Genomic DNA, 53072 nt, shown 5'->3' on the forward strand with positions numbered 1-53072 from the left:
AGCCACGACGCGAGGGTGTTCGTGACCAGGCCCCAGCCGATGCCGGTGGCAACAATCATCGTGACCACGGGCAACCATCGCACGTCGCCGTACCGGCCGCTCGGCACGTACAGATCACCCTCGGTGTAGTCGCGCCGACGCGTTGCGATGTCGGCGAGCATGATCCCGCACCACGCCGCGATCGGTACGCCGAGCGTGATCAGGAAGCCCTGGAACTGCCCGAGGAATTCGCCGCCGTAGAAGACCACGTAGACCGTCCCGGCGATCATCACGACCCCGTCGACGAACGCAGCGACGTACCGCTTCACCGGCACGCCGAGCGAGAGCAACGCGAGCCCGGACGAGTAGATGTCCAGTACAGCGCCACCGACCAGGCCGAGCACGGCCACGATCACGAACGGCACCAGGAACCAGGTCGGCAACGCCTCCGCCAACGCGCCGATCGGGTCAGCGGCAATCGCCTTGCTCAGGTCCGCCGACGAGCCGGCCAGCAACAGCCCGAACACGAGCAGTACGACGGGAGCCACCGAACCGGCGAACGTCGTCCAGCCGATCACCCCACGACTCGACGCCCCCCGAGGGAGATAGCGCGAGTAGTCCGCGGCCGCGTTCACCCAGCCGAGCCCGAACCCGGTCATCAGGAACACCAGCGCACCGATCACCTGCTGGGCCGATCCGCTCGGCAGCGCGGACACCGCACTCCAGTGGATCTGATCCGCGACCAGGATCATGTAGACGACCGTGAGCACGCCGGTCACCACGGTGATCACCGTCTGCGCGCGCATGATCAGGTCGAACCCGAGCACCCCACAAGCGACGATCAGTACGCCGACGACGAGCAGTGCGACCAGCTTCGTCACCGTGCCGCCGCCCCAGCCGAGGCGCTCGAACACGGTCGCGGTCGCCAGCGTGGCGAGGATCGTCAGCACGGTCTCCCAGCCGACGGTCAGCAGCCACGACACCAGCGACGGCAGTTTGTTGCCCCTGACACCGAACGCGGCGCGGCTGAGCACCATCGTCGGCGCCGAGCCGCGCTTGCCGGCCAGCGCGATCAACCCGCAGAGCAGGAACGAGAAGACGACTCCGATCAACCCGGCGATCGCCGCCTGCCAGAACGAGATCCCGAATCCGATCGCGAACGCGCCGTAGCTCAGGCCGAGCACCGAGACGTTCGCGCCGAACCACGGCCAGAACAACTGACTCGGACGGCCCTTCCGGTCCGCGTCGGCGATCACGTTCAGCCCGTTGCTCTCCACCGTGAGCGCGCGAGTCTGCTGCACCTCGACCTGATCGGTCCTTTGATTGGGCACGGGCTTGTCTCCCACTGGGAATGGACCTGTTCAGTCCTGTTCAATCACGGTATGCCCGGGGTCGGACGTGGTCAACAATGAATTCATGCTGAGCAACGCGGTGGACGGGTTCTCGCTGGCGTACGACCGGATCGGGGCGGGCCCCGCGGTCGTGCTGTTGCACGGATGGCCGGGTGATCGCACCGACTACCGGGTGCTGGCGCCGATGCTGGTCGAGCGCGGGTTCGAGGTGGTGGTGCCCGACCTGCGCGGGTTCGGCGGCTCGACGGGCGAGTCGCCGGACCTGTCGGCGTACGGCGTCGACGGGCAAGGGCGGAGCGTGCTCGGGCTGATCGAGGAGCTCGGTCTGGAGCGTCCGGTACTCGCGGGATACGACATCGGCAGCCGGATCGCGCAGGGGATCGCGCGCGGTCACTCCGAGCTGATCGACGGGATCGTGGTCGCGCCGCCGCTACCGGGCATCGGGAAGCGGGTGTTCTCCGAGCATGCGCAGGCGGAGTTCTGGTACCAGGCGTTCCATCGGCTGCCGGTGATCGAGGAGCTGATCGACGGTAAGCCTGACGCCGTTCGCTCGTACCTGCGGCACTTCTGGACGCATTGGTCCGGACCCGGGTTCGAGCCGGAACTGGATCATCTGGTCGAGGTCTACTCGGTGCCGGGCGCGTTCACCGCGTCGCTGGGTTGGTACCGGGCGGGTGCGGGGTCGGTGGCGATGTCCGCGGCCGAGTCCGCGCCGGCGTTGTACGACCGGATCGGCGTACCGACTGTGGTGCTGTGGCCCGAGTTCGATCCGCTCTTCCCGCGGGCGTGGTCGGATCGGCTCGACGACTTCTTCAGCGACGTACGCCTCCGGCCCGTCGACGGGGTCGGGCATTATGCGCCACTCGAGTACCCGGAGATCCTCGCCGAGGAGATTGTCGGACTAGGCTGACGCCTATGACCGAGCTGGGGATTCCGACTGTGCGGCCGGCTGTGGGTGCGCTGGCCCGGCTCGCGCCGGAGCCCGTCCGCTACCTGCTGAACTGGGGTCGCAAGTACTCGCTCTGGGTCTTCAACTTCGGCCTGGCCTGCTGCGCGATCGAGTTCATCGCGGCGTCGATGGGCCGGCACGACTTCATCCGGCTGGGCGTGATCCCGTTCGCACCTGGTCCTCGGCAGGCCGACCTGATGGTCGTCTCGGGCACGGTGACGGACAAGATGGCGCCGGCGATCAAGCGGCTCTACGACCAGATGCCGGAGCCGAAGTACGTGATCTCGTTCGGCTCCTGCTCGAACTCCGGCGGCCCGTACTGGGATTCGTACTGCGTGACCAAGGGCGTCGACCAGATCATCCCGGTCGACGTCTACGTCCCCGGCTGCCCGCCACGCCCGGAGGCGCTCCTGCAGGGCATCCTCAAACTCCAGGAAAAGATCGCGGGCGAGAACGTCACCAGCCGGTACGACGACCCGTCGCCGGCCGCACTCACCCGCGGCCTGGTGAAGCCTTGAGCGAAGATGCGGTCAACGCGCTGACCAGCGCCGGGATCGCGGCCACGGCCGTGGACAGCTTCGGTCCGACGACCGTCGACGTACCGCCGGAGTCGTGGGTGGCTGCGCATGAGGTGCTGCGGGATGCGGTCGGGTTCACGTTCTTCGACTTCCTGAGCGCATCGGACGAGCTCACCGACGGCTTCCGGGTGGTGTCACACCTCGCGGACTTCTGGGGCGGATCACACGTCGACCATGTGCTCGTGCGTACGTTGATCCCGCGCGACAATCCGACCCTCGCGACGCTCTCCGAGGTGTACGCCGGGGCGAACTGGCACGAGCGTGAGACGTTCGAGATGTTCGGGATCACGTTCGCCGACCACCCGAATCTGATCCCGCTGCTGCTGCCCGACGGCTTCGAAGGCAACCCGCTTCGCAAGGAGTTCATCCTCGCGTCCCGCGTCGCCAAACCATGGCCCGGCGCGAAAGAGCCCGGTGAGTCCGATCACGCGCCGGCCGGCGCCCCCAGCCGCCGCCGGACCCTTCCGCCCGGTGTCCCCGACCCCGAAACCTGGGGCCCCCGCCCACCCGCCTCACCCGCCCTCGATCCCCTGGCCCCCGCCCAAGCAGCAGCCACCCCAGCCCGCCCCCGCCGAGCCCCAGCCGACCGCCGAACCCGAAAATCAGCTGAGGTCACCTCCGACGCACCTACGGCTACCCCCGAGCCACCAACCGCCACCACCTAGCGGGCTGGCCTCGGCGTCCGTGATGTCAGGCTTGAGTGAGCCGCTCTGTTGGCTGCCCGGTGAGGTTGGCGATGAGCTCGAAGTCCTTGTCCAGATGAAGAAGGACGAGGCCGGTCTGCTCTGCCGTGGCTGCGATCAGCAGGTCCGCCACCGAAGGCCCGCGATGTTGACCGGCCGACGCGAGTTGGGACTGTATGACGACGGCGCGACGCTCGATGGCGGGGGTAGCGTTCTCCAGCGGCATGGCGGCAATGGATGGCTGATGCAGGAGCGTTCGGTGCTCGTCCGCGGATCGCGCCGAGAAACCGAGTTCAAGCAAGGTGACGGTGGTGATGTGCACGAGCCCCCGGTCGATGCGGTTCGCCCACTCCTCCCGGTCGGGAGTCGTATTGAGCCGCATCACTGCTGACTTGTCGATCAGCCACCGCCGGGAGTCGACGGATGGCGTCATGACCAGGCCTGCTCCATGACATCAGGGTCCGCGAGATCCCGGGTCAGTTCCGCCAAGCGGGCCAGATCGGCGACAGTCACGCGGACGTGCGAGCGCGCAGCCTCCTGACTGAGTTGCCGGCGCAGATACTCACTCCTGGACAGTCCTAGGCCCGCCGCCCGGGTGTCAATCACAGCGAGCACCTCGTCCGGTACGTCGCGAATGAGTACGTCGGTCATGGCATCACCTCCTGGTCGGTATCACATGATATCAGCGGCGGAAGTCGTTGGCGTGTTCTTGGGTCCATTGGGTGAAGGTCAGGGCGGGGCGGCCGGTGAGGGTGGGGACTGTGGGGGTGACCGGTTCGGGGTTGTCGACCAGCGAGGACCAGTAGGTGACTGCGCTGTCGGCGAGGGCGGGGTCGGCGCCCTGGTCGAGCATTGCCTGGCGGGCCTCGGCGTCGGAGAGGGGCTCGATTCGCATCTGCTTGCCGACGGCTCGCGCGATCGTCTGGACTTGCTCGGCCTGGGTCAGCACCTCTGGCCCGGTCAGCTCGTACGACTGACCGACGTGCCGATCGTCCAGCAACGTGAGTACGGCGACTGCCGCGATATCCCGCTCGTGGATCAACGACCGCCCAGCCTCCGGATACGGCAGTCGTACGACGTCACCCTCGCGGAACTCGCGGATCCACCCCTGCGCGTTCACCGCGAACCCACCCGGCCGAACGAACGTCCACGCCTTCCCCGCATCCCGCAGCAACGCCTCGACCTCACCCCACACCCCGCCGGACGGCGCGCTCAGCGACGAGAGATAGACGACCCGCTCCGGCAACGAAGGCACAATCGCGGCCACCCCCGAAGCGTCGAACGACGGCCACAGCAGGAACGCCGCGTCCACCCCATCCGCAGCCCGTCGTACGGCGTCCGGATCGTAGAGATCACCCTGGACCAGTTCGACGTCCGGCGGGAGGCCCGCGAGGTCCGGCGTACGGACGAGGGCGCGAACGGTCACCCCCGCGGCGCGGAGGCCGGCGACGACATGCCGGCCGACCCGACCGGTGGCACCTGTCACAAGAATTGTCATGAGACCCACCTTTCGGCCTCAACATCGGTTGAGGTCAAGCCGGACTCGATAGGGTGACGGGCATGCTGGAGTTCGTGGTGCGGGTGGTGGGCGTCCTGGTCGCCTTCCTGGTGGCGCCCTTGGTGGTCGGTCAGGCCGAGCACAAGGTGATGGCGCACATGCAGTCACGACTCGGCCCGATGTACGCCGGTGCGTTCCACGGCTGGGCGCAGCTGGTCGCGGACGGCGTGAAGTTCGTCCAGAAGGAGAGCGTGGTCCCGGCGGCCGCCGACAAGCGCGTCTTCGAGTGGGCCCCGGTCGTCGCGATCCTGCCGTACGTCGCGGCCCTCGCCGCCATCCCGATCGCGCCCGGGATAGTCGGCGCCGATCTCGACTCCGGCCTGTTCTTCGTGCTCGCGGTGATGAGCATCGGCGTGCTCGGTTCGCTGATGGCCGGGTGGGGAAGCGGCAACAAGTACAGCCTGCTCGGCGGGCTCCGGGTCGCCGCGCAGCTGATGAGCTACGAGCTCCCGTTCGTACTCTCCGCGGCGAGCGTCGCGGTCGCCGCCGGCACCCTCAGCCTGACCGGCATCGCCGACGCCTGGAATCCGTGGTGGCTGCTGTGGCAGTTGCCTGGCATGGTGGTGTTCTTCATCGCGGGCCTGGCCGAGTTGCAGCGGCCGCCGTTCGACATGCCGGTCGCGGACTCCGAGGTCATCTTCGGGCCGTACACCGAGTACACCGGGCTGCGATTCGCCCTGTTCCTCCTCGCCGAGTACGCCGGGATCGTCATCCTCGCAGGGCTGACCACCGTGTTGTTCCTCGGCGGCTGGAGCGGTCCGGGTCCGGAGTCGATCGGCTGGATCTGGACTCTGGTGAAGGTCGCGTTCGTCTCGGTCCTGGTGATCTGGGTGCGGGTCTCCTTTCCCCGGATGCGCGCCGACCAGTTGCAGAAGCTCGCCTGGCAGGGCCTGGTGCCGGTGGCGCTCCTCCAACTAGCCCTCACCGGCATCGGCGTCGTCATCTTCTAGGGATTGGCCAGCGCCTCCGTGGGGGAGAGTCGAGACGCTCTGACGGCCGGGTAAAGACCGGCCAGCCCACCGATCACGAACGTCGCCGCGACCCCGCCGATCAGCGCCCAGGGCGGGATGACGGTCAGCCAGTTCTGGTACGACGCGTACGCCGCGGTGACCCCGGATCCGAGCAAGGCCCCGCCGATCCCGCCGAGTGCGGACAGCAACAGCGACTCGGTCAGGAACTGAGTCCGGATCTGCCCACGCGTCGCCCCGAGTGATCGCCGCAACCCGATCTCGCCCCGCCGTTCGAGCACCGAGATCACCATGATGTTGGCCACCCCCACGCCGCCGACCAGGAGCGCGACCGCGCCGAGCCCGAGCAGCAACCCCGTGAACGCCTGACCCGCGGCCTGTTTCGCCGCGAGTGCGTCCGACGGCCTCGATACGTCCACCTCGTTCGGCGCCTCGGGGTTGGCCGTTGCTCCGAGCACCGATCGGACCGACTCCACCTGAGCGTCGTCCGATCGCGTGTAGATCGTGGTCGGATGCCCGTCGAAGTTCAACGTGGTGTCCGCGGCCGGCCACCCCATCAGTGCTGCGCTGTCCAGCTCGGGCGCCAGGGCGGCCGGTTCGAGAATGCCGAGGACCGTGAACCATTGATTGCCGATCAGGACCTGCGTATCCGGGCCGGCCTTCGTGATCCCCAGCCGATCGGCGGCGCTCGCTCCGAGCACGGTCGCCGGATAGGTTCCCGTTGCCGCGTCGAGCCATTTGCCACTGCGGACGGTGGCGCCGATGGTGTCGAGCAGGTTGGTACGCGCGGCATACGCGATGATCCCGTTCGTCTCGACCACGGGGATCTTGTTGCTGCGGTAGACCGACGCGTCGTCGACCTTGCCGACTGCCGACTCCGCGCGGACCGGTCCGATCCGGCCCACCATCGCCTCGGCCGTCAACGGGAGTTCGGCCTGTTCACCGCTCAATCGAGTGCCGGGGGCAACGGTCAGCAAGTTGGTGCCCAGGGCATCGAGTTGGCCGTCCAGCTCGGCGCGTGAGGAGGACGAGATGCCGACGACCGCGACCATCGCGGCGATGCCGATCGCGATACCCAACGCGGACAGGAAGGCCCTGGTCGGCCGGGTCCGCAGTCCTACCGCGCCGACCCGGACGACATCCCGGAAGTGCAGGGTTGCCGGTCTCAACTCCCTGCTCATGCCAGCACCTCCTCGATGATCCGGCCGTCGCGCATCCGGACCTGCCGCGGCAAGGACGCCGCGATGTCACGGTCGTGGGTGATGACGACGACCGTCGTACCCGCTGCATGCAGATCGCGCAGCAGTTGCATCACCCCGGCTCCGGACGCCGAGTCCAGCGCACCGGTCGGCTCGTCGGCCAGCAGTACGGCGGGTTCGCCGGCGACCGCTCGGGCCACGGCGACCCGTTGCCGCTCGCCACCGGACAGCTCGTGCGGTTCGTGGTCCAGCCGGTGGCCGAGACCGACGCGCTCCAGTGCGGTCGCGGCCCGCTTCCGCCGGACGGCCAGTCGAAGTCCGGAGTAGAGAAGGCCGTCCGCGACGTTGTCCAGCGCCCGTACGCCGGACGCCAGGTGGAACTGCTGGAACACGAACCCGATCCGGGTCGCCCGTAGCGCGGACAGACCCGAGTCCGACAGCCGGGCCACGTCGTACCGGTCGATCCGGACGGTGCCGGAGGTCGGCCGGTCGAGTGTGCCGAGCACATTCAGCATCGTGGACTTGCCCGAGCCGGACGGTCCGACGATCGCGACCAGCTCACCGCGTTCGATCTGCAGGCTGACGCCGCCGAGGGCTGTCACGCCGCCGGGGTACACCTTGGTCACCTCGGTCAGCTCGATCATTTCGGGATCCCGACCGTGGTGCCGGCCTTGATGCCGGTGCCACTGATCTCGACCTGGCCGCCGGCGAACAGGCCGGTCTTCACCGGGACGTAGTGCGTCGACGTGCCGTCGGTGACCTCCACGCCGAATCCACCTTCCCGCAGGGCGACCAGCGCGGCGATCGGGACGGTCAGGACGTTCTTGCGTTCGGAGGCGGTGAAGGTGACGTCGACGGACGCGAGCGCCCACGCTGCCACGGCTTTTTGGTTGTCGACGGCAACGATCACCTCGACCTTGGTCTCCGGATCCTTGTCCGGGCTCTCCGCCGGGATGATCACCGTGGAGACCTTCTCGATCCGGCCTGGCACGGTCTTGCCGTCCGGAAGCGTGACAGTGACGCTTGCGGTCGGTTTGGCGAGTCGCTGGTCGGCTGCGTCGAGTTGGACCGTGACGGCCTTTGTGGTGCCGGTGTAGCTGAGGACGTTCTGGTTCGGGCCGATCGGTGCGCCCTCCTGAGCCTCCACGCTGTCGACTCGGATATGACCGGGTGCGAACAGGACGCTGCCGAGTTCGACCACGCCTGTCTCGTCCAGACCGAGATCCTCCTGCCACTCCTCGACCGCCTCCGCGGTGGCGTCGGTGTACTCGTCGTCGACAGTGAAACCGTCGTACCCCATCGCACTGAGGTTCTGCTCGAGTTGCCGTACGTCGGTGCCCTCACTCCCGTTCGCAAGTCGCCTGTACGCCGGTAGAGCGCCGTACAGGACTGTGGTCGGCTTGTTGTCGAGGCTGTAGACGGTGTTGCCCTGCTTGAGCTCCTGTCCGCTGTTGGGGAGGCCGGTGATTGTCCCCGCGACCCGGTTGACCACTGTGGACGTCGTACCGAAGCCGAGGTCGCCGTCCTGGGACTCCGTGTCCTTGAGGGTCTGCTGGGTGACTTTGGTGGTGTTGACCGGTAGCGATTGCGCGGTCTGGTTCGCTGCCTGGCTCGTGTCGCCGCGGTTCACCAGGAAGACGCTGATGGCTCCTCCGGCGGCCAGTACGACCACGGCGGTCAGTGCTTTGCGCATCAACGCGCCGCCAGGATGCTTTCGCAGGCGCCCTGCGCCTTCTGGAAGTCGGGGTCGTCGGCGACGCCCGGGCCGATCATGATGCCCTGCTGGTCGGGCTTCGGGTCCGGGAACTGCTCGACGCCGTTTTTGCGCATGCACTCGGCGTACTTGCGACCGTTCTCTTCCTGCTGAGGGTTCGGTTGGCCCTGTCCCTGCGGGTTGTACTCCTGGCAGGCCTCCATCGCCTTCTGGACCTGCTCCTGGGTGACACCAGAGCTCTTGTCGAACTTGAGCATCGGACCCTTGCCCGGTTCGGGGTCCGGCACGTTCAGACCGTTCTCCCGCAGGCACTGGGTGAATTTGACCGCCTTCTCGTCCTGGCTGAGGCTGGGCTTCGCAGTGGTCGGTGTTGTCGCCTGGGACTGGTTGTCGCTGCCGGACGCCACCTGCGTGCCGGGGTCGTTCGCGCCGCAGCCAGTCAGCAGGGCGGCGGCCGCCAGAATCGCCAGAGTGGTCTTGCGCATCACATCTCCTAGTCGTCGAGTTGTGCGGCAAGCCTTGGCTCCGGGGCGTTTCCGTGCCGTTTCCAGCGCTGATAACACGGAGGAAACACGGGCGTCAGGGATCATGGGTCTGTGCGTGTGCTCGTGGTCGAGGACGAACCGTTGCTGGCGGCAGCCATCGCGGAGTGGTTGCGCGACGACTCGCACGCCGTCGATGTGGTCGGTGACGGCGGTGCGGCGCTCGAACGGCTGACGGTGAACTCGTACGACGTACTGGTGCTGGATCGGGACATTCCCGTCGTCCACGGCGATGAGGTGTGCCGGCAGTTGGTGTCCTCGGGGTCCAGCACTCGGGTGTTGATGTTGACGGCCGCTGCGGCGGTCACGGACCGGGTGGAAGGGCTTGGGCTGGGTGCGGACGACTATCTGACCAAGCCGTTCGCGTTTGCCGAGTTGGCCGCGCGAGTACTGGCGCTCGGGCGGCGGAGTCGGCCGGCTGATCCGCCAGTCCTGCGCCGTGCCGGTCTCACGTTGGATCCGGCCCGGCACGAGGTGTTCCGCGACGGCCGGTACGTACCGCTTTCGAAGAAGGAGTTCGCCGTACTCGCGGAGCTCCTCCGATCCGACGGCGCCACGGTGTCGGCCGAACAACTGCTGGAGAAGGCATGGGACGAGCACGTGGATCCGTTCACCGGAGCGGTCCGGCTGACCATCCTCAAGCTGCGCCGGAAGCTGGGGGAGCCGGGACTGGTGGAGACCGTCACCGGCGTTGGGTACCGCATCCCGTGAGACGGCTGACGCTGCGCGGACGGCTCACGCTGATCTATGGCGGTCTGTTCATGCTGGCCGGAGTACTGCTGCTCGGCGTCACCTACGCGCTGTTCAGCGCCAACCTGCACCAGCAGTACCAGGTGATCGTCAAGGGCACCTACCTCAACCCACCCGCCGGAGCGACTGCCAAACCCACACCGCCGCCGGATCCCAACGAGGTCTTCGTCTTGAACAAGGACGGCGACCTGCTCACCGGCTCCGATGCGGAGCAGGTGATGCAGCAACAGCGTGAGCAGGTCCGAAAGGCCGCAACCAAGTCACTACTGGTGCAGGGCAGCATCGCATTGGTCGCGGTGGGCGCTCTCGCGGCCGGGTTCGGCTGGCTGATCGCTGGACGGGTGCTGGCGCCGCTGCACCGAGTCACGGACACGGCGCGGCGGATCGCCCAGACACCTGCCGCTCTGCACGAGCGAATCGATCTCCGCGGCCCGGACGACGAGGTCAAGAACCTCGCCGACGCCTTCGACACCATGGTCGAACGCCTGGACCAGTCCTTCGACGGCCAACGCCGCTTCGTCGCCAACGCGTCCCACGAGTTGCGTACGCCGCTCACCCTCGGACGTGCCCTGGTCGAGGTCGCAATGCATCGTCGTACGGCGTCCTCCGACGTCAAGGAACTGGGTGAGAGCCTGCTGACGATCAATGCGCGCCACGAGCAACTGATCGACGGGCTGCTGATCCTTGCCGACTCCGAGAAGCAGCTCTCGACCGTCTACCCGGTCAACCTCGCGGACGTCGTCAATCACGTCGCAGGTCAGGTCAGCGCCGAAGCCACCAAGGCAGGCGTAGAGGTGATCCGCGGCCCTGGCGACGCGCAGGTCCGTGGCGACGCCTTGCTGCTGGAACGCCTGGTCCACAACCTCGTCGAGAACGGCATCCGCCACAACGCGTCCGCCGGCGACCGCTGGGTCCAAGTCATCAGCCGCACCGTCGGCGACCAGGTAGAGGTAGTGGTGACGAACACCGGCCCCGAGATCCCGCCGTACGAGGTCGAGTCCCTCTTCAAACCCTTCTACCGCCTGGGCGCCGAACGCCTCGTAGGCGGCAAAGGCGCCGGCCTAGGCCTCTCCATAGTCCGCTCAGTAGCCACAGCCCACAACGGCACCGTCACCGCCACCCCCCGCCCCACCGGAGGCCTACAAATCACCCTCACTTTGCCCGCCGACCGGTGTCGATCTGCGGGGTAGGTGTTCGTGTAGAGGATGAGTGGACTCACGAGGAGGTTGTGATGACGCAGTACGTGCTCGGTATTTATCAGCCGGATGGGCCTCCGCCTGCGCCTGAGGTGTTGGAGGGGATTATGGGTGAGCTGCGGGCTCTGACCGAGGAGATGAAGGCGGCTGGGGTTTGGGTGTTTGCGGTGGGGTTGCATCCGGCGGAGGCTGCGACCGTGGTGCAGGCTCGGGATGATGAGGTGTTGGTGACGGACGGGCCGTTTACCGAGGGGAAGGAACACCTTGGTGGGTTCACGGTGATCGAGGTCGAGGATCTGGATGCGGCGCTCGGGTGGGCGCGGCGGTTGGCTCTTGTGCTCAAGCCGTTGTCGGTCGAGGTGCGGCCGTCTCAGTCGTGACCCCTGACATTGCCGGGGTGTTCCGGGCCGAGCACGGTCGAGCGGTGGCGGTGTTGACCCGGGTGTTCGGTGATCTCGAGATCGCCGAGGACGCGGTGCAGGATGCGTTCGCCACGGCGATCGAGAAGTGGCCGGCGACCGGCGTACCTCCGAGTCCGGCGGGCTGGATCATCACCACCGCCCGCAACCGCGCGATCGACCGCCTCCGGCGCGAGGAGAAGCGCGCGGACAAGCAGGCCCAGGCTGCGCTGCTGCGCGCCGAGGACGAACCAGTCGAGGAGGGCCCGGTGCACGACGACCGCCTCCGGCTGATCTTCACCTGCTGTCACCCGGCCCTCGCGCTGAACGTCCGCGTCGCGCTCACCCTGCGGATGCTCGGCGGGCTGACCACGCCCGAGATCGCCCGCGCGTTCCTCGTCCCGGAGGCGACGATGGCCCAGCGCCTGGTCCGGGCCAAGGCGAAGATCCGCGCGGCCGGCATCCCGTACCGGGTCCCGACCGAAGCCGATCCGCCCGAGCGGGTCCGCGGCGTACTGGCCGTCGTCTACCTGATCTTCAACGAGGGGTACGCCGCGTCGTCCGGCGACAGTCTCGTCCGCGACGAGCTCTCCCTGGAGGCGATCCGCCTCGGCCGCCTGCTGGTCGAGCTGATGCCCGACGAGCCCGAAGCCGTCGGTCTGCTCGCCCTCATGCTCCTCCAACACTCCCGCCGCCCGACCCGCGTCGGTGCCGACGGCTCGCTGGTTCGCCTGGCCGACCAGGACCGCACCCGCTGGGACCGTGCCCTGATCAGCGAGGGGCAAGACCTGGTACGCCGTTGCCTCCGCCGGAACCAGCCTGGTCCGTACCAGCTCCAGGCCGCCATCAACGCCGTACACACCGACGCCCCCACTGCCGCAGACACCGACTGGCACCAGATCGTCCAGCTCTACGACCACCTGCTGACCCTGGAGCCGACACCCGTTGTCGCGCTCAACCGAGCCGTCGCCGTAGCCGAGGTGGACGGCCCAGCCGCAGCCCTGGCCCTGGTGGACACCCTGAACCTCAACACCTACTACCTGTTCCACGCCATCCGCGCAGACCTCTTGACCACCCTCAACCGCCCCACCGAGGCCCAGGCCGCCTACCAAGCCGCCCTGGCACTGGCCCCGACCAAGCCCGAACAAACCCACCTCCGGACCAAACTCGAGGCGCTCGAGCGCGAACTCTGACCTGCCGGGTCGCACCGGATCGGGCCCGAACCGACTAGTCTCCTGCAAGCAAGGGTTGTCCTGACGGGAGGTGGGAGCGTGGCGTTACCTGGCAAGGGGCTGGTCGAGGGGCTGAAGGTTACGGCCAAAACGCTCGCCCGCCGGTCCGTCACCGAGCAGTACCCGGATGTCCAGCCCGAGCTGCCGCCGCGCAGCCGGGGCGTGATCGCGCTGCTGGAGGAGAACTGCACCTCCTGCATGCTGTGCGCCCGGGAGTGCCCGAGCTGGTGCATCTACATCGACTCCCACACCGAGACCGCGCCGTCGGTCGGTGAGCAGGCGCGCGAGCGCAGCCGGAACGTGCTGGACCGGTTCGCGATCGACTTCAGCCTGTGCATGTACTGCGGGATCTGCATCGAGGCCTGCCCGTTCGACGCCCTCTTCTGGTCGCCGGAGTTCGAGTACGCCGAGACCGACCTCCGCAACCTGACCCACGAGAAGGACCGCCTGCGCGACTGGATGTGGACGGTTCCCGCGCCGCAGCCGATCGACCCGGGCCCGGCGGTGACCGAACCGGGGAGTGAGGAGTGACCACAGCGCTCTTCTCGATCGCCGGTGCGGTGGCGATCGTGGCGGCGGTGTTTGTCGTCACGTCCCGGCGGATCGTGCACGCCGCGCTCTGGCTGGTCGTTGCCCTCGGCGCCGTCGCGGGTTGCTTCGGCGCACTGCACGCGGAGTTCGTCGCCCTGGTGCAGATTCTCGTGTACGTCGGCGCGATCGTCGTCCTCGTCCTCTTCGCGCTGATGCTGACCAAGGCGCCGACGAATCCGTTGCCCGGCCTGACCAGCGGCCGCAGCCCGTTCGCGGCGGTGGTCGCGGCGGTCCTGGCGCTGATCCTCGGTACCGGCATAGTGCTTGCCTTTGGCAACGAGAAGCTCAAGCCCGTCCCGGACGGCTCCGCGAACGCCGTCGGTACGGCGGTCTTCAAGACCTGGGTGCTGCCCTTCGAGGTCCTCTCCGTCCTCCTGCTCGCCGCGCTGATCGCCGCGATCGCCTTGTCCCAAAGGGCCCACGCGTCGGCCGAGCAGAAACTGTCGGAAGGCTCTGGCACGGTGTCCTCCTCGGGGAAGGAGGAGTGAGATGCCGCTGATCCTGCCGCTGTTGTTGGCGGTCGCACTCTTCTGCATCGGTGTGTACGGCGTGCTCGCGCGACGCAACGCGATCATGCTGCTGATGTCGTTCGAGCTGATGCTGAACGCGGTCAACCTCAACCTCGTCGCCTTCGACGCCTGGCACGTCGACGGCCTCGCCACCGGCCAAACCCTGTCGGTCTTCGTGATCACGCTGGCGGCCGCGGAGATCGGGCTCGGCCTCGCGATCGTGCTGCTGCTCTTCCGCAGCCACGGCACGGTCGACGCCGACGCGGCCCGCGACCTGCGCGAGCAAGAGCCGGAGCAGGCCGCATGATCGCCACCGCCTGGCGGGTGATCGGCGTCGGCTTCTCCCTGCTCGTCGTCCTGGCCGCCGCCCTGCTGTACGGCGTCGATCCGCAGACGACGTCGGCCGGCGGAGCCATGATCGGCGAGGACTTCTGGTTCGCCTACGAGTTCCGCACCGATGGCCTGACCGTCCTGATGCTCGCGGTCGTCGGTGTCGTCTCGACCTGCGTCCAGGTCTACTCACTCGGCTACGTGCGCGAGCGCGTCGCGTCGTACACGGCTTTGGTTACGCTCTTCACCGCGGCGATGGTGACGGTCGTCATCTCGGACAATCTCTTCCTGCTGCTGATCGGCTGGGAGGTGATGGGCGCCTGCTCGTACCTGCTGATCGGTCACTACTGGGAGCGTCGCGAGGCCCGTGCCGGCGCGATGAAGGCGTTCCTGATCACCAGACTGGCCGATGTCGGCTTCCTGTTCGGGATCTTCGTGCTCAGCGTCGGGTATCACACGGGACGAATCTCGGAGCTCGGCAGCGGACCGATCGAGCCGCATACCTTGACGCTCGGGACGATCCTGTTGCTGGTCGGCGTCGTCGGCAAGTCCGCGCAGGTCCCGTTGCAGGTCTGGCTTCCGGACGCGATGCCCGGCCCGAGCCCGGTGAGCGCCTTGATCCACGCCGCGACGATGGTTGCCGCGGGCGTCTTCCTGATCGCCCGCCTGTTCGACCTGTTCGTCGAGGCCGAGGCCACCCTCACTGTGCTGGCCGTGGTGGCTTGCGTGACGATGCTGTTCGCCGCCTCGTGTGCGATGGCCGCGGTGGAAGTGAAACGCGTCCTCGCCTGGTCGACCGTGAGTCAGTTGGCGATCATGTTCGCGGGGCTTTCGCTCGGGACCCACGACGGTCGCCACGCGGCGCTGTTTCATCTGATGACGCACGCGGCCTTCAAGGGCCTGCTCTTCCTCGCCGCCGGTGTCTTGCTCCATCAGGTCGGCAGCGCCGCGTTCGTCGTGCTCCGCCGCTATACCCGGCGCGGCGCGCTGCGGAAACGGATGCCGGTCACCTTCGTGACGATGACGATCGGTCTCGCCGCGCTGGCCGGGGTGCCTGGCTTCGCCGGATTCTTCTCCAAGGACTCCGTGGTCGAAGCCGCCTGGGATCACGCGCGGGACGGCTCCGCCGTCGGCTGGGTCGTGCTCGTCTCGGTCTGCCTGACCGCGGCCATGACCGCCTTCTACTGCGTGCGCCTGTGGCTGTGGGTCTTCTTCCGGACGCCGGCACTGGCAGGTGCGCTCGGGGCGTTCGAGGACGACGACCAGATGGCGGATCTGGATGGGCCGGACACCTCCAGGCTGCGTGAAGGTTCCTGGCTGATGCTCGCGCCGATGGTCCTGCTCGCTGTGGGTGCCATCGCGCTCGGCTACACCGACGGTGTCCACGTCAACTGGCCGATCGCTTTGGTGACGACTGTGCTGGCTTTGTTCGGCGGGCTCCCGGCGTACTCGCTGTGGCACCGGGGTGCGGATCCACGGCCCGTTGTGCTGGAACGTGAGTACGGCGTGGACTCGGCGTACCAGCGGTTGTTCGTCGTGCCCGTGGAGTGGCTCGCCAAGCTGGTCGTGGGCGGCGATCGCGACGTGATCGGCGGCTACGTACGGGCGACTGGGCGAGCCGGGGTGCTGGCGTCCGCTGGGTTGCGGAAGCTGCAGACGGGGAACGTGCAGACGTATCTGACCGCTGCGGTGGTCGGTGTGGTCGCGCTCGCGATCTTGGCGGGGGTGATCGGGTCATGAGCCAGTGGCTGTTGATCGCCTTGATAGCGGTGCCGGCTCTGGCTGCTGCCGCTTTATGGGCCTTGCCCGCTGGGCTTGGTGACAAGGTTGCGGCGATCGCCGGGAGCGTGGTGTCCGGGCTGATCCTGGTCGGCTCGATCGTGCTCTGGTGGGATCTACGTCGCCCGCATTGCCCGTGCACGTACACGTCCGAGTTCGTCGATACGTTTGGTCTGCATTCGCGGACACTGCCGGGCAGGTTGCTGCCGTACGCCGATACCGACGTGTCCTGGATCCCGACGCTGGATGTCCGATTCCACGTCGCGATCGACGGCATCTCGATGCCACTGATTGCCCTGACAGCGCTGCTGGTCTTCCTCTGCTGCATCTACTCGCTACGGATCACGCCTCGGATCGGGAGGACCCGGTCGCTGATCGCGCTCCTGCTGCTGATCGAGACCGGTGTGATCGGGACGTTCTCCGCCGCCGACCTCGTGCTGTTCTTCGTGTTCTTCGAGGTCGTGCTGATCCCGATGTGGCTCGTGATCGACATCTGGGGCGACGATCACGACCGCGCAGGGCGTAAACGCGCGGCGACCACGTTTGTGCTGATGACGGTGTTCGGTTCGGCGTTGATGCTGCTGGGGTTCCTGCTGATCCATCGGCAGGCGGGGACGTTCGACCTGGTGTTCCTCGGGGAGCATCCGATCAAGGGTGGTCACGGGATACCACTGGCGGCCGCGGTCCTGATCGCGGTCGGGCTTGCTGTGAAGATGCCGCTCTGGCCACTGCACATCTGGTTGCCCGACGCCCACGCCAAGGCGCCGACGATCGGGTCGGTGCTGCTGGCCGGGGTCCTGCTGAAGCTCGGCAGCTACGGCATGATCCGCGTCCTGCTCCCGGTCCTGCCCGACGCGACCGCCACGATCGCGCCGTACCTGGCGGGTTTCTCGACGGTCGCGATCATCGCGGGATCACTGGCCTGTTTGGCCCAGACGGACGTGAAGCGCCTGATCGCGTACTCGAGCGTCGGGCACATGGGGTTCATCGGGCTCGGCATCGCGACGATGTCGCCGGAAGGCCTGAACGGCGCGCTGTACGCGAACCTCGCGCACGGAATCATCACCGGCCTGCTGTTCTTCCTCGCCGGGGCGATCAAGGACCGGCACGACACCAGCGACCTGCGGGCGATCGGCCGCGCGTTGTATGCCCGCCTGCCGAGGATCAGCGGACTGCTCACCTTCGCCGCGCTGGCGTCACTCGGTCTGCCGGGGCTGGCCGGGTTCTGGGGCGAGATGCTGGTTCTGCTCGGCGCCTACCATCCGGCCGATTGGTTGCCTCGGACAACCTTTGTGATCTTGATGGTGATCGCCGGGCTCGGTGCCGTGCTGACCGCCGCGTACTTCCTCCGGCTGATTCGCCAGCTCTGCCAGGGTGACCCCGCCGAGTGGCCGGCCGCCGCGTTCGCTGTCGACCTGAGTCGGATCGAGCTGATCACCTGGGCGCCGTTGATCGTGCTCACGGTGCTCCTCGGCCTCTGGCCGTTCACCCTGCTCAACCAATGGGCGTTCCTATGACGATCACCTGGACCGACTGGCAGGCCATCGCCGTACCGCTCGTGCTGGCCATCGGCGCCGTCGCCGTGTTGCTGATCGACAGTTTCTGGCGGAGTGCACCGCGGCAGCTTCGCCATACGGTGATCACGGTGGTTACCGGAGTGGTGATCCTCTTCGGACTGGTGTTCGTGTGGGCGCAGCGGGACGACTTCAAACCGGCGTTCTGTCAGCCGGCGGTTGAGGGGCCGGCTCAATGCAGTCTGGTGTTCGAGCCGTTGACCGCCGGGTTGTGGGCGGTGTTGCTGATCGGCGGACTCGGAGTCGTCGGGCTGTCGGCGTACAAGCTGCTCGCGTCGGACATTCCGATCGGTGAGTACCACTTCCTCCTGCTGAGTGCGCTGGTCGGTGCGACCGTGCTCGCCGGAGCGCGGGATCTGGCCACGATGGTGATCGGGCTGGAGGTCGTCTCGCTGCCGAGCTTCGCGATGGTGGCGCTGCGACGGGACCGGCGCGGATCTGAGGGCGCGCTGAAGGCGTTCCTGGTCTCGGTGCTGTCGACCGCGGTGATGCTGTTCGGGGTTTCCTACCTGTACGGCGTGACCGGGTCGCTCTACCTGTCCACGATCGCGAACCGGCTGACCGGGCTGGACCCGGACCTGAGCCGGGTCGCGTTCGCGGCCGGGCTGTTCGTGATCGTCGGTTTCGCGTTCAAGATCGCGGCCGTTCCGTTCCACGCTTGGCTTCCGGACACGTACGTCGGTGCTCCGGTCGAGGTCACGGCGTTCCTCGCGGTCGTGTCGAAGTCGGCCGGCGTCGCGGGTCTGCTCGTCCTCGTGACGAGCGGGATCGCGCCGGACGGCTCACAGCTGCGGACGGTCATCGCCATTCTCGCGGCCGTCACGATGACGATCGGCAACCTGGCCGCACTGCGCCAGGTCGAGGCCGTGCGGCTGCTGGCGTGGTCGTCGATCGGCCAGGTCGGGTTCCTGCTCGCGCCACTCGCGGTCGGCGATGCTCAGGCAGTCGTCGGGTATTTGGCGGCGTACGTCGTGGTCACGCTGGGAGCCTTCGGAGCGGTCGCTGTCGTGCAGCGGCATCGGTCAGGTGGGTTGCTGTCGGACTACCGCGGCATGGTGCGTTCCGAGCCCGGGCTGGCCGCCGCGCTGATCTTCTTCCTCGTCGTGCTCGCCGGTCTGCCACCTGGGCTGGCCGGCTTGTTCACGAAGTTCGCCGCGTTCCAGGCGGTCATCGACGCGCACCTGGGTTGGCTGGCGATTGTGATGGCAATCAACGTGATGATCGGTCTGGCGGTCTATTTGCGCTGGGTAGCCGAGCTTTTCCGGCTCCCTGCCGACGATCCCTTCTCCGTCGACATCGAGTCACCGGCGGTGGCGATGATCGCGCTGTGCGCCGCCGTTGCCGGCGTGGTCTCGGTCCTGCCGAGCATCTTGTTCGGCCTGGCTACCTGACCAGTGGTCCGATTGGTCGCTACCGTGCGAGGTGTGATCGCCCGACGACTCATCGCAGTGACACTGTTGTCGACGCTGGCTGCCTGTGGCAGCTCCACGGACGCGTCCAAGTCGCCCACCGGCACTTCGACCACGCCGTCAGCTTCTGACACGAGTCTGCCGGCGACACCGCCCTTGACCCCGTCGGTTGGGACGCTGCCGCCTGCGACGCCGCCGGCTGGGACCGTGAGCCCCCCGTCCAGTTCCCCGTTCCCGACGGCGAAGGACGGGCAGAACTACAAGTCCTGCAACGACGGCAAGTGCGAGGTCCTGATTCGCAAGGCGGCCAACTTCACCCTCCAGGGCAAGAAGATCCGCGCCACCGTCGTGAAGGGCACGTTGAAGCTGACGTTCGCCACCGGCTACGTGAGCATGAGCGGCACCGGGTTCAGTAGCTGGAGCGATGGCGGTCCGACCCACAGCGCAACCCTCAAGGCGGCGGATGGCGACACCGCCATTCTCATTCTGACGACTGGCTAGCGGTCCGAGCCAGGAAGTCCTCGTACTGCGACCACACGCGACGCCACAGCTGGTCGTGCTGCGCCGCGTCCAGGTGGGTCAGCGGGAGCAAAAAGACATCCGCGAGTACGGCGAAGTAGTCCGCCTGTGTCTCGATGATCGAGTTGTCGATCCGGTCGGCGTACGTCTCCGTCAGGCCCACCGAACGCAGTACGGCCATCGACGTCGGTCGGCGGCGGAACGCGGATGCCACCCGACGGAACGGGGAAGCCGGGCTGGTCGAGAGATTCGCGTGCTGCTCGGCGAAGGCATCCAGTCCGACCCGCGCGGCTTCGAAGTCCATGCCGATCAGGCTGCTGCGGGGATCGTGATCCAGCCGCCAGCCATCGACCTTCTCGGACGGGCGCAACCTCAGGTCGAACGGCTCCTGGTACGCGGTGCCCTCCTCCAGCGGTAGCGGGCGCACCAGAGACTCGCCCAACCCGGCGTCGACCATCCACAGACGACCAGGGTCCTCAACCAGCCCGCTGACCGTAAGAACCATGTGGCTGGCGTCGACGTCGCCGGCACGGTTGGGCGTCTGCGCGCCGCCGCGATGCATGTTCACCCGATAGCCGAGCTGGGTGAGCAGGAGCGAGAACGCCCCGTTCAGCTGGAAGCAGTAGCCGCCGGCCTCGCGCGCGATGATCCGCTGCGCCGACTCCTCCGGTTCGAGCGGACCACCAGGAGTCAGCTGGTACTGCACGGTCTCGTAGGGCACCTGGTCGACGAACGCCTCGTGCAGCTGGGACAACCCCTCCAGGCTAGGCGGACCGTCGTACGAACTGATCCCGATCCGTCGCAGAAACGCCTCAGTCTCCATCGGCCTAGGCTAAGCGACGTGATCCAGGTACTCGACGGAGCTGCAGCGCTCGAGGTTGCGCCCGAGCTGGGCGGCGTGTTCTTCGCGGCCTTCTCCGCTCCCGGCTACAACGACGAGAACGCCGACGCCGAGCGGTTCGCCACCGAGCAGCTGCCGACGCACGCCCCGCGCGACGACTTCAGGCTCGTTTCAGCCACTGTGGACGGGAGGATCGTCGGGTTCGCCTACGGGTTCACCGGGTGGCCTGGACAGTGGTGGTCGGACCGGGTTGCGGCCACGATCAGCCCGGAGTTGGCAGCGGAGTGGATCGGCGGGCACTTCGAGGTCGTCGAGCTCGCCGTGGTGCCAGACGCACAAGGGCGTGGGCTCGGGACCGCATTGATGGAGGCGCTGATGTCGGGCTTGCCGCATCGTCGGGCGCTGCTGACGACGTACGTCGATGACCGTACGGCACCAAGGCTGTACCGCCGGTTGGGGTGGCAGGTTCTCGTGGCTGATCTCGGGTGGGGTTCGGCGCTCTACGGACTGGACAGGGGAGTGCCCACCGGTCAATGACCTGGCAGGGTAGGGCCTATGACTTCTGAGCGGATCTATGTCGGGGGCTACACCACCCAGCCGGGCGGCGGGGACGGGATCGGGTTCGGTCCGGTGGATGGCGTCGAGTTGGCGGCGACGCTCGCGGACCCGTCGTTCCTGGTCCGGTCCGCGGACGGGCGGTTCCTGTACGCCACCGAGGAGGGGGACGAGGGCCAGGTTGCGGCGTTCGCGATCCACTCGGACGGCGGGTTGCAGTTCCTCAACAGCCAGCCAACTGGTGGCGCCGCTCCCTGTCACCTGGACATCGACCCGTCCGGGAGGTACTTGCTCTCGGCCAACTACACCTCGGGTTCCGTGGCGATCCACCCGATCGGTGCGGACGGCTCGCTCGGTACGGCGACCCAGTTCCTGCAGCGTGCGGGCACCGGGCCGAACGCGGATCGCCAGGAGGGACCGCACGCTCACCAGATCGCGTTCGATCCGGCCGGTGCGTACGTGTTCGACATCGATCTGGGCTCCGACACGGTCTACTCGTCGACGCTGACCGAGGACGGCCAGTTGGAGGAGGTCGACCGGCTGCACATCCATCCGGGTGCTGGGCCACGACACATGGTGTTCCACCCCGAGGTGGGCGCGGCGTACGTGATCAACGAGCTGGACTCGACACTGAGCGTGTGCGGCTACGCGGACGGGAAGCTGCAGATCGCACAGACCGTGTCGACCCGGCCGGCCGACGCGCCGGGTGAGAACTACCCGGCCGAGCTGCTGATCTCGGCCGACGGCCGGTACCTGTACGGGTCGAACCGCGGCGACAACTCGATCGCGGTCTTCTCGACCTCGTCCGACGGACTGTCGGTCGAGCTGGTGCAGACCATCGGCTCCGGTGGCGACTGGCCGCGACACCTTGCCTTCAGCAACGACGGCACCCAGCTGTACGCCGCGAACGAACGCTCCGACGGGATCGCGACCTTCACCATCACCGACGGCCGCCTCACCCAGGAAGGCGATCCGGCCACCTGGCCGAAGCCGACCTGCGTCGTACCGGCCTGACGACAGCCGGACCTGCACCACTCACCAACCGCGAGGAACTCGCAGACGGCACGCTCAGCGTGTGCCGACCGCGAGCAGGTCGCGGAGGTTGGTAAGTGGCGCAGGTCCGCCTCAGACGAGCTTTTCGAAGAAGAACTCGTGCTTGAGGAACGAGACGTCGTACTCGTGCCCCGGCTGCGGCGGCAGCAGTTGCGCAGCCTGGAACAGACGCCACCCGTCCTTCAGCGCGTCAAGACCGGTCGCGTACGGCGGCTCGTCGCTGTCACCCGTGGTCGGGTGGGACTCACCGGTTCCGTCGTACGTCGACCATCCGACCACGCGTGCGTCGAGTGCGGACGAGGCCAGGTACAGGACGAGGACCTGCTGGCGGACCGTCGTCTGCGGGGCTTCAACGGAGGCGGTCATGCGATCTCCTTCTTCGCGTGCGGGTTGAGGCTGCGCTGGGCGATGACGCGCTGCGGGCGGTTCGAGACCCGCGTGACCCAGTACTCCGGGTCGTAGGTGTCGTCGCCGGTCAGTGCCTGCCACAGCTTGATCCGGTTGTACTTCTCCAGCCGGCCGGTCGCGTTCTCGTACCAGGGGAACGACTGGTCCAGCTCGCGCGCGACCTCGTCGTCGTACAGGTCCTCGAGGTCCCACAGCCGGACCTGACGCACCGTCGGGTTGAAGCGGATCTTGAACATGTAGCGGTCGATGGTGCTGTCGTTCTTGCGGCCGCCGTGCCAGATGCCGTGGTGCAGGAACTGGACGGTGCCGGCCGGGCAGACGAGCCGGGTCTGGCCGAGCAGGTTCTGGTAGCGGCCGGTGTCGGACTCGTTGGTCTTGCGCAGGTGGCTGCCGGGGACGCTCAGCGTGCCGCCCATCTCGAGCGTGACGTCCTGCGGGTAGTACATGAGCTGGACGTCGAACGCGTCCGGCCGTACGTCGATGATCGCGTCGCCGTGCAGGTTCTGCGCCTCACCCTCGTTGGCCTTGCGGATGTGCACGGCGTGGTGGTCGACGGTCGGCTCGGGGCCGACCAGGCTGTGGATCGCGCCGGCGACCTCGGGCAGCTGCACCAGCCGCTCGACGAATTCGCTCTCCACGAAGGCCTCCGACAACGGCGTCCCGTACGGAACCGCCGGGATGCCGGCCTTCAGGACCTCGATCGCCTGCTGGTTCATCTCGTCCGGAACGACGGCGTCCATCCGGAGAGCTCCGGTGGCCACGAAATGCGCCATCTGAACCGAGGTGAGCAGGTTCTTGCGATGCGGATGGGGCATGAGTCTCCCTCTCGGGGTAGTGGTTACTACTCCTCCAGGCTAGGTGGGTTCCACGTTGGAATGCGTGGGTTGTGATCACCACTAGTGGTAATTTCTCCCCATGCTCTCGTTGCATCTGGCGCAGCCGCCGGAGGTGGTGAACGTCGGCGCCGGGATCCACGGCGTCCGGCGGCCGCGGGATGTGTTCCGGCTGCCGGACCTGTGGCAGCTGCACCTGTACAACTACTCGGCCGAGCTGACGCTTCTCGGTACGACGTACCCGGTCGCGCCGGGGTATGTGTCGCTGACACCGGCCGGGGAGCAGGTGCAGTTTGACTACCGGGGCCGATCTGAACACCTGTACGTGCACTTCCGGCCTCGCGTCACGGGCGAGCCGTCTTCCGTCCCCGTCGTACAGGACGCCGGCGCGGCTGCGCCCGTACTGTCCGGTCTGCTGCGGTCGGCGCTCGAGGCGTCGCCGTCAGGATCGGCTCGGACGACCGCCGAGGTGTGGGCCGCGCTCTGGCGGATCGTCGAGCTGACCGCAGCCACCCCGGAGACCGGTCACCCGGCGGTCGCGACCGCGATCGCCTACATCGAGGCCAACCTCGCCCAGCCGCTGGCCGTTCCGGCGCTGGCACGGGTCGGTGGGGTCTCGCACAATCACCTCACTCGGCTGTTCCACCTCGAGACCGGCGGGACGGTGATCGCCTACATCCGCAGTCGCCGGATGGCCCGGGCCCGCCACCTGCTCGTCGCGTCCACGCTCTCGATCCCGGCGGTGGCTGCCTCGGTCGGCATCCCCGACCTGCAGGCCTTCAACAAAACCTGCCACCGGGAACTGGGCGCCTCACCCCGGGCGATCCGTAACGCGGTGGCCGGTCCGGCGACGCCGGGCTGACGACTCCGAGCATCGGCCGATCGCGGTGTGTGCCTCGAACCCTACGTCTGGATGCGGCACGCCTAGGCGGAGTGGGTGCGGGGGAACACGGTCGCGACGGCCGCGGTACGGCTGGTGACGCCGAGCCGTTCGTAGATGTTCTCCAGGTGCTTCCGAACGGTGCCTTCGGCAACGAACAGCCGATGGGCGATCTGGGTGTTGCTGTGCCCGTCCGCCACCAGGCGGAGCAGCTGCAACTGCCGGCTGGTGAGGTCGGGAATCCCGGCCCGACGGCGCTCGTGGGCGCGATGGACCTCGATGATGTGGGGGCGGAGCATCGCCAGCAGCAAACGCTCCCGTTCGGTGAAGTCGTGCCCGGACTGGCGGAACAGCAGCAGCCGGCGATCCTCCGCGCCCCGGGGTGGCAGCGGAAGGACGAGCTCATCGCGTATTCCGTTCAGCCGCAGCCACGCGTCGACGACGGCGGGCTTCCGCCCCGGGTAGTAGTCCGACAGCTTCCAGGCCGTGGTGTAGTCGCCGGTGAGCTGTGGTCGGCAGCAGGCTTCACCGTCCCAGTAGCACTGCCAGAACAGGTCCTCCCAACCGTCATCGAGCCCGGGCTCCGGCTCGGCGCGGCCCTCCTCGAGATCGACGAACTCACGGTCCAGCGGACGGCATCGCTGGAAGGAGATGTCCTCGGCCGGCACGAGATCGGCGAGCGCCCGCAGGAGGGCACGCGGGAACAGCTCCTGAGGATCGGCGTCCCGGCCCCGGTCGACGACATCGAGCAGTTGGCGCAGGTCCCGTTCGGTGACGGTCAATTGCCTCGTCATGACGTACCCCTCCCACTTCAGGCTAGGCCCGCTTCGGGGGTTTGCGAATACGTCGAACGTCGTATGGCCGGGGCCGATCGACCGCTGTGAGGGTGGACTGCGTCTCTCGAAGGGGGAAGGGTCTCATGAAACTGCTGTCTCGTTCTGCTGCTGTGCTTGCCGCTGGAGCTTTGGCGCTGGCGGGTCTCACCTCGCCGTCGGTCGCTTCCGGAACTGATGCCCGGCCGGTGCTCGACTGGAGTGCCTATGCGACGCAGGCGATTGTCGCTGGGCGTCCACCGGCCAGTTCCGAGGTGTTGCTGGGGATCGTGCACATCGCGATCGCGGATACGGTGGCTGGTTTGGGATACGGCCGACCGTTCAAGTTCGCCGTACGTCCCGATCGGCAAGCGTCTGCCGCAGCTGCGATCGCCACCGCGACGTACGACGTACTGCGGGCTCGCGTACCGGCGTCTGGGCTGGAGAGTACGTACGCGGACTATCTGGCCGGTGTGCCGGATGGTCGCGCGAAGACGCATGGGATCGCGTTGGGGCGGTCGGTGGCGGCCGCCGTACTCGCATGGCGCGCGGGAGACGGGCTGGGCAACGTCGTCGGTTATGTGCAGAGTCCTGCTGGGCCAGGGGTGTGGGAGCCGACGCTGCCGACGCCACCCGTGGACATCGTGCTCACGCAGGTCACGCCGCTGGCACTGCGCTACCGAGCACAGTTCCGCCCGGACGGTCCGGACCCGCTGACGAGCAAGCGCTATGCCCGGGACGTCGCAGAGGTCGCCGCAGTCGGCCGGCTGGACAGTACGACGCGGACCGCTCAGCAGACCGAGACGGCTCGATTCTGGGCTGAGCAAACCGCGCAGCAGTGGAGTCGGGTGTTCCTCCGGCTGGCGGCTGACCGGCACCTTTCGCTGTCCGCGGCGGCGCAGATGCTTGTACTCGCCCACGTGTCGGCCGGAGATGCAGTCATCGCGTGCTGGGATGCCAAGTTCCACTACCGGTCCTGGCGGCCGGTCCACGCGATCCAGCGTGCCGACACCGACGGCAACCCGAGTACGCAGGCAGACACCACTTGGCAGTCGCTACTGAACGTCAACCACCCGGAGTACCCGTCCGGTCATGCGTGCTTCACCGCTGCGGCGACCGGGGCGCTGAAGGCGTTCTTCCATACTGCTGAGGTGCCGCTGACCATCAGTAGTCAGGTCACGGGGACGACCCGCGAGTACGCGAACCTGGCCGCCGTACGCGGTGACGTTCGGGAGGCTCGAATCCTGGCCGGGCTGCACTTCCGCCATTCCATGCTGGACGGTGAGGCCCTGGGCACTCAGGTGGCTGGGTGGATCGCAGCCCGCCACTAGGTGGTTGCTAGCCGGCTCCGACCGCTAGCGGCGCCAGTCCGTGTTCGAGGATGCCTTTGACCACGGACAGGGCGTAGGCGTTGTGGGGGCCGGTGATGACCTGGTCGGACCAGCCGACGACGTCTTCGCGGGCCCGGACGTGGCGGTAGTACTGAACGGCTTCGTGGTCGAGAGTGTGCGGGCCGTAGCCGGTCAGGAACGCCTCCGTCTCGGCCGGCGTGCTGGGGCCGACGTCACCCATGCCGCCCAGCATGAACATGAGGTCTTGCTCACGGGGAGCGAGGAGTACGTCGTCCCAGTCGATCAGGTGCAGCTGGTCAGCTACGAGGACGTTGCCGAGGTGCGGGTCGCCATGGCACACCACTCTCGGACCGACCGGCTCAGGCGGGGTCATAGTGAGCAAAGTGGTGATGGTGTCGTCGTACTGCGCCCAGACTGCGGCCAGGTTCTCTTCAAGCTCGGTCTCGGGAGCGGTCAGACGCTGTTGCAGCTGGTCGACAGTCTTCGAGACCCGTGCGTCGATCGGGATGTGCTTCGGGAGGGCGTCCCGCAGCCGGTGCGGTAGCTCCGCCTCATGCACTCGCCGGAGGAGTGCGCCGTACGACGTCCACTGCTCGACCGTGAGTCCGGTGTCGGCCGCGCGTACGCCGTCAATCCACGGAGTGACCGTCAGTCGCTTCTTCTTCGCGTGGAACGTCCACAGTCCGCCCTCTGTGGTCCGGATCAGCTCCGGGACTTCTTTGAGCCCGCAGTCCGCCAGAAACGCCGCGACCTGATGCCCTGTGTTGGTGCCGGCGCCACTCCATTTCACGGCGTACGTGTTGGTCGCTGTACCGGCCTTCCAGACCTGCGCAGAGATGTCTGCGCCGTGGGCGACCGGTGAGAGCTCCACCACATCCAACCCGAAGTCCTCGAGCAACCAGCGCCGCAGCAGTGTGTCTCCCACGCCCGCCAGCATGCCCGGCAACCGGCCGCCTACGCGAGCTGATTACCGGGCCGGACGACCTGTCCGACGTCAAGCTGCTGGTCACCGCGCGACCGCGGTCAGCGGTAGTTGACGAACTGGACCGCGAACTCGAGGTCCTGGCCCTTGATCAGGGCCTGAACGGCCTGCAGGTCGTCGCGGCTCTTGCTGGTGACGCGGAGCTCGTCGCCCTGGATCTGCGCCTTGACGCCCTTCGGGCCCTCGTCGCGGATCAGTTTTGACAGCTTCTTCGCGTTCTCCTGGGTGATCCCGGCGTCGATGGTGGCGTTGATCTTGTAGATCTTCCCGGACAACTTGGGCTCGTCCGCCTCGAGTCCCTTGAGTGAGATCTGCCGCTTGACCAGCTTGTCCTTGAACACGTCGAGGACGGCGCTCACCCGCTCCTCGGTGTTGGCCTGCATGTCGATCGACTCACCGGACCACTTGATCTCCGCGTCCACGTTCTTGAAGTCGAACCGCTGGCTGATCTCCTTCGCCGCCTGGTTCACGGCGTTGTCCACCTCCTGACGGTCGACCTTGTTCACGATGTCGAAGGAGGACTCCGAAGCCATGGGCAGTTCCTTTCCGATTTGCTGTCAGGGGCACCCTCTGTTGTATCGTCTCCCACGCCGGTTCACGAACCAGCACCACCCTGGCGGGTTGCCCGAGCGGCCAAAGGGAGCAGACTGTAAATCTGTCGGCTTATGCCTACGCAGGTTCGAACCCTGCACCCGCCACAGGGCACAAGAGAGCCCCTGACCTGCGAAAACGCAGCTCAGGGGCTCTTTTCACGCGACATACGACGGGAGCGCACATGGCTGGGCAGTTCGGACTCGTAGTCCGCTTCACCCTGAAGGAAGGCGCCGCGGCGTCGTTCGACGCGCTCGTAGCCGAGACGCTGATCGGGATCAGATCGTCAGAGCCCGGCACCCTCATCTACGTGAACCACGGCGTCGACGGCGAACCGAACCAACGCATCTTCTACGAGCTGTACCGCGACCGCGCCGCCTTCGACGAGCACGAGCGCCAACCCCACACCCGCAACTTCCTGACAAATCGCGACGCCCTCGTCGACCACGTCGAGGTCACCCGGCTAACCACCCTCGACGGCAAAGGCCACACCCAGACGTAATTGCCAGACACCGACCACGAATCCGTCGCCGACCCGACCGAATCAGCGGAGATCAAGGAAAGTGGCGGGGTGCCTGGCGGGCGCGGCGCGTAGGTGCGGCCGGTCGGTGGTCGGCGGGTGAGGAGTGCAGCGACTCACCGCATGCGAGGGTCCAGTGCTGCCGAGGACCAGTCACTGAGTGAGCGGTCCTCCAGCCCCGGGTGTGGGTGCCTTGCGTGCTCGCTGGTTGGTTCGAGTCGTGGATTGTGGCGTGGTGGGGTGTGTCTGGCCGACCACGATCCACGACTCGATGCCGGCACGTACTCCGACCCGCCGACCACCACCGGCCCGCCCAGCCCAGCCAGGCACCCAGCACCCTCTCTATTTTCTTTTCCCTGCTCTTCTTCTCTGAGTTATGAATAACCATTAGTTGATGTCGAATTCGTTGTTTTCTGGGTCTTTCATGCCTACTGCGTAGTGGGCTAGGTCGTCGGGGCCGCTCAGGGGGCCGGTGATGGTGGCGCCCAGGGCTGCTAGGTGGGTGGCTTTGGCGTCTACTCGGGCTTTGCGGGTGGCCAGGGGTGTGGTGCGGTCGGTGATCGACGTGTCGCTGCTGGCGTGGATGTCTAGGTGTAGGCGGTTTTTGAGGGTTTTGGGGGTTGGCTCTTGGCGGAACCAGATGCGGGGGCCGGAGCCGGTGGGGTCGATGATGCTGTCAGGACCCATGCCGGATTCGGGGAGGCCTAGGTCTGCCCGCCAGGCGTCCCAGGTGGGGAAGCCGGTGGGTGGGGGCTCGAGGATGTAGTTCAGGGCTTCGGCCCAGAACTGGGCCAGGAGTTCGGGGTCCTGGGCGTCGATGACTAGTTGGTAGCGGACGGACATCGCGGCTCCCGGTGGCTCAGTTGGTTTCTGGACCCTAGGTATATCTGTGGCGACCGACAGTGGAAGGCCGCGACAATGGCCGGCGTGGATGAGGTTGAGGTCGTTGTTGCGCACAGCGAGCGGACGACCCTGCGCGTGGGGGACATGTTCCTGAAGGTCGATGCCGATCAGGAGCGGATCGACGTCGAGGCGCAGGCGATGGCGATGGTGCCGATTCCGACGCCGGAGGTCCTGTGGCGTAAGCCGCACGTGCTCGCGATCGCCGCGGTCCCGGGCCGGGCGCTCGGCGTGCTCGGTGAGCCGTCGCCTATGTCGTCGGAGGCGTGGGCCGCCGCGGGTGCCGCCGTACGGCGGTTGCATGATGCACCCCTGCCGCCCTGGAAGAGCAAGAGCGCCGACGCGATTGCACCGGACCTCGACAGAGAATGCGACTGGCTCATCGCGAACGGCGTACTCCCCGCCGACCTGGTCACGCGCAACCGCCAGATCGCCGAGACCGCGCTCCGCCCGTGGACCCCGGTGTTCACGCACGGAGACCTTCAGATCACCCACGTATTCGTCGCCGACGACAAGGTCACCGGCGTGATCGACTGGTCCGAGGCGAGCCAGGGTGACGCGATGTTCGACCTCGCCACCTTGACGCTCGGGCATGAGGAGCGCCTCGACGATCTGCTGGTCGGGTACGGCGACGACGTCGACCGAGACGTGATTCGTGCCTGGTGGTCGCTGCGGAGCCTGCGCGCGGCCCGCTGGCTGATCGAGCACGGCTTCGACCCGAACTCCCCAGGCTGCGAGTTCGACGTACTGCGAGCCGCACTCTAGAAGCTACGGATGTCAGTTCCTGCAAACCAGCTGTAACGCGCGTTGGAGCACCCGGCGATCTGCCAGGATCGCCGGGTGGCTGGATTACGAGAGCGGTGGAACGACGTCCTTCCGGATGCGGGACCGTTGGCGGACGACTTGGCCTCCCGGTATACCGGGCCGAGCCGGAACGCCTACCGGGACCTGTATCTCGAGACCGTCCTGACCGCCCTGAAAGAGCTGGATCAGCTCAGCACGGATCCGACCGCGGTGGAGCTGGCAGCGTGGTTCCACCGGGCCGTCCACGAACGCGGGAACACACCGGCGGAGGACGCTGAGGCCTCAGCGCGGTTGGCCGAGGACGTCCTGCCTGGGTACGACGTAACCGCGGCGCGCACCGAAGAGGTCGCCCGACTCGTCCGCCTGACCGGTGGGCTCGGCGAGCTCAAGGACAAGGACCCGAACGGCGCCGTACTCCTCGATGCGGTCAACGCCGTCCTGGCCGACCGGCGCTACCAAACCCACTCCGCACAGGTCCGCCGCGACGCGGGGACAGCTGAGTCCGAAACCAGACGCCGGTACGACGAGATCCGAACACTCCTGAACGCACCCATCTACCGAACCGGTCTCGGCCGCGACAGGTTCGAGGACCGCGCCCGGACCAACCTCGAGACCGAGCTCACGACCTTGGAGGGACTGATCCCGGCGCCGTGGGCCGGCTGGCAACGAGCCGCGTTGATCGTCTGCGCCGTACTGATCGCCCTGAGCGCGTTCCTCGCGGCGTTCGGAGCGACTCGACAGCCGTGGCGGGTCCCGGCGTACAGCGAGGACGCTGTCTGGCCGGCCGTAGTGCTGGCTGTGCTGGCGTTGGCCGCCGTACCGGTCGTCTATCGGTACTCGCGCCGGCCCACTCGCGCGGCCCGGACCGTTGCCGGCGTCATGATCGCGGTCGGCGTGATTGGCATAGTCGCGGTGTGGATCAAAAGCCCGGAGACCACTGAGGGTTCTGGCATCGGTGCCCGCGTCCCACTGCTGGTCATCTCGTCGGCGCTGCTGATCGTGGCCGGTGTCGCGTGCGTTGCCGCCTCCCGGCAACGGCCGCGCCCGCGGAATCGTGGTCAACTGCTGGCCGGCGCCGGAGTGGCCGTAGTGATCGTGCTGGCCCTGTTCTTCGTGATCGACCCGCTGGAGCGGACGTTCCTGCTCGCCGCGAACGAGCACCTGGAAGGACAGCATCCGCCCGCGGCCCAGAACGTCCGCTCGGAGCTGACCGGTGCGGAGGCCTGGAGCGTGCCGGCTGGAAACGCCGGCGACAGTCTCCGGGATATGGCGGCCACCAACTCCGGCATTGCCGTCTCCCGCCAGACCGGGACGATCGAGATGCTCGACCCGGCCTCTGGGCAGGTGCGCTGGCGCTACACGCGATCGGACTCGAACGAGCACCCGCGGCTCTACGTCATCGACGGTGGTCGGTCGCTGCTCGCCGACTTCGACGATCTCGGGTACTTCGTGCTCGCGGCCGACACCGGGCGGCGTACGGCGGCGTGGGGGGATGGGACCAAGGACTACTTCGTCGACAACCGGGATCCGCTCGTCACCGGCCGGAGTGTGAGCAAGGGCTCGGACAAGGTGTTCGGCATGGACACCGACGGCTCGAGCCGCTGGACGTACGCGCCCGGGACCTGCACCGACATCTCCGCGGCGGCGACGGCGGATGCGGTCGTCGTCGGTCTCAGCCACAGCTGTGGAACCGCAGGCAGCGAGCTGGTCGGCCTGAACGTGAAGGAGGGCAAGCAACTCTGGCGCCACCCCGAGTCGGCCGGCAATCTGACCGCGGTCGGCGGTTCGGTCGTCGGCATCGTGCCCGACCCGGGCACCTCTGGCACGCAGGGCACCCTGATCGGGATCGAGCCGCGATCCGGTGAGATCAAGTGGCGCCAGCCGCTGCCGAAGACCGGGACGTGCCCACCGACGATCGAGACGGCCGACAACCTCGTCGTACTGATGAGCTGTGAGTCGCCGACCCGGACCGGCACGACCGCGTTCGACGCGTCCACCGGTCGACAGGTGTGGTCGGCGACGACACCCGTGCCTTACGGTCAGGCGTACGGCGTGACGAGTGACGGTCGGGTGGTGTTCGGGGATGACGCGGCCGACGGCTGTCGGCTCACCACGGTCGGTGCCCACCCGGCCACGCAGCTGGCGAAGGGTGTGCAGTGCGACCGCGGCGTCGTGGCCGCCGGCAACCTGGTCCTCGCCGTCGGCGACCGTACGATCGTTGCCCTTCGCTGATGAAAGGTGGAGGGGGAGTCCGGGAATAGGGTTCGGGCGGGGGCCGGTTGGTGTTGGTGGCAGTGTTTGGTCTGAACTAGGAGAGCGATGAAACCCACCGAGTTTGTGACGGTGAACGGGCAGTTCTGGGCGGAGCACCTGAAGGGGGTGGCTGAGCACCTGCCGGTGAGTCATGGGCGGGAGCTGGCGGGGCCGATGCTGTTCCCGCGGCTGATGGTGCTGACCGAGACGCCGGACTGGAACATTCTCGAGTTGGTCGGCGTGAGCCGCGAGTACCGGACGCTGGAGGTCCGGCGCGAGAAGCTGCCGTCCGTCGAGGCGTACTTCGGACTCGGCAAGGGCTCGCCCGTGGTCACGCTGCCGGGGGAGAACCTGTTCCAGGACGCGACGATCGCCACCCAGGCCGGCCGTGGCGAGCTGGACGCGCGATTCCCGGCCGCGGCGAAGATGCTCGGACAGGAGTTCACCGGTGCCGGCGACCAGTTGCTGGCGTTTGCGCCGGGCAACTACTCGACGTTCGAGCGCACGCTGCTCGTGCACACCGCCGGAGACTCGATCCGCCTGCACTGGACGTTCTTCGCGATCGCGATCCACCGCTCGGAGCCCGCGGACAAGTACCTGGACTTCCTCCGGAACTTCTCCAACGCCCGGCCGCACCTCGACCCGATGGGCACGCTCGCCGTGCCCGCGCCCGATCTGACCGGCGCCGCGTTCGCGAGCACGTACCTCGCGCACGGCCTGCAGGACGGGACCGTCGACCAGTTCCTCACCGAGAACGAGAGCATCCTGCTGTCGGCGTTCGACGCCACCAAGCTGATTCGCCAGCCGGATCTGCAGGACGGCCTCCAGCCCGACTTCATCCTGGAGCGAGCCGACGGCAGCCACATCGTCGGCCAGCTGCAGCTGCCGGTGCTCGACACCACGAACGGCAAGAAGCGCCGTCGCGCCTTCAAGGCGCCCGTGCGCGAGGGATCCGCGCAGCTCGCCCGGTACGCGGACTACTTCAAGGACGCCGAGAACCGCACGTTCGCGCAGACCAAGTACGGCGTCGACGTCACCGACCCGCGCAAACTCCTGATCATCCCGACCCAGGAGACCGTGACCGCCGACGAATTCACCGAAGCCGGCGTCGAGATCGTCGACTACGACACCCTCCTCCGCCTCCACCTCGCGGCCGGCGCGTAGGACACCTGACGACCTGCGCCGCCCTCCCGCGACCGACCGTCAGCGTTGGCTGAGGATCGCCTGCAACGCAGCGATGACGGTACGGCGGGTGCTGGCGGGCAGGTCGTCCGTGAGGGTCTCGATCCGGGCGACGACCGCGTCGTGGGCCTGGTGGGCCAGGGCTCGGCCTGCCGGAGTGAGCTCGATCTGGCAGGCGCGACGATCGGCGGGGTTGGCGATACGCGCCACAAGGTCACGCCGTTCGAGGCGGTCGACCATGCTGGTCAGGCTGGAGCGCTCGATGCTCAGGATCCGGCTGAGCTCGGTCATGCCGAGCGGACCGTCGAGCACAACACAGAGCAGGTGGGCCTGCTGCGGGGTCAGTCCGAGCGGCCGACTGGCCTCAGCGTGGACGTCCTGGAGCAGGTGCATGGCCTGGACCAGAGCGCTCGCCAGCTCCTGACCCTGGCTGGTCCTTTCCCGCGTTGTCGTCGCCATGCCCCCATAGTAGTCCGGCCCTCGAATAGTTTATGTGCCTAATAGTTCGTAGTGCTACTGTTTAGGCCTACGAACTATCTGGGGAGACTGCTCATGACTGTGAAGTTCGGATACGGCTCGCCGGATCACCTCCGCGACGTCGACGCCCTGCTGCGGCTGGCCGAGCAGGCCGACCGCGACGGGCTGGACCACGTCAGCCTGTCGGACCATCCGTACGTCGCCGGCGTGCTCGACGGGTACGCCGCGATCGCCTTCATCCTCGGCCGGACCGCGCGGTTGTCGGCGTTCGTCAACGTGACCAACCTGCCGTTGCGCCCGGCCCCGATGCTCGCGCGGACGGCGTCCTCGCTGTCGGCCTTGTCCGGTGGGCGGTTCGTCCTCGGACTCGGCGCCGGCGGTGCGTGGGACAGCATCACCACGATGGGCGTGCCGATGCAGCGGCCGGGCGACGCGGTCGAGGCGTTCGAGGAGGCGATGCAACTCGTCCACGCGATGTCCGACGGCGGCCACCCAGCCCCGACCAAGCACTACCCGATCGGCGCGCTCAAGCCGGCGCCCGTGGCCGCGCCGCTCATCTGGACCGGCTCGAACGGCCCGAAGTCGCTGGCCGCGACCGGTCGGCACGCGGACGGCTGGATCCCCGGTAAGGCCTCGGACTGGCTGAGCGAGCGCTATCGGACGTCGCGCCCGATCATTGACGAGGCCGCACTAGCCGTCGGCCGTAAACCTTCGGACGTCGCGACCATCTACAACTTCCCGGGTGTCATCACCGCCACGGCGGAACGACGTACTCGCGATGAGGACGGCCGGTGGATCGGCGGCTCCCCGGCCCAATGGGTCGAAGAGCTCACCGACGCCGTTCTCAACCACAATGCGGCCGGCTTCACGCTCTTCCCGCGCGGATCAGCGCCGTACGACGTCCAGGTGTCCCGCTGGTCGCAAGAGATCGTCCCGGCGGTCCGAGCGGCCATCTGATCGTGGCGATCTAGTCCAGAGCGGCGAGCTCACCGGGTGACAGCTCGAGCGCGCCAGCGGCGACGTTCTCCTCCAGGTGAGCAGGGTCGCCGGTGCCCGGGATCGCGAGCACATTGGGCCCTTGATGAAGCGTCCACGCCAGCCGGACCTGCGCAGGCATCACCCCGCGAGCCGTCGCGATCGCCTCCACCGCAACCGAGTGATCGGTCACGGCACCCGCTTCCCGCGACGACCCCGCGATCGCGAAGAACGGCACGTAGGCGATCCCGCGCTCACCCAGATACCTGATCAACGCGTCCTCGTCCCGACGCATATCGATCGCGTAGCCGTTCTGGACGCAGACAACCGGCGCGATCGCGAGCGCCTCGTCCACGTGGTCGAGGCGCACGTTCGACACCCCGAGTTGCTTGATCAACCCGGCATCCCGCAGCTCGGTGAGCCAGCCGAAGCGTTCGGTGATCGAGTCTTCGCCCGGCTGCTTCATGATGCGTAGGTTGACCACATCGAGCGCATCGACGCCGAGCTGCCGCAGGTTGGTCTCGACCTGCGCCCGCAGCTCGGCGGGCGTCGTCGCGTTGTAGAAGCCGCGCTCGGGATCCTCGCCCGGCCCGACCTTGGTCGTGATGACCAGACCTTCCGGGTACGGCGCCAAGGCCTCGCGGATCAACTCGTTCGCATACCGCTTCGGCCCCTCGCCGCCCTGCAGCGTCCCGCCCGGCGTCGCGTAGAAGGCCGCCGTGTCGATGTGGTTGACGCCGAGCTCGACCGCCCGCCGCAGCACCCGGATCGCGACCGAGCGATCGGGGTTCGCGGTGATGCGCATCGCGCCGAACCCCATCCGGTTGACCGTGACGTCGCCCAGCTTCCACACGCCTGCATCCGTCATTCTTCGACCGCTCCCTGTACCGCGCGCAGATGCTGCCGGAACGTCAGCGTCGGATCCGCTGCCCGCGCGGCCAGGAAGTCCGCGAACCTGACCTGCTGCCGGAACGTCCGTCCGGCCCTGATCTCGTCGGCTTGCCGGTGCTCGGTGTCACGGATGGACTCCGCGAGCGTGAACAGCTCGTCGACCCTGTCGGCGGGGATGAAGATCGCGCCGTCGTCATCGACGAGTACGACGTCGTCGCGGGTGACTGTCCACTCGCCGATCGTTGCCGTGGACAACGCGTCGGCCGGCTGGGGGTCGAGGCGCAGCGGCCCGGTCGGTAGCGCGCCGAGGCTGAAGACGGGCAGTCCCACCGCCGTGATGTCGACGGTGTCGCGGTGCAGTCCCCAGATCACGATGCCGGCGAGGCCGGCCGCTTGGGCCTCGAGGGAAACCGTGTCGCCGACGCACGCCTCGTCGCGGCGAGCGCCGTTGTCGACGACCAGTACGTCGCCCTCGGTCGCGGACTCGAAGGCCTCCAGGAAGATGTCGACACTGCCCACATGCTGAACCGGCAGCACCCGTCCCGCGACCCGGCTGTTCGCCCGATCCACCGCCGTCACGGACACCGTGTGTACCGGCACTTCGCTCCGACGGCACGCATCAGCCACCTGCGCCGTCGTCAACCCCGCGAACCGTTCCAGCATCCCAGCCCCTCTCGATCGCTTCTCGTCTAGAACCTTAGGTCAGGAAGGCAACGAGCTCGTCGAGGGATGGCTCCGTGCTGGTGTCCACCGTCAGCGCGGGCACCGGGAGATCGACCGGCTGGAACGCGTTGTGGGTCCGCAGTCGTGCCTCGTCGCTGATCTGCGCGTCCTCATGGGCGGTCCGGCGCGGGTCGTTCGTCGTACGGGCGTTGATCCGGGCCAGCGCCACCTCGGCCGGGGCCGTGCAGTGCAGGATGCGGACGTCGGCGCGGCCGAGGAGCGGAGCCAGACCCGGGTTCCAGAGGCGGTCCTGGAAGGCGGCTTCGGCGACGACCGTCGTACCGCGGCCGATCAGCAGGCCGATCACATCGAAGAACGTCGAGAGTGTCCGCATCGTGAGCGGATCACCCGGCCCGGCGACGAATCCCGGGGTCGCGTGGGCCATCCCTTCCTTGATCTCGTCCCGGCAGATCGCCGGGCAGCCGATCGCGGCCGCGACCCGGTGCGCCAGCGTGGTCTTCCCTGTCCCCGGGGGGCCGCTCACCACGACCAGCATTGGTTTCGACTGCACGCCCCGCACCCTAGCGATGCATCCGGTCAGATCTCCAACGAACGTAAAACATGCGTTCAGGAACTGTCGGTGGCCCCGCTTAGCCTCATATTTGGATCAGGTAGGGGGTGGTGGGATGACGACGTACTCGGCGGTGCGTACGACGGGGATCTATTGCCGGCCGGGCTGCGGTGCCAAGCCGCTGGCGGAGAACGTGCAGACGTTCGAGTTGCCCGCGGCCGCGGAGGCGGCCGGGTTTCGCGCGTGCCTGCGCTGCCGGCCGTACCGGGTGGCCGGGACGGTCGCGGACGAGGCGCCCGAGCTGGTCTGCCGTGCGGTGCAGCTGATCATCGCCGGCGTGCTGGACGAGTCGGGTGAGGCGGCGCTCGGTGTGCAGTTGGGCCTGTCGGCGCGGCATCTGCGCCGGATGTTCAACGAGCATCTGGGCGTCACACCGGATCAGTTCGCCCGCTCGAGACGGGCGCATTTCGCGCGCCGGCTCCTCGACGACTCCGACCTCGGGATCGCGGAGATCGCGTTCGCGGCCGGGTTCGGGAGCCTGCGGCAGTTCAATCGTGCGATGCGGGAGATCTTCCGGGCCAGTCCGCGCGAGTTGCGGGATCGGCGCCGCAAGAGCGATCGCCTGATCGCCGACGGAGGTCTCGTGCTGCGGTTGCCCTACACCCCGCCGTACGACTGGGAGGCGATGAGCGGCTTCCTCGCCGAGCATGCGATCCCCGGCGTCGAGTCGGTCTCGCTCGACGGTGTGTATCGCCGGACGATCTCGCTGGACGGTGAGCCAGGCATGCTGGAGATCGGTCCCGGCGGCGACGACTACCTGTTGTTGCGCGCCCACCTGCCGTTCTGGGAGGGAGTCATCCATGTCGCCGACCGGGCCGCCTGCCTGGTCGGCGTTGAGTGCGAGCCCATCCTCGCCCGAGCACTTCTCTCCGAGGATCCACAGCTCGGCCCACTGATCGCGTCTCGACCCGGCGTCCGCGTGCCGGGTGCCTGGGGCCCGTTCGAGACCGCCGTCGAGGCCGTCGTGCGGGATCGGTACGACGGAGCCGATGCGGACGACGCGCTCCGCAAGCTCGTCGAGGTCTACGGACCCGCGGTCCCCGGCCTCGGTCACGGCCTCACTCACGCGTTCCCGGCGCCGGAGCTGTTGACCGCTGACGAGCTCATCGGCCCGCTGGCCGAGGAAGTTGCTGCTGGCAACATTTTACTTGCCTGCGGTGCGGACACGGACGAGCTGGTCGCATCGCTCGCCGGGATTCCCAACGTCAGCACCAAAGCCGCACACCAGGTGGCGTTGCGGCTTGGTGCTCGTGACGCTTGGCCCTTCGCCGGCGAGTCCGAGCACCTGCGACCTTGGCGCTCGCTCGCGGCCGTTCACTTGCTGCTGAGCGCCTCGTAGGTGCCGGTGCTCAGCAGCTCCTGCGTCGCGGCCGTCGCCAAGGCATAAGCGGCGCCGGTGATCGCCGGGCCGATGCTGATCCGCGTCACGCCGAGTTTGACGAGCTCCGCGACAGTCGGCGCACCCGGCCCCACCATCACGTTCAGCGGGAGCGGCGAGTCCTCGACGAGCTGAGCGATCGTGTCCGCGTCGACCACGGCCGGTACGAAGAGGACGTCCGCACCGGCTTCGGCGTACGCCGCCATCCGCTCGACCGTCCCGGATCCGTCGCCGAACATGTACGTGTCGATCCTGGCGTTGATCACCAGGTCGATCCCCGCCGCCTCGGCCGCTCGGCGAGCAGCCGCGATTCGGGCCGCGTGGACCGCGGTCTCGTCGAGGACGTGCGCCGTACTGTCCTCGAGGTTGATGCCGACGACGCCGGCCTCGATGGCCTCGGTGACCGTTGCCGCCACATCGTCGTACCCGGCCTCGATGTCGGCCGTGACCGGGATCGACACCGCAGCACAGATCGAGCGGATGGCCGCAATGGCCGTCGTACGCGTCAGGCCGCCGCCGTCGGCAACCCCTGCTGCCCACGCGACCCCGGCGCTCGTGGTTGCGATTGCCGCGGCGCCGCCCGACTCGATCGCGCGGGCCGAGCCGGCGTCCCACGCGTTCGGCAATACCAGCGGCGGCTGTGCGTGCAATGCCCGCAACTGCTGAGCCAACTCCGCCTGCGTGCTCACAGGCTCACCAGCAGTTCGTGGTCGTGCTCGACGAACTCCACGATCAGATCCGCGAACTGACCGGCGATCAGCTCCTTGTACGCCGCCGACCCGGTGTGCTCGTCGTACGCGGCCTGGTTCGCGAAGTGCTCGACGAACAGCAGGTAGTCCGGGTTCGCCGGGTGGCGGTACACGCGGAACGACAGCGTGCCCTCCTCGACGCCCGGACCCCGCGGCGCGAACTCCCGCACGAGCTCCTCGGCCGCCGCCTGGTTGCCGTCCTTCAACTTGATCGGAAACACCTTTGCCAACATCTCTGCATCCTCCTGGGGGTTTGTTCGAAGCCCCTCAAGATTCGCCCGAACCCCTACCTCAGGTCTGGCCATATTCGGTCACGTCCGCGCGCGCAGTCGCGCGGGCAGCTCCGGCAGGTCGAGCCACTCCGCGAGGAACCGGGCCCGGTCCGCGTACGCCGCGACGTCGTTGATCACGTGCCCGGTGTCGTACCAGCGCAGCTCCTTCGGCTCGCTGCCGGCCGCGAAGAACTTCTCGCAGTTCTCCCGGCTCACATTCGGGTCGAACCACGCCGACTGGAACAGCAACGCCGCCGGCGCCGCGTCCCCGACGAAGTGCCAGGAGTCGTACGGCTCCATCAGCGCGAGCAACGGCTCGTACTGCTCCGGCGTCATCGAGTCCCGCAGCTTCTTGATCTCCGGGTACGGCGTCTCGCGGTAGTGGATGCTGAGACCGGACAACCCGGAGTCGAACACGAAGCACCGGAAGCGCTTGTCGATGCCACTCACGGTCGCGGCCGTCATCGCGCCGAACGAGTGCCCGACACAACCGAGCCGGTCCGCGCCGTACGACTGCAGCAGGTCCGCGCCCCGGCGGATCGCGAAGATCGACGCGCGGAGGTTGCGGACGGCGTCATCGGTCGAGGCGATTCCCAGCGTGAGTGCGATCCCGCCGGCCTCCGCGACCTGGATCGCCTCCGGCAGGAACGCCTCCCGCCCGCCGGTCGAGTGCTGATAGATCACTCCGGCCAGTTGGTCGGCCGCTTCCAGTAGCGATCCGGACGGGACGACGAGGTAGGCGCTGACGCGGTCGCCTTCGGCGTTGTCGTACCCGCAGTCGGCGATCAGGATGTCGCCGCGCTCGGCGAGCACGTCGACGGTTGGGTGCAGCTCCTGGCCGGAGTCGTAGTCGAGCATGTCATCAGGGATAGAAGCTCTTGCCCCCGGCAACCAGTGCGTCTTGCTATATAAGACGATATGTCTCATTGGTCAAGATCTTGAGTTAGCGTAGGGAGTGTCGGAGAGGGCAAAGGAGCCTGGGATGAAGAACGTGTACACGCACGGCCACCATGAATCGGTGCTGCGCTCGCACAGCTGGCGCACCGCGGAGAACTCGGCCGAGTACCTGATTCCGCATCTTCGTCCGGGGATGTCGCTGCTCGACGTCGGAGCCGGACCCGGCACCATCACCGCCGATCTGGCCCGGTTGGTCGAGCCCGGTCCGACGACCGCGCTGGAAGCGAACGAGGCCGCGCTCGACATCACCAGGGCCACGTTCGCGAAGCTCGACGTACAGGTCGAGTTCGTCGTTGGTGATGTCCATGCGCTGGAGATCCCGGACGACACGTACGACGTCGTACATGCGCATCAGGTGCTGCAGCATGTCGCGGATCCGGTGCAGGCGCTGCGCGAGATGCGGCGGGTGTGCAAGCCCGGCGGGATCGTCGCGGTCCGGGACTCCGACTATCACGGCTTCGTCTGGTATCCGCAGCTGCCGGAGCTGGACGAATGGATGGCGCTCTACCAGCGGATGGCCCGCGCGAACGGCGGCGAGCCGGACGCCGGCCGGCGGTTGCTGTCGTGGGCCCTCGAGGCCGGCTTCGAACAGGTCGACGCAACCGCGACCAACTGGAACTTCACCACCCCCGACGACCGCGCCTTCTGGGGCGGCATGTGGGCCGACCGAATCCTGAAGTCCGCCCTGGCCGACCAGTCCCGCGCCGCCGGCGTCCCAGAACAAACCCTCACCGCAATCTCCGAAGCCTGGCAAACCTGGGCCGCCCGCCCCGACGCCTGGCTAGCCATCCTCCACGGCGAACTAATCTGCACCGCCTAACAACAAGAGGACGCTGGGTGCTTGGCTGGAGTCGGCGTCATGGTGGCGGCCGAGTGGTGGTTGAACCGACGATCGTGCCGAGGTCGCGCACCAGACTGTGTTCAGCTGACTGACGCCCTCGGCTCGGCAGGCGAGCATTCAAAGCAGCCGCACCCCGACCTCCAGGCCATCACAATCGTCGCCCACCAAGCGCTGCTCTTCGCCACGTCGTTCACTGCGATCAATGTCTGTGGCCTCATGCAGCTGACGCTAGGCCGCGCGCGGCTAACGCGTCTTGGACGAATGGGAGCGTTGGCGGGAGATTTCGTAGAGGGCTGCGGTGGCGGCGTTGGCTGCGTTGAGGGAGCTGGCTGAGCCGGTGATCGGGATGCGGACCAGCTGGTCGGCGGACTCTTTCCAGGCGGTGCTCAGGCCGTTCGTCTCGTTGCCGATCAGGAGGAGGGTGGGCTGGGTGAAGTCGTAGTCGAAGACGTCGACGGAGCCGTGCTCGTCGGTGCCCACCACGACGACGGGTACGGCGGAACGGCGTACCCAGTCCAGCACTTCGCGATGCGACGGCGCCCGTACGGCGGGGACCGCGAACAGCGACCCGGTGGTCGCGCGGACCGCCTTCGGATCGTAGATGTCGGCCGCATGCCCGGTCACGATCAGACCGTGGGCGCCGAACGCGTCCGCGGACCGGATGATCGACCCGACATTCCCGGGTCCGGTCGGCCGGTCGAAGACCACCCCGAGGAACTCCGGTCCGACCGGGATGCGACCCAGGTCGTCGGCCGGCATCTCCATCACCGCGACGACCTCGGGCTCGTCCTTCTCGCCGAGCTCGGCCAGCAACTCCGGCTCCATCGCGATCCGCTCCACACCGGGCAACCGCTGCAGCAACTCCTGCGCCCAGCGCGACAGCGGCCTGGACGCATCGGTGATGATCGCCCGCACCGGCCAACCGTTGTCCACGGCAACCGAAATCGGACGGACCCCCTGGACCAGGAACTCGCCGGCCCGCTGCCGCTTGGTCCGATTGGTCAGGTACGACTGCCACACCTGAAACCGGGCGTTCCGAGCCGAGATCCGTTGCACGCCACCACACTAAGGGTCAGTGTGCGCGGCGCCGGCGTCGAGCCCGGCGACGGATCCGGGCCAGTCCCCACAGGATCAGCGCGGGCAGCCAGAGCACCACCAGCCATGGCGCAGCACCTGCGTCAAGGTAACCGGAGCGAGCAACCAACGGCAGACGTCCGGGCAACCATCCGGTGTCGCACCTCATTGACCCGGGTGGGTGGAGTGTCTAGGTTCTATCCGGAAAACGTATTCCGGAGTGCTGGAGGCTGTTGATGACACAAGCAGGAGCTGGTCCCGCCGCCGCGACGAACGGCCGGTGGCGGCCGTTGGGTTTCGGGGAGGCGACGATCACCGGCGGCTTCTGGGCGCCGCGCCAGCTCCGCAACGGCGAGCGCGCGATCCCCAGTGGACAAGACCAGTTGGAGGCGGCGGGGAACCTGCACAACCTCCGGCTCGCGGCCGGCCTGGCAGAGGGCGAAGCGATCGGCCCGATCTTCGCCGACTCCGACGTCTACAAGTGGCTGGAGGCGGCCGCCTGGGAGTACGGGCGCCGTCCGAACGACGACCTGCTCGCGCGCATCCGAGACCTCACTGCTGTCGTCGCCGCCGCGCAACGCGAGGATGGCTACCTCGACTCGGTCGTTCAGATCCGGTACGGCAAAGAGGGCCGCTATCAGGAACTCGTTTGGAGCCACGAGCACTACTGCGCCGGCCACCTCATCCAGGCCGCCGTCGCCCAGGTCCGCTGTACCGGGGATCGCGCGCTGCTCGACGTCGCGATCAAGCTCGCCGACCACCTGGTCGCGACGTTCGGCGACGGCAAGCTCGTGGACATCGACGGACATCCGGTGATCGAGATGGCGCTGGTCGAGCTGTATCGAGAAACCGGTACGACGGCGTACCTCGACCAGGCGAAGTGGTTCGTCGAGGCGCGCGGCCGCGGGATCATCACGAACCACGGCCATGAGCCGGCGTACTTCTCCGACCGCGTTCCCGTCCGCGAGGCCACCTCGGTCGAGGGACACGCGGTCCGCGCGGTCTACCTTGCCGCCGGGGCGACCGATGTCGCACTCGAGACCGGCGACACCGAGTTGCTCGCCGCGCTGCAGCGGCAGTTCGAGCACATGTGGTCGACGAAGACCTATGTCACCGGCGGTCTGGGGGCGCGCTGGGACGGCGAGGCATTCGGCGACGAGTACGAGCTGCCTTCCGATCGTGCGTACGCCGAGACCTGCGCCGCGATCGGCGGTATCCAGTGGGCCTGGCGGTTGCTGCTCGCGACGGGTGATCCGTCGTACGCCGATGCCATCGAGCGGATGCTCTACAACGGCTTCCTGGCCGGAGTCTCCTTGACGGGAACCGAGTACTTCTATGTGAACCCACTGCAGTTGCGCGGGGGAGCCCAGGCCGACAACGGCCGCAGCCCGGCGCACGGCCGACGCGGTTGGTTCGACTGCGCGTGCTGCCCGCCCAACATCATGCGCACCCTCGCCAGCCTCGACGGATACCTCGCAACCACCGCCGACGGCGCGATCCAGCTCCACCAGTACGCCGCCGGAACGATCGTCGCCGGAGATGTCACGTTGACCGTAGCCACGGCCTATCCCTGGGACGGCGCGGTCCACATCACCTCGCCGACCCCCGCGCTGGTCGAGCTGAGAATCCCAGCGTGGGCCGAAGGCGCCACCGTCAACGGCAACCCGGCCCAGCCCGGCACCTACCACCGCATCACGTCCAACGACATCACGCTGCTCCTCCCCATGACCCCTCGGACGGTCGCACCCAACCCGCGCATCGACGCGCTCCGAGGCTGCATAGCCCTCGAACGCGGACCACTGGTCTACGCCGTAGAACAAGCAGACCAGCACACGAACGTAGACGACCTCCACCTGTCGCCCTCAGCACAAATCGCGACCACCCACGACCCAGCGCTACTGGACGGAGTCACCGTCTTGACGACCGACGGCCGATCCGCGCAGGCCCACCACCCGGGCTGGCCTTTCGGCCCAGACGCCCCGGACGAACTGGGGGATGAGGTCAAGGTAGTAGCAATCCCGTACTACGCCTGGGCAAACCGAAAAGTCGACGCCATGCGCGTCTGGATCCCTCGGGCCTAGTCTTTTCCCTCGCGCCCATCTCGGACCGCACCCCGGAAAGATCGAGGAAAGCACGGGGCACGATTCTGTGGCTGCGGCAAATTTATCTGAGACTGGGTCTCGATCGGACGACCTTGATTTCTTGAGCGGCTTGCCGGCGTACTGGCCAGGATATAAACGACTGACGGGCCATGGCGCCGGCAAGGCAACTTCTTGTGCGGGTGAGCGGACCTCGGCGCTATTTCTGCGGACTACCGAGGTACAGGGCAGCGGATACCAGCGCGACGATCGCACCGATGATGGTGACGGCGATCGATCCCGTCATGAGATAGAGGGTTCCGACCGCAGCGAGCGCGGCGGTGATGACCGTCACGACTGCCTGCGGACCGCGGGGTCCCGGCTGGGTCGGCGTGTTGTTGCCGGACCCGGGGATTTGCACTTCGTCGTTCATTTCGGTGCCTCCTTGAAACTTCCGCGCGACCATCCTGATGCGGTCAAATGGGTCTCAATCAACGCTGGCGTCAGATTGATCGGTTTCCACCGAAGGGGGCGGTCCATCGTGGTTTCCGACGTACGGTGTGGAGGTTCTTGCCAATGTGACCCGAAGGCCGTAGGATCACGAGTCGGTAACCAGAGATTCGGCTCCCCGGGGAGGCCGGTCCGGTTGGTGCTCGAGATTCAATAGCAGCGAACACGTACAGGCCTGTGTGTTCACGTCCAGGGTAAGTCAGGTACGGCTCGCTGAATCTTGTCGCAGGTTTTTTCCGCTCTTCGAGCATTGGTCCAGCGACGTCTTTTGTTGTTAATGTTGCCCCCCTGTTGTCTGTTGTCGTCGAGCGTCGTCAGTCGTCGTCGGGGATCGTCGACTGTTGTCGTGTTGGGGGTTGAGTGGCCGGGGAGCCAGGGGACGGGACGCCGGATGGAATCGAGTCCGCGCTGCGCTGGCTTGCGACCAGGCGGCAGGCGGTTCCGCTCGAGTTGCTCCATCGCGCCGTTCAGGATGCGCCCAATGGGTCGGCGGTCCAGCTCGCGCCACTGCTGAGCCCGACCCTCGACCTTGTCGACGCGAGGCCCGAGCCGCGAGCGCTGGCAATCTGGGGCCTGATCGTGGATCTGGTGCAGCAGGTCGGAGCCGACCGCCGATCGCGCCGGCGGAACGTTCTCGTCGCCGCGTTTCGTCTCGCCCGTCCGCCTGAAGTGGTCGAGCCGTGGGGACCGACGCTAGACGCTCGTTTCAAGCAATTGCTGGCACTCAAGGGTGTGTACGGAGATCCTCCGCCCACTACCATCACGCCGATGCATCAAGCCTGGAAGCAGGCACTCGACGAGAACCTCGTGCCCGGCATCCGCGCCCGGCTCGCCGAACTCGCACTCGAGGCGCGCGGATGGGACCGCTACATCGAGCTTGCCCGCCAAACAGAACTTGAGCTCGCACACGACACCGAGTTCAACCTCGGGGCACCGGGACAACCTGCGGGGTACCGTCCACCGTCACCTGGCGCTCAGCCGGTCTTTGTCGACCTGTTCGTGACAACAGTCTTCATGAAGAAGCGCACCGCCTACCGACGCATCACCGAGCGTCTGATCACCGCCCAGACAGACGACCTCGATGGCTACGTGGCAAGGGCTCTGGCGTCTTCGGTCGGTGATCCTCCTGAGCTGTCGGTGCGTCCCCTCTGGGGCTGCACCGTTGAACCGGCCTCACCGGTCCAGGCCCGCTCGACCGTGGTGGTCCGGTTGAAGTTCGCACATCCGCTGGCCCGCGGCGAAAAATACTTCTTCTCGTCTGAAGCGATCGACGAGCACCTCACGGCGCCACCTCGTATCGCGGTGAATGTAGAGGTCGATCATCACGGAATAGCGCCTGGCATGCGTCTCGGCGGGCATATCCCGGTCGGTGGCCTAACGATTCGGATCCGCTTCGACGAATCGGAGTTGCCGGAGGCGTGTTGGTGGTATGCCGAAGCCACGGATCGCGAGAGACGCGAACAGCCGCCGGAGGGCGATCCGCACCTGCTGGACGTCGTGGGCGGCGCGGTGGAGCACACTTTTGCCGATAAGTGTCACCCGCGAGAGAGCTACGGCGTTTCGATTATGTGGACCGCCGAATGATGTGCTAGACAAAGCTGTCAATTTAAGCGAGAGGGAGTGTGACAATGTCTGGCGGCGGTGGAGACAGTAGCGGTAACTGAGCGCCAAGCTTGGTCGGGAAACTGCGCTGGTGATTATGCCGCGCAGCTTTCCTCTGCGGTAGAACTGTCCCCGTAGCGGAAAATGAATGATGTTCGTCATTCTTCCCGCCTTCTTCTCGTCACCAGTCGCTCCGAGCGTACTGCCTGGGTGACAGACCACTCCTTCGCCGGCGGGCTGCCGTCTAGAAGGTTCCCGACGCAGCGCACAGTCCTTCCCCGATTCGCCTAGAGGCTTGGGCGGATTTCGTGGTTGGCGTGGAGGGTTGCGTGGACTTCGCCTACCTGGCGGCAGAGGGCCATGAGTTCGGTTTCGTTGCGGACTTGCTGTTTGGCTTGTGGGCCCAGGGCGTTGATGTGGTCGCGGGCTCGGAGTAGGCGCTGGAAGATGCGTTCGCGTTCGGCGGGGTCGTCGGTGTACTCCGTGTCGAGGTAGGCGTTGGCGTCGCGGCGGATATGGGCCATCGCGGTCTGGGTGCGCCCGCGCGTGCTGAACAGAGACGCGAAGATCGTGACCAGCAGGACGACCAGGATCACCACCAGCGACAGGCCGGTGCTGATCTCCATCACCTCGACGTGGTTGCCGCCGTTGACGAACGGCAGGTTGTTCTCGTGGAGGGCGTGCAGGATCAGTTTGGCGCCGATGAACGCGAGGATCGCGGCCAGGCCGAAGGACAGGTAGATCAGCCGGTCGAGCAGGCCGTCGAGCAGGAAGTACAGCTGGCGGAGGCCGAGCAGGCTGAACGCGGTCGCGGTGAAGACGATGAATACGTTCTGTGTGAGGCCGAAGATGGCCGGGATCGAGTCGAGCGCGAACATCAGGTCGGTGCCGCCGATCGCGAGCATCACCAGCAACATCGGCGTCATCATGCGTTTGCCGTTGACCCGGGTGGTCAGCCGGTCCCCGTCGTACTCCTCGCTGGTGCGGATCAGCTTGCGGCTCAGGCGGACCACGACGTTCTGCGCCTGGTGGGACTCTTCGGTCTCCGGTTTGAGCATGTTGCCGGCGGTGATCAGGAGCGCGAGCCCGAACAGGTAGAAGACCCAGGAGAACGTGTGCAGCAGCGCCGAGCCGACGAAGATGAACGCGGCCCGGGCGATCAGTGAGACCACGATGCCGACCAGCAGGACCTTCTGCTGGTTCTCCCGGGGGACGCGGAAGCTGGTCATGATGATCAGGAACACGAACAGGTTGTCGACCGAGAGCGCCTTCTCGGTGATGTAGCCGGCGAAGTACTCCGAGCCCATGTCGGTGCCGCCGATGACCAGCATGCCGAGCCCGAACAGGATCGCGATCCCGACGTAGATGCTCGACCAGACCGCGGCCTCGCGCAGCGTCGGCACGTGCGCGGACCGGACATGGAAGAAGTAGTCGAACAACAACAGCCCGACGATCGCGAGCAACGTCAAGATCCAGACCAGCGCGGAGACGCCCATGGCCCAACCCAACCACGCCGGTCATCCCCGAACGACCACATCCATAAATTTGCCTAAAAGGCATCTTTGCCTAATCGGCAAACTCTGGTAGCTTCGGGGTATGGCCGAGGGATTGCGGGAGCGGAAGAAGCGGGAGACGCGGATCGCGCTGAGTTGGGCCGCGGTCCGGCTCGCGGTCGAGCACGGGTACGGCAACGTGCGGATCGAGGACATCGCCGCCGAGGCCGGAGTCTCGCTGCGGACCTTCCGCAACTACTTCACCGGCAAGGCGGACGCGATCGCGGCCCGCGAGGTCGACCGGATGTTCTCGATCGCCGAGGAGCTCCGCACGCGGCCTGCCGACGAGCCGCTGTGGGTCGCGATCCGCGCCGCGATCGAGGCTCGGTACGCGCTCGGTGCTTCGGACGACGGCCGGTTGCCGGACGAACACTGGCTGGCAGGCATCCGGCTGATGATGTCCGAGCCCGCGTTGCAAGGCGCGGTCTCGACGGCGCACGCCGCCGCTGCGGACGAGCTGACCGCGGCCATCGCGGAGCGGACCGGCACGCAGGGGCTGTACCCCCGGCTCGTTGCGGAGGTGATCGGCGCGGCCAGATCGGTCGCGACGGCGGAGTGGCTGCGCGCCGATCCGCCGCGGTCCATCTCCGACCTGTTGCACGAGGCCCTCGACCTCCTGGCCGCCGGGCTTCCCGAACCTCACTAGACCTCATCAACTCAAGCAAGCCCCCGGCCGGTCGCCGGGGTGCTCAGTCATGCCTCTTCGAAGGGAAATCTGCCATGGATATCGATGTCGTCATTGCCGGAGCCGGCCCGAACGGCCTGATGCTGGCCGCCGAGCTCCGCCTGGCCGGGATCACCCCGATCGTGCTCGAACGCCTCCCCGAACGCAGTGCAATCCCGCGCGCCAACGGTCTCACCGGCCAGGTCATCCGGATGCTTGACCGCCGCGGTCTGTACGAACGCCTCAGCGGTACGCCGGGACCCCCGCAACCCGCTCCCGGGTTCGTCTTCGGCGCCATGCCGCTCCACCTCGACGCACTCGACGAGAATTCGATGTATCTCCTGCCCACGCCACAGGCCCGGATCGAGGAGGTGCTGCAGGATTACGCCCTCGAGTTGGGCGCCGAGCTCCGCCGCGGTCACGAGCTGCTGGGATTCACCCAGGACGAGGACGGTGTCACGGTCGAGATCTCCGGCCCGGATGGTCCGTACTCACTCCGCGCTCGTTACCTCGTCGGTGCGGACGGCGGTCGCAGCCTCACCCGGAAGCTCGCCGGCATCGACTTCCCCGGCATCACCAACGACACCATGGTCTCCCGGTCGGCCAACGCGTTCCCGCCGCTCGACTACATCGACCCCGACACGGCCGTCCTCACGATCCCTGGGTACGGCGAGATCCGCCCGATGCTGCATCACCGCACCGAGCGCGGCATGTTCGTCTGGGCGGCCTTTTCCGATCGGCTGCCAGTGATCAGCACCGGCGAGTGGGACGCCCCGCCCGACGGTCCGATGACGTTGGCCGAGCTGGAAGACAGTGTGGAGCGGGTGCTCGGCGTACGCGTTCGGTTGACCGCACCTGACGGGGACGGTCCGCACCTGTTGCGGCGGCTCGTCGGCGGCAACAGCCGGCTCGCCGATCGGTTCCGCGCGGGCCGCGTCCTGCTGGTTGGCGATGCCGCACACGTGCACTCGGCGATCGGCGGGCCCGGTCTGAACCTCGGCCTGCAGGACGCGGTCAACCTGGGGTGGAAGCTTGCCGCCGAGCTCCATGGCTGGGCGCCCGAAGGCCTCCTCGACACCTACGAGTCCGAACGCCGGCCGGTCGGTCAGCGGGTCGTGATGCACACGCAGGCCCAGTCCGCATTGATTGCCCCAGGCAAAGAAGTGACCGCACTGCGCGAGCTGTTCGGCGAACTCCTCACCGATCCGGCGAACCTGCAGCGGATCGCCGACCTCCTGTCCGGCGCCGACATCCGCTATGGCGGCGGTGCAGACATCCGCTCCGCGGCCGCTGACGGCTCGCATCCGCTGGTCGGCCGCTGGGCACCCGATCTGATGGTCGGTACGTCGAGGCTCGCCGAGCTCACCCGGTCCGCGCGTCCGCTGCTGCTCGACCTCACACCGGGCGCCTCCTTCGCGGCGACCGTCAGTACAGATCGCGTCGACGTGATCGCCGCGCCTGCGGACACCACAATCGCCATGCTGGTCAGGCCGGACGGCTACGTCGCCTGGGCGGCCGACCATGCTGGCGAGGCGGAGCAGGAAGGCTTACGGACGGCGTTGAGCGAGTGGTTCGGCGTACCTCAGGACCGGCCCTTGACCAGCGCGACAAGGTAGCGGCAGGGCGTCGTACCCGGGTTGTGGAACGTGGTCGCCGACGGCGGCCCGAGCTGCAGGCAGTCGCCGGTGTGCAGGTCGTGGATGGTCGGGCCTTCGTGGAAGCGAAGCCGGCCGGAGAGGATCCAGAGTTGCTGGTACTTGAAGATGTAGGCGTCGGCCGGGTACGAGACCGAGGCGCCGGGAGGCAGTTCGACCTCGACCAGCTCGAGCGGACCGTCGGTCACCGGTGAGACGGCTCGCCGCTGGTAGCCGGTGGCCGGGTCGGTCCAGATCGGCTGCTCGGCGGCTCGGCGGAGGAGGTCGCCGGTGTTCTCGGCGCGGGCGATGAGCTCGGACAGCGTCATGCCGAGGGCACCGGACAGCCGGCCGAGCAGGACAGCGGTCGGCTGGGCCTCGCCGCGTTCGATCTTGCCGATCATCGCGCGGGAGACTCCGGAACGCTCGGCGAGCGCGTTCACGGACAGCTCCTGCGCGATCCGGGCGGCCTGCACGGTCGCCGCGACGGAGAGTTCGTCAATCACCTTGCCACTATAGCGTCACTTATGACTACTATCGTGACATGGCAAAGATCAGAGATGCCTCGGCGGGCGATGCCGAGGCGTGCGCGGCGATCTACGCGCCGTACGTCACCGGGACGGCGATCACGTTCGAGATCGAGCCGCCGACTGCTGCGGAGATGGCCGGGCGGATCGCCGGCGCGCAGGCAAGCCACGCGTGGTTGGTGCTGGAGGACGACGGTCGCGTGGTCGGGTACGCATACGGCGGTCCGTTGAAGACGCGACCGGCGTACCGGTGGTCCTGCGAGGTGAGCGTCTACCTCGAGCTCGGCCGACGGCGGACCGGTGGTGGGCGCGCGCTGTACGAGGCGCTCTTCGAGCGGCTGACCGAGCGCGGCTTTCGTACGGCGGTTGCCGGCATGACCCTCCCGAACGACGCCAGCGTGGGTCTGCACAAGGCACTCGGATTCGAGCCGATCGGGACGTATCGTCGGATCGGATGGAAGCTCGACGGCTGGCACGACGTGGCCTGGGCACAGCGGGAACTCGCCGTACTGCCTGACCCACCGGCCGAGCCGCGTTAGTCCCCCGCGTCGGAAGTTCCGTTAGCGATAGCACGGGCTGGTGGCCGATCCGGCCGGTGGACTGATCGCGACGGTGACCCTGCCGGAGGCTGACCTCGTCGCCAGGTGAGGATAGTCAGGTGACCGACCCTCACCTGACTATCCGGCGCGCGATCGAATCCGATGACGCCGCCTTGCTGGAGATCGACCGGACCTCCTGGGACGCAACGTCCGGATTCCCGTCCTACCAGGACGTCATCCACGACACCTTCTTCGCCCGCACCGGCCCGGAGGCGCATCTGGTCGCCGAGTACGACGGGGTGGTCGTCGGCTACCTCCGGCTACAGGACAAGTACCCGTTCCCCGAAGGCTCCGGCGTCCTCGCCATCAACGGCCTCGCCGTCGCCGAGCACGCCCGCGGCAAGGGCATCGCCGGCACGCTGCTCGAAGCCGCCGCCGACGAAGGCCGCCGCCGCGGCGCCCGCAAGATCAGCCTGCACGTCCACGCCACCAACACCCCAGCCCGCCGCCTCTACGAACGCCACGGCTACACCCTGGAAGGCACCCACCCCGACGAATTCCTCATCGAAGGCACCTACACAGCAGCCCTAGACATGGCCAAAACCCTCTAACGACTGATCGTCGGCGAGAAGATGTTCCAGATGCTGCTGTTCCCCTGCACATAGACCCGGTACCGCCGGGTCTTGTTCGGGTAGTAGTTGTAGGTCACCTGGCCGACGCCGTTGGTCGTGACGTACGCGAGGCCCTTCCACGTCGTCGTACCGATGTCCTGGTACTGAATCAAGACCCGCTTGTTGGCCCATCGGATGTAGCGGTTGGACTGTGGCCGCCAGTAGGACACCGTCGTGAGCAATGCGGTCCGTGAGCCCTTTCGGCCCCCGGTGAGGGCTACAGCAGAGGCGCATCGCACCACAGAGGTGGCGGACGCGAGGTCGGCCACCTTTACCCCCTGGGCGTTTGTCGCGGCCCCGGCAGATTTCCAGGTGACGGTGCCGAGGGGAGGGGCCGTGCCGACAACATAGAAGCCGACGAAGCGGTTGCCGTTCAGGAATTCCAGCCGGCCCCCAGGAGACGTCGTAGCGTACGGCGTGCTCTTCCACACCGCCGTGTTGATAGTCGTAGGACAGTCCGACCCCAACGAGGCGTGCAAGTATTCAAGGCTCCCCGTGATGCTTATCCGCGAGGGTACTGAGAGCGAGCACGTTGCGGTTGCCTGCTGAGTGGCCGCCTGCGCGGGCTGTGTGGTGACCAGGCTTGAGGCCAGTAGGGCGCTGGCGAGCAT

Annotated in this window: 58 protein-coding genes, 1 tRNA gene and 1 pseudogene (1 of these 60 cut by a window edge); 33 read left to right on the plus strand and 27 right to left on the minus strand. The window is 67.4% G+C overall.

Annotated features, from left to right (window positions below):
- Nucleotides 1-1310 carry the 5' portion of a purine-cytosine permease family protein gene (locus ACWF4Z_RS26555; RefSeq protein ID WP_452245862.1) on the minus strand. The gene continues 157 nt to the left of window position 1, outside the view, so only the first 1310 of its 1467 coding nucleotides appear in the window; the start codon lies at nt 1308-1310; its stop codon lies off the left edge, out of view.
- Between the two features lie 85 nt (nt 1311-1395).
- Between ACWF4Z_RS26555 and ACWF4Z_RS26560 the strand changes: the two genes are divergently transcribed.
- From ACWF4Z_RS26560 to ACWF4Z_RS26570, 3 genes are read left to right on the plus strand one after another with little or no spacing between them, the layout of a single operon-like run.
- Nucleotides 1396-2241 carry an alpha/beta fold hydrolase gene (locus tag ACWF4Z_RS26560; RefSeq protein WP_452245863.1) on the plus strand — a complete coding sequence of 282 codons (846 nt, stop codon included), beginning with the start codon at nt 1396-1398 and terminating at the stop codon, nt 2239-2241.
- Between the two features lie 5 nt (nt 2242-2246).
- A complete protein-coding gene (locus ACWF4Z_RS26565; RefSeq protein ID WP_452245864.1) occupies nt 2247-2798 on the plus strand; it encodes an NADH-quinone oxidoreductase subunit B in 552 nt (183 codons plus the stop codon).
- On the plus strand, nt 2795-3523 hold the full coding sequence (locus tag ACWF4Z_RS26570) for an NADH-quinone oxidoreductase subunit C (protein ID WP_452245865.1): 729 nt from the start codon (nt 2795-2797) through the stop codon (nt 3521-3523). Before ACWF4Z_RS26565 ends, ACWF4Z_RS26570 begins: the two co-directional genes overlap by 4 nt.
- A 25-nt stretch (nt 3524-3548) precedes the next feature.
- Here ACWF4Z_RS26570 and ACWF4Z_RS26575 read toward each other — a convergent pair whose 3' ends face one another.
- From ACWF4Z_RS26575 to ACWF4Z_RS26585, 3 genes are read right to left on the minus strand one after another with little or no spacing between them, the layout of a single operon-like run.
- A complete protein-coding gene (locus ACWF4Z_RS26575; RefSeq protein ID WP_452245866.1) occupies nt 3549-3974 on the minus strand; it encodes a PIN domain-containing protein in 426 nt (141 codons plus the stop codon).
- Entirely contained in the window at nt 3971-4192 is a 222-nt protein-coding gene (vapB, locus tag ACWF4Z_RS26580) for a type II toxin-antitoxin system VapB family antitoxin (protein ID WP_452245867.1), read from the minus strand. The genes ACWF4Z_RS26575 and vapB overlap by 4 nt, the downstream gene beginning before the upstream one ends.
- Before the next feature lie 31 nt (nt 4193-4223).
- A complete protein-coding gene (locus ACWF4Z_RS26585; RefSeq protein WP_452245868.1) occupies nt 4224-5039 on the minus strand; it encodes an SDR family oxidoreductase in 816 nt (271 codons plus the stop codon).
- Between the two features lie 62 nt (nt 5040-5101).
- On the opposite strand from ACWF4Z_RS26585, the gene ACWF4Z_RS26590 reads away from it, so the two are divergent.
- On the plus strand, nt 5102-6049 hold the full coding sequence (locus ACWF4Z_RS26590; RefSeq protein ID WP_452245869.1) for a complex I subunit 1/NuoH family protein: 948 nt from the start codon (nt 5102-5104) through the stop codon (nt 6047-6049).
- On the opposite strand, the gene ACWF4Z_RS26595 is transcribed toward ACWF4Z_RS26590, so the two are convergent.
- The 4 genes from ACWF4Z_RS26595 to ACWF4Z_RS26610 are packed head-to-tail and all read right to left on the minus strand — an operon-like array spanning nt 6046 to nt 9465.
- Nucleotides 6046-7248: an ABC transporter permease gene (locus tag ACWF4Z_RS26595; RefSeq protein ID WP_452245870.1), complete on the minus strand. Its 1203-nt coding sequence runs from the start codon at nt 7246-7248 to the stop codon at nt 6046-6048. The two genes, ACWF4Z_RS26590 and ACWF4Z_RS26595, sit on opposite strands and share 4 nt — an antisense overlap.
- A complete protein-coding gene (locus tag ACWF4Z_RS26600) occupies nt 7245-7910 on the minus strand; it encodes an ABC transporter ATP-binding protein (RefSeq protein ID WP_452245871.1) in 666 nt (221 codons plus the stop codon). Before ACWF4Z_RS26600 ends, ACWF4Z_RS26595 begins: the two co-directional genes overlap by 4 nt.
- Nucleotides 7907-8959 carry an efflux RND transporter periplasmic adaptor subunit gene (locus tag ACWF4Z_RS26605; RefSeq protein ID WP_452245872.1) on the minus strand — a complete coding sequence of 351 codons (1053 nt, stop codon included), beginning with the start codon at nt 8957-8959 and terminating at the stop codon, nt 7907-7909. Before ACWF4Z_RS26605 ends, ACWF4Z_RS26600 begins: the two co-directional genes overlap by 4 nt.
- Nucleotides 8959-9465 carry a hypothetical protein gene (locus ACWF4Z_RS26610; RefSeq protein WP_452245873.1) on the minus strand — a complete coding sequence of 169 codons (507 nt, stop codon included), beginning with the start codon at nt 9463-9465 and terminating at the stop codon, nt 8959-8961. The genes ACWF4Z_RS26605 and ACWF4Z_RS26610 overlap by 1 nt, the downstream gene beginning before the upstream one ends.
- A 111-nt stretch (nt 9466-9576) precedes the next feature.
- On the opposite strand from ACWF4Z_RS26610, the gene ACWF4Z_RS26615 reads away from it, so the two are divergent.
- From ACWF4Z_RS26615 to ACWF4Z_RS26665, 11 genes and pseudogenes are all read left to right on the plus strand, one after another.
- Nucleotides 9577-10233, plus strand: a complete 657-nt coding sequence (locus tag ACWF4Z_RS26615; RefSeq protein WP_452245874.1) for a response regulator transcription factor — start codon at nt 9577-9579, stop codon at nt 10231-10233.
- Nucleotides 10230-11462 (plus strand): sensor histidine kinase, encoded by a 1233-nt coding sequence (locus tag ACWF4Z_RS26620; RefSeq protein WP_452245875.1) that lies wholly within the window; start codon nt 10230-10232, stop codon nt 11460-11462. Before ACWF4Z_RS26615 ends, ACWF4Z_RS26620 begins: the two co-directional genes overlap by 4 nt.
- A 41-nt stretch (nt 11463-11503) precedes the next feature.
- Nucleotides 11504-11848 carry a YciI family protein gene (locus ACWF4Z_RS26625; RefSeq protein ID WP_452245876.1) on the plus strand — a complete coding sequence of 115 codons (345 nt, stop codon included), beginning with the start codon at nt 11504-11506 and terminating at the stop codon, nt 11846-11848.
- Nucleotides 11845-13059: an RNA polymerase sigma factor gene (locus ACWF4Z_RS26630; protein ID WP_452245877.1), complete on the plus strand. Its 1215-nt coding sequence runs from the start codon at nt 11845-11847 to the stop codon at nt 13057-13059. The genes ACWF4Z_RS26625 and ACWF4Z_RS26630 overlap by 4 nt, the downstream gene beginning before the upstream one ends.
- Before the next feature lie 201 nt (nt 13060-13260).
- Nucleotides 13261-13488: pseudogene (locus ACWF4Z_RS26635) on the plus strand (4Fe-4S binding protein); the annotation flags it as partial.
- A gap of 137 nt (nt 13489-13625) precedes the next feature.
- The gene (locus ACWF4Z_RS26640; RefSeq protein ID WP_452245878.1) at nt 13626-14177 is read left to right on the plus strand and encodes an NADH-quinone oxidoreductase subunit J family protein; all 552 of its coding nucleotides are present in this window, start codon (nt 13626-13628) and stop codon (nt 14175-14177) included.
- Between the two features lies 1 nt (nt 14178).
- On the plus strand, nt 14179-14505 hold the full coding sequence (gene nuoK, locus ACWF4Z_RS26645) for an NADH-quinone oxidoreductase subunit NuoK (RefSeq protein WP_452245879.1): 327 nt from the start codon (nt 14179-14181) through the stop codon (nt 14503-14505).
- Nucleotides 14502-16268: an NADH-quinone oxidoreductase subunit 5 family protein gene (locus ACWF4Z_RS26650; protein WP_452245880.1), complete on the plus strand. Its 1767-nt coding sequence runs from the start codon at nt 14502-14504 to the stop codon at nt 16266-16268. Before nuoK ends, ACWF4Z_RS26650 begins: the two co-directional genes overlap by 4 nt.
- A complete protein-coding gene (locus tag ACWF4Z_RS26655) occupies nt 16265-17824 on the plus strand; it encodes a complex I subunit 4 family protein (RefSeq protein WP_452245881.1) in 1560 nt (519 codons plus the stop codon). The genes ACWF4Z_RS26650 and ACWF4Z_RS26655 overlap by 4 nt, the downstream gene beginning before the upstream one ends.
- Complete coding sequence (locus ACWF4Z_RS26660; RefSeq protein WP_452245882.1) at nt 17821-19272, plus strand: NADH-quinone oxidoreductase subunit N; 1452 nt, start codon at nt 17821-17823, stop codon at nt 19270-19272. The genes ACWF4Z_RS26655 and ACWF4Z_RS26660 overlap by 4 nt, the downstream gene beginning before the upstream one ends.
- A 225-nt stretch (nt 19273-19497) precedes the next feature.
- Nucleotides 19498-19791, plus strand: coding sequence for a hypothetical protein (locus tag ACWF4Z_RS26665; RefSeq protein ID WP_452245883.1), 294 nt, complete (start codon nt 19498-19500; stop codon nt 19789-19791).
- On the opposite strand, the gene ACWF4Z_RS26670 is transcribed toward ACWF4Z_RS26665, so the two are convergent.
- On the minus strand, nt 19772-20632 hold the full coding sequence (locus ACWF4Z_RS26670) for an arylamine N-acetyltransferase family protein (protein WP_452245884.1): 861 nt from the start codon (nt 20630-20632) through the stop codon (nt 19772-19774). The genes ACWF4Z_RS26665 and ACWF4Z_RS26670 overlap by 20 nt on opposite strands.
- Before the next feature lie 18 nt (nt 20633-20650).
- Here ACWF4Z_RS26670 and ACWF4Z_RS26675 point away from each other — a divergent pair, with 18 nt between their 5' ends.
- Both ACWF4Z_RS26675 and ACWF4Z_RS26680 read left to right on the plus strand, forming a co-directional pair.
- Nucleotides 20651-21187 (plus strand): GNAT family N-acetyltransferase, encoded by a 537-nt coding sequence (locus tag ACWF4Z_RS26675; protein WP_452245885.1) that lies wholly within the window; start codon nt 20651-20653, stop codon nt 21185-21187.
- Nucleotides 21188-21205: 18 nt separating this feature from the next.
- The gene (locus ACWF4Z_RS26680; protein ID WP_452245886.1) at nt 21206-22219 is read left to right on the plus strand and encodes a lactonase family protein; all 1014 of its coding nucleotides are present in this window, start codon (nt 21206-21208) and stop codon (nt 22217-22219) included.
- A gap of 111 nt (nt 22220-22330) precedes the next feature.
- Here ACWF4Z_RS26680 and ACWF4Z_RS26685 read toward each other — a convergent pair whose 3' ends face one another.
- Nucleotides 22331-22624, minus strand: a complete 294-nt coding sequence (locus ACWF4Z_RS26685; protein ID WP_452245887.1) for a hypothetical protein — start codon at nt 22622-22624, stop codon at nt 22331-22333.
- Nucleotides 22621-23481, minus strand: a complete 861-nt coding sequence (locus tag ACWF4Z_RS26690; RefSeq protein ID WP_452245888.1) for a phytanoyl-CoA dioxygenase family protein — start codon at nt 23479-23481, stop codon at nt 22621-22623. The genes ACWF4Z_RS26685 and ACWF4Z_RS26690 overlap by 4 nt, the downstream gene beginning before the upstream one ends.
- Nucleotides 23482-23581: 100 nt before the next feature.
- Between ACWF4Z_RS26690 and ACWF4Z_RS26695 the strand changes: the two genes are divergently transcribed.
- A complete protein-coding gene (locus ACWF4Z_RS26695) occupies nt 23582-24361 on the plus strand; it encodes a helix-turn-helix domain-containing protein (RefSeq protein WP_452245889.1) in 780 nt (259 codons plus the stop codon).
- Nucleotides 24362-24423: 62 nt separating this feature from the next.
- Here the strand turns inward: ACWF4Z_RS26695 and ACWF4Z_RS26700 are convergent, their stop codons facing one another.
- The gene (locus tag ACWF4Z_RS26700) at nt 24424-25173 is read right to left on the minus strand and encodes a helix-turn-helix domain-containing protein (protein ID WP_452245890.1); all 750 of its coding nucleotides are present in this window, start codon (nt 25171-25173) and stop codon (nt 24424-24426) included.
- A 125-nt stretch (nt 25174-25298) separates the two neighbouring features.
- Between ACWF4Z_RS26700 and ACWF4Z_RS26705 the strand changes: the two genes are divergently transcribed.
- Complete coding sequence (locus ACWF4Z_RS26705) at nt 25299-26522, plus strand: vanadium-dependent haloperoxidase (protein WP_452245891.1); 1224 nt, start codon at nt 25299-25301, stop codon at nt 26520-26522.
- A 7-nt stretch (nt 26523-26529) separates the two neighbouring features.
- Here ACWF4Z_RS26705 and ACWF4Z_RS26710 read toward each other — a convergent pair whose 3' ends face one another.
- Both ACWF4Z_RS26710 and ACWF4Z_RS26715 read right to left on the minus strand, forming a co-directional pair.
- Nucleotides 26530-27468: a phosphotransferase enzyme family protein gene (locus ACWF4Z_RS26710; RefSeq protein WP_452245892.1), complete on the minus strand. Its 939-nt coding sequence runs from the start codon at nt 27466-27468 to the stop codon at nt 26530-26532.
- A gap of 98 nt (nt 27469-27566) precedes the next feature.
- Nucleotides 27567-28058: a YajQ family cyclic di-GMP-binding protein gene (locus ACWF4Z_RS26715; protein ID WP_452245893.1), complete on the minus strand. Its 492-nt coding sequence runs from the start codon at nt 28056-28058 to the stop codon at nt 27567-27569.
- Between the two features lie 82 nt (nt 28059-28140).
- Between ACWF4Z_RS26715 and ACWF4Z_RS26720 the strand changes: the two genes are divergently transcribed.
- Both ACWF4Z_RS26720 and ACWF4Z_RS26725 read left to right on the plus strand, forming a co-directional pair.
- Nucleotides 28141-28223: transfer RNA gene (locus ACWF4Z_RS26720), tRNA-Tyr, on the plus strand.
- 77 nt (nt 28224-28300) lie between these two features.
- On the plus strand, nt 28301-28618 hold the full coding sequence (locus ACWF4Z_RS26725) for a putative quinol monooxygenase (RefSeq protein WP_452245894.1): 318 nt from the start codon (nt 28301-28303) through the stop codon (nt 28616-28618).
- Between the two features lie 405 nt (nt 28619-29023).
- Here the strand turns inward: ACWF4Z_RS26725 and ACWF4Z_RS26730 are convergent, their stop codons facing one another.
- The gene (locus ACWF4Z_RS26730; protein WP_452245895.1) at nt 29024-29479 is read right to left on the minus strand and encodes a VOC family protein; all 456 of its coding nucleotides are present in this window, start codon (nt 29477-29479) and stop codon (nt 29024-29026) included.
- A gap of 84 nt (nt 29480-29563) precedes the next feature.
- Between ACWF4Z_RS26730 and ACWF4Z_RS26735 the strand changes: the two genes are divergently transcribed.
- The 3 genes from ACWF4Z_RS26735 (at nt 29564) to ACWF4Z_RS26745 (ending at nt 33757) form a co-directional block, all read left to right on the plus strand.
- Nucleotides 29564-30301, plus strand: a complete 738-nt coding sequence (locus ACWF4Z_RS26735) for a phosphotransferase family protein (protein WP_452245896.1) — start codon at nt 29564-29566, stop codon at nt 30299-30301.
- Nucleotides 30302-30376: 75 nt separating this feature from the next.
- Nucleotides 30377-32572, plus strand: a complete 2196-nt coding sequence (locus ACWF4Z_RS26740; protein WP_452245897.1) for an outer membrane protein assembly factor BamB family protein — start codon at nt 30377-30379, stop codon at nt 32570-32572.
- Between the two features lie 87 nt (nt 32573-32659).
- On the plus strand, nt 32660-33757 hold the full coding sequence (locus ACWF4Z_RS26745) for a hypothetical protein (RefSeq protein WP_452245898.1): 1098 nt from the start codon (nt 32660-32662) through the stop codon (nt 33755-33757).
- A 39-nt stretch (nt 33758-33796) separates the two neighbouring features.
- Here the strand turns inward: ACWF4Z_RS26745 and ACWF4Z_RS26750 are convergent, their stop codons facing one another.
- Nucleotides 33797-34234, minus strand: coding sequence for a MarR family winged helix-turn-helix transcriptional regulator (locus tag ACWF4Z_RS26750; RefSeq protein WP_452245899.1), 438 nt, complete (start codon nt 34232-34234; stop codon nt 33797-33799).
- Nucleotides 34235-34327: 93 nt separating this feature from the next.
- Between ACWF4Z_RS26750 and ACWF4Z_RS26755 the strand changes: the two genes are divergently transcribed.
- Nucleotides 34328-35209 carry an LLM class flavin-dependent oxidoreductase gene (locus ACWF4Z_RS26755; RefSeq protein WP_452245900.1) on the plus strand — a complete coding sequence of 294 codons (882 nt, stop codon included), beginning with the start codon at nt 34328-34330 and terminating at the stop codon, nt 35207-35209.
- A gap of 10 nt (nt 35210-35219) precedes the next feature.
- Here ACWF4Z_RS26755 and ACWF4Z_RS26760 read toward each other — a convergent pair whose 3' ends face one another.
- Genes ACWF4Z_RS26760 through ACWF4Z_RS26770 form a run of 3 tightly spaced genes read right to left on the minus strand, consistent with a single transcriptional unit; the run spans nt 35220 to nt 37352 of the window.
- A complete protein-coding gene (locus ACWF4Z_RS26760) occupies nt 35220-36095 on the minus strand; it encodes an aldo/keto reductase (RefSeq protein ID WP_452245901.1) in 876 nt (291 codons plus the stop codon).
- A complete protein-coding gene (locus ACWF4Z_RS26765) occupies nt 36092-36781 on the minus strand; it encodes an RraA family protein (RefSeq protein WP_452245902.1) in 690 nt (229 codons plus the stop codon). The genes ACWF4Z_RS26760 and ACWF4Z_RS26765 overlap by 4 nt, the downstream gene beginning before the upstream one ends.
- A 34-nt stretch (nt 36782-36815) precedes the next feature.
- A complete protein-coding gene (locus ACWF4Z_RS26770; RefSeq protein WP_452245903.1) occupies nt 36816-37352 on the minus strand; it encodes an AAA family ATPase in 537 nt (178 codons plus the stop codon).
- A 115-nt stretch (nt 37353-37467) separates the two neighbouring features.
- Between ACWF4Z_RS26770 and ACWF4Z_RS26775 the strand changes: the two genes are divergently transcribed.
- Nucleotides 37468-38751, plus strand: coding sequence for an AlkA N-terminal domain-containing protein (locus tag ACWF4Z_RS26775; protein WP_452245904.1), 1284 nt, complete (start codon nt 37468-37470; stop codon nt 38749-38751).
- Here the strand turns inward: ACWF4Z_RS26775 and ACWF4Z_RS26780 are convergent.
- From ACWF4Z_RS26780 to ACWF4Z_RS26790, 3 genes are all read right to left on the minus strand, one after another.
- Nucleotides 38727-39479: an isocitrate lyase/PEP mutase family protein gene (locus ACWF4Z_RS26780; protein WP_452245905.1), complete on the minus strand. Its 753-nt coding sequence runs from the start codon at nt 39477-39479 to the stop codon at nt 38727-38729. The genes ACWF4Z_RS26775 and ACWF4Z_RS26780 overlap by 25 nt on opposite strands.
- The gene (locus tag ACWF4Z_RS26785; RefSeq protein WP_452245906.1) at nt 39476-39772 is read right to left on the minus strand and encodes a putative quinol monooxygenase; all 297 of its coding nucleotides are present in this window, start codon (nt 39770-39772) and stop codon (nt 39476-39478) included. Before ACWF4Z_RS26785 ends, ACWF4Z_RS26780 begins: the two co-directional genes overlap by 4 nt.
- A 78-nt stretch (nt 39773-39850) precedes the next feature.
- Nucleotides 39851-40669 (minus strand): alpha/beta hydrolase family protein, encoded by an 819-nt coding sequence (locus ACWF4Z_RS26790; RefSeq protein ID WP_452245907.1) that lies wholly within the window; start codon nt 40667-40669, stop codon nt 39851-39853.
- A 124-nt stretch (nt 40670-40793) separates the two neighbouring features.
- On the opposite strand from ACWF4Z_RS26790, the gene ACWF4Z_RS26795 reads away from it, so the two are divergent.
- On the plus strand, nt 40794-41588 hold the full coding sequence (locus ACWF4Z_RS26795) for a methyltransferase domain-containing protein (RefSeq protein WP_452245908.1): 795 nt from the start codon (nt 40794-40796) through the stop codon (nt 41586-41588).
- Between the two features lie 264 nt (nt 41589-41852).
- On the opposite strand, the gene ACWF4Z_RS26800 is transcribed toward ACWF4Z_RS26795, so the two are convergent.
- A complete protein-coding gene (locus tag ACWF4Z_RS26800; protein ID WP_452245909.1) occupies nt 41853-42665 on the minus strand; it encodes a TrmH family RNA methyltransferase in 813 nt (270 codons plus the stop codon).
- Between the two features lie 254 nt (nt 42666-42919).
- Between ACWF4Z_RS26800 and ACWF4Z_RS26805 the strand changes: the two genes are divergently transcribed.
- Nucleotides 42920-44764: a glycoside hydrolase family 127 protein gene (locus tag ACWF4Z_RS26805; RefSeq protein ID WP_452245910.1), complete on the plus strand. Its 1845-nt coding sequence runs from the start codon at nt 42920-42922 to the stop codon at nt 44762-44764.
- Between the two features lie 217 nt (nt 44765-44981).
- On the opposite strand, the gene ACWF4Z_RS26810 is transcribed toward ACWF4Z_RS26805, so the two are convergent.
- Nucleotides 44982-45194: a hypothetical protein gene (locus ACWF4Z_RS26810; protein WP_452245911.1), complete on the minus strand. Its 213-nt coding sequence runs from the start codon at nt 45192-45194 to the stop codon at nt 44982-44984.
- 437 nt (nt 45195-45631) lie between these two features.
- On the opposite strand from ACWF4Z_RS26810, the gene ACWF4Z_RS26815 reads away from it, so the two are divergent.
- Nucleotides 45632-46855 carry a hypothetical protein gene (locus ACWF4Z_RS26815; protein ID WP_452245912.1) on the plus strand — a complete coding sequence of 408 codons (1224 nt, stop codon included), beginning with the start codon at nt 45632-45634 and terminating at the stop codon, nt 46853-46855.
- 305 nt (nt 46856-47160) lie between these two features.
- Here ACWF4Z_RS26815 and ACWF4Z_RS26820 read toward each other — a convergent pair whose 3' ends face one another.
- On the minus strand, nt 47161-48369 hold the full coding sequence (locus ACWF4Z_RS26820; RefSeq protein WP_452245913.1) for a TerC family protein: 1209 nt from the start codon (nt 48367-48369) through the stop codon (nt 47161-47163).
- A gap of 100 nt (nt 48370-48469) precedes the next feature.
- On the opposite strand from ACWF4Z_RS26820, the gene ACWF4Z_RS26825 reads away from it, so the two are divergent.
- Nucleotides 48470-49072: an acyl-CoA-like ligand-binding transcription factor gene (locus ACWF4Z_RS26825; protein WP_452245914.1), complete on the plus strand. Its 603-nt coding sequence runs from the start codon at nt 48470-48472 to the stop codon at nt 49070-49072.
- A 74-nt stretch (nt 49073-49146) separates the two neighbouring features.
- Nucleotides 49147-50706, plus strand: coding sequence for an FAD-dependent monooxygenase (locus ACWF4Z_RS26830; protein WP_452245915.1), 1560 nt, complete (start codon nt 49147-49149; stop codon nt 50704-50706).
- Here ACWF4Z_RS26830 and ACWF4Z_RS26835 read toward each other — a convergent pair.
- The gene (locus ACWF4Z_RS26835) at nt 50673-51230 is read right to left on the minus strand and encodes a helix-turn-helix domain-containing protein (protein ID WP_452245916.1); all 558 of its coding nucleotides are present in this window, start codon (nt 51228-51230) and stop codon (nt 50673-50675) included. The genes ACWF4Z_RS26830 and ACWF4Z_RS26835 overlap by 34 nt on opposite strands.
- Before the next feature lie 38 nt (nt 51231-51268).
- Here ACWF4Z_RS26835 and ACWF4Z_RS26840 point away from each other — a divergent pair, with 38 nt between their 5' ends.
- Together ACWF4Z_RS26840 and ACWF4Z_RS26845 are read left to right on the plus strand one after the other, a co-directional pair.
- Nucleotides 51269-51790 carry an N-acetyltransferase family protein gene (locus tag ACWF4Z_RS26840; protein WP_452245917.1) on the plus strand — a complete coding sequence of 174 codons (522 nt, stop codon included), beginning with the start codon at nt 51269-51271 and terminating at the stop codon, nt 51788-51790.
- A gap of 119 nt (nt 51791-51909) precedes the next feature.
- Nucleotides 51910-52401 (plus strand): N-acetyltransferase family protein, encoded by a 492-nt coding sequence (locus tag ACWF4Z_RS26845; protein ID WP_452245918.1) that lies wholly within the window; start codon nt 51910-51912, stop codon nt 52399-52401.
- Here the strand turns inward: ACWF4Z_RS26845 and ACWF4Z_RS26850 are convergent.
- Nucleotides 52398-52574 carry a hypothetical protein gene (locus ACWF4Z_RS26850; protein WP_452245919.1) on the minus strand — a complete coding sequence of 59 codons (177 nt, stop codon included), beginning with the start codon at nt 52572-52574 and terminating at the stop codon, nt 52398-52400. The two genes, ACWF4Z_RS26845 and ACWF4Z_RS26850, sit on opposite strands and share 4 nt — an antisense overlap.
- Nucleotides 52575-53072 lie beyond the last annotated feature (498 nt).

Source organism: Kribbella sp. NPDC055071 (assembly GCF_053608045.1).

Coding starts and splice junctions, on each gene's coding strand:
- ACWF4Z_RS26820 (WP_452245913.1), bottom strand. CDS start 48,369: ATGGGCGTCTCCGCGCTGGTCTGGATCTTGACGTTGCTCGCGATCGTC.
- ACWF4Z_RS26605 (WP_452245872.1), bottom strand. CDS start 8,959: ATGCGCAAAGCACTGACCGCCGTGGTCGTACTGGCCGCCGGAGGAGCC.
- ACWF4Z_RS26840 (WP_452245917.1), top strand. CDS start 51,269: ATGGCAAAGATCAGAGATGCCTCGGCGGGCGATGCCGAGGCGTGCGCG.
- ACWF4Z_RS26670 (WP_452245884.1), bottom strand. CDS start 20,632: ATGGAGACTGAGGCGTTTCTGCGACGGATCGGGATCAGTTCGTACGAC.
- ACWF4Z_RS26565 (WP_452245864.1), top strand. CDS start 2,247: ATGACCGAGCTGGGGATTCCGACTGTGCGGCCGGCTGTGGGTGCGCTG.
- ACWF4Z_RS26600 (WP_452245871.1), bottom strand. CDS start 7,910: ATGATCGAGCTGACCGAGGTGACCAAGGTGTACCCCGGCGGCGTGACA.
- ACWF4Z_RS26575 (WP_452245866.1), bottom strand. CDS start 3,974: ATGACGCCATCCGTCGACTCCCGGCGGTGGCTGATCGACAAGTCAGCA.
- ACWF4Z_RS26785 (WP_452245906.1), bottom strand. CDS start 39,772: ATGTTGGCAAAGGTGTTTCCGATCAAGTTGAAGGACGGCAACCAGGCG.
- ACWF4Z_RS26700 (WP_452245890.1), bottom strand. CDS start 25,173: ATGACGAGGCAATTGACCGTCACCGAACGGGACCTGCGCCAACTGCTC.
- ACWF4Z_RS26775 (WP_452245904.1), top strand. CDS start 37,468: ATGACGACGTACTCGGCGGTGCGTACGACGGGGATCTATTGCCGGCCG.
- ACWF4Z_RS26590 (WP_452245869.1), top strand. CDS start 5,102: ATGCTGGAGTTCGTGGTGCGGGTGGTGGGCGTCCTGGTCGCCTTCCTG.
- ACWF4Z_RS26810 (WP_452245911.1), bottom strand. CDS start 45,194: ATGAACGACGAAGTGCAAATCCCCGGGTCCGGCAACAACACGCCGACC.
- ACWF4Z_RS26765 (WP_452245902.1), bottom strand. CDS start 36,781: ATGCTGGAACGGTTCGCGGGGTTGACGACGGCGCAGGTGGCTGATGCG.
- ACWF4Z_RS26660 (WP_452245882.1), top strand. CDS start 17,821: ATGACGATCACCTGGACCGACTGGCAGGCCATCGCCGTACCGCTCGTG.
- ACWF4Z_RS26730 (WP_452245895.1), bottom strand. CDS start 29,479: ATGTCCGTCCGCTACCAACTAGTCATCGACGCCCAGGACCCCGAACTC.
- ACWF4Z_RS26830 (WP_452245915.1), top strand. CDS start 49,147: ATGGATATCGATGTCGTCATTGCCGGAGCCGGCCCGAACGGCCTGATG.
- ACWF4Z_RS26625 (WP_452245876.1), top strand. CDS start 11,504: ATGACGCAGTACGTGCTCGGTATTTATCAGCCGGATGGGCCTCCGCCT.
- ACWF4Z_RS26755 (WP_452245900.1), top strand. CDS start 34,328: ATGACTGTGAAGTTCGGATACGGCTCGCCGGATCACCTCCGCGACGTC.
- ACWF4Z_RS26745 (WP_452245898.1), top strand. CDS start 32,660: ATGAAACCCACCGAGTTTGTGACGGTGAACGGGCAGTTCTGGGCGGAG.
- ACWF4Z_RS26750 (WP_452245899.1), bottom strand. CDS start 34,234: ATGGCGACGACAACGCGGGAAAGGACCAGCCAGGGTCAGGAGCTGGCG.
- ACWF4Z_RS26695 (WP_452245889.1), top strand. CDS start 23,582: ATGCTCTCGTTGCATCTGGCGCAGCCGCCGGAGGTGGTGAACGTCGGC.
- ACWF4Z_RS26705 (WP_452245891.1), top strand. CDS start 25,299: ATGAAACTGCTGTCTCGTTCTGCTGCTGTGCTTGCCGCTGGAGCTTTG.
- ACWF4Z_RS26690 (WP_452245888.1), bottom strand. CDS start 23,481: ATGCCCCATCCGCATCGCAAGAACCTGCTCACCTCGGTTCAGATGGCG.
- ACWF4Z_RS26790 (WP_452245907.1), bottom strand. CDS start 40,669: ATGCTCGACTACGACTCCGGCCAGGAGCTGCACCCAACCGTCGACGTG.
- nuoK (WP_452245879.1), top strand. CDS start 14,179: ATGCCGCTGATCCTGCCGCTGTTGTTGGCGGTCGCACTCTTCTGCATC.
- ACWF4Z_RS26715 (WP_452245893.1), bottom strand. CDS start 28,058: ATGGCTTCGGAGTCCTCCTTCGACATCGTGAACAAGGTCGACCGTCAG.
- ACWF4Z_RS26760 (WP_452245901.1), bottom strand. CDS start 36,095: ATGACGGATGCAGGCGTGTGGAAGCTGGGCGACGTCACGGTCAACCGG.
- ACWF4Z_RS26585 (WP_452245868.1), bottom strand. CDS start 5,039: ATGACAATTCTTGTGACAGGTGCCACCGGTCGGGTCGGCCGGCATGTC.
- ACWF4Z_RS26650 (WP_452245880.1), top strand. CDS start 14,502: ATGATCGCCACCGCCTGGCGGGTGATCGGCGTCGGCTTCTCCCTGCTC.
- ACWF4Z_RS26655 (WP_452245881.1), top strand. CDS start 16,265: ATGAGCCAGTGGCTGTTGATCGCCTTGATAGCGGTGCCGGCTCTGGCT.
- ACWF4Z_RS26685 (WP_452245887.1), bottom strand. CDS start 22,624: ATGACCGCCTCCGTTGAAGCCCCGCAGACGACGGTCCGCCAGCAGGTC.
- vapB (WP_452245867.1), bottom strand. CDS start 4,192: ATGACCGACGTACTCATTCGCGACGTACCGGACGAGGTGCTCGCTGTG.
- ACWF4Z_RS26595 (WP_452245870.1), bottom strand. CDS start 7,248: ATGAGCAGGGAGTTGAGACCGGCAACCCTGCACTTCCGGGATGTCGTC.
- ACWF4Z_RS26805 (WP_452245910.1), top strand. CDS start 42,920: ATGACACAAGCAGGAGCTGGTCCCGCCGCCGCGACGAACGGCCGGTGG.
- ACWF4Z_RS26725 (WP_452245894.1), top strand. CDS start 28,301: ATGGCTGGGCAGTTCGGACTCGTAGTCCGCTTCACCCTGAAGGAAGGC.
- ACWF4Z_RS26825 (WP_452245914.1), top strand. CDS start 48,470: ATGGCCGAGGGATTGCGGGAGCGGAAGAAGCGGGAGACGCGGATCGCG.
- ACWF4Z_RS26680 (WP_452245886.1), top strand. CDS start 21,206: ATGACTTCTGAGCGGATCTATGTCGGGGGCTACACCACCCAGCCGGGC.
- ACWF4Z_RS26610 (WP_452245873.1), bottom strand. CDS start 9,465: ATGCGCAAGACCACTCTGGCGATTCTGGCGGCCGCCGCCCTGCTGACT.
- ACWF4Z_RS26795 (WP_452245908.1), top strand. CDS start 40,794: ATGAAGAACGTGTACACGCACGGCCACCATGAATCGGTGCTGCGCTCG.
- ACWF4Z_RS26560 (WP_452245863.1), top strand. CDS start 1,396: ATGCTGAGCAACGCGGTGGACGGGTTCTCGCTGGCGTACGACCGGATC.